Here is a 57671-nt window from a genome sequence, read left to right as displayed (position 1 = left end):
CAGGCATGGTATAGTTTATGATCGTCCTCCATATCCAGCACTGTAGCTAGTACGCCTATTAACTGGCAGAAGAGGCGGTCATATGTGCACGCCATGGAGAAAAAACCTCCCGTAAGCACCCCTAATAAAAAATCGCCCTTTATGCGGATCCTTTATCGACATAAAGAGCGATTCCTGCTTTCTCCGCCATAGTTCCCTTTTGCGCGCTATCTTTATTTTTATTTCCCTTGTACGGCCTTATTCAGGTCTTCAATTAGTTTATCCACATCTATGCCGTGGGCCATAGCCCCCTGTTCGATATTTTCAAACCGGGCTGCAGCACAACCCAGGCAACCCATGCCGTGCTCCATAAACACGGGCACGGTCTGGGGATACTTGCTTACCACTTCAGTAATGCTCATATCCTTGGTAATGGTCAAGGCTTTCACCTCCGTAGGATTGTATAAGGTTGGCGGGAGTGTGTGGGAATCGAACCCACCGCGCCCGGGACGACCCCGCGCGCCGGCTGGATTTGAAGTCCAGGCAGGCCACCAGGCCCGATCCACCCCCGTCTAAGACCCTCTCCATGCAACCGCTATTTTAGCACATCGGCCGACTTTAGGCAAGGAAGGGCCTCCTCGGCCCATCGCCACCTTTCGAGCCTAGGCCCGCTTGGCTTGCGCTCGCTCCTGAAACCCTCGCCGGCCAAACTACCACTCATCCTCAAAGCTTGAAGCGGGCCTCCCGGCAGAATTTAACCATCCTGTCTCTGTTTCCGGCCGCAGGCCTCCTTCGACCTCGGGTCCGCCTCCGCTTTAGACTTCATGAAGTTTGGCAGCCGCGAAGGCTCGCTCGCTTGCAAGCCCCAGGGCAGGCCACTGCACCGAAAAGTGGGGACCTGCCAGAGGTCCTCCTATCCGCCCGGGGTTAGCCCGGGAGGAGTTACCCCCCGAGGTAGGCCTTTTTCACCTCTTCGCTCCCCGACAGCTCTTCGGCAGTACCCGAGAGGACAATGCGACCGGTTTCCAGGACGTACCCGCGGTGGGCCACCTGGAGGGCCGTATGGACATTTTGCTCCACCAAAAGGATAGTGGTTCCGCTGCGGTTTATCTCCTGGATTATGGAAAAGATCTCCTTGACCAGCAGGGGAGCCAGTCCCATGGAGGGTTCGTCCAGCAGCAGGAGCCTGGGGCGCATCATCAGGGCGCGGCCGATGGCCAGCATTTGCTGCTCGCCGCCCGATAGAGTCCCGGCCAGCTGTTTCTGGCGCTCCTTCAGGCGGGGAAAGTGGCGCCACACTTCCTCCAGAGCGGAGACCACCTCCCGCCGCTCCCGCCTAAGGTAAGCGCCCAGCTCCAGATTCTCCAGCACCGTCAGGTTGGCAAAGATCCGCCTCCCCTCCGGCACGTGGGAAATACCCATCTTGACCACTTCTTGGGGGGATAGGCGGTGCAGGGGACGGCCCTCAAAAAGGATCTCTCCGGACCGGGGCTGGATCAGGGCAGAAATGGCCTTTAGGGTGGTACTCTTGCCTGCTCCGTTGGCTCCCAGGAGGGTGACTATCTCCCCTTCCTTCACCTCCAGAGTTACGCCCTTCAGGGCATGGATGGCACCGTAATAGACATGGACGTCGTTAAGCACCAACAAGGGCCGGAGCCACCTCCTCACCCAGGTAGGCCTCTATGACCCGCGGATGGCGTCGGATCTCCCCCGGGGTTCCCTCGGCGATTACCTCGCCGTAGTCCAGGGCATAAATCCTTTCGCAGAGATTCATGACCAGGGACATGTCATGCTCTATCAGGAGGATGCTCAAGGAGAATTCCTGCCGCAGCCAGCGGATGAAGTCCATGAGGGCCTGGGTCTCTTGGGGGTTCATTCCCGCCGCCGGTTCATCCAGGAGGAGCAGGCGCGGGCGGGCGGCCAGGGCCCGGGCGATCTCCAGCCTGCGCTGCTCGCCGTAGGGCAGGTTTTTAGCCTTTTCACTGGCATACTGCTTCAGGCCGAAGAGTTCCAGGAGTTCCTCGGCCCGGCGGCGCATCTCTCCTTCATGCCGGTAGTAGGAGGGAAGGCGCAGGACGGCCCCCAGCAAGGGGTACCGGCTATGCCAGTGGCAAGATATGGTGAGGTTATCCAGGACGGTCAGCTCCCCGAAGAGGCGGATGTTCTGGAAGGTACGGGCCACGCCCAGCTGGGTTATCTGGAAGGGACGCATGCCCACCAGACTACGCCCCTGCCACAGGATATCCCCGTGTTGGGGGCGATAGATCCCCGTCAGGAGATTGAAGACCGTGGTCTTGCCGGCCCCGTTGGGGCCGATGAGGCCTACCAGCTCCCCCTCCCTGATGGTCAGGTTGACCCTGGACACGGCGGACAGGCCTCCGAAGGCCAGGGTAAGGTCTTTAGTCTCCAATAGTACCACGGTTGGCGCCTCCTCTTGGCCGCAGCCAGTTAAGGGTAAACTCCCTGTTACCCATGAGCCCCTGGGGCCGGAAGATCATAACAGCTACCAGCAGGGCGGCATAGATCACCATGCGCAGGAGGGCCAGGTCTTGCAGCAGAGCATTAACCAGGGTAATGGCCGCGGCCGCGATTACCGAGCCGGTCAGGCTCCCCATTCCTCCTAAGACGACCATAACCAGGATGTCGAAGGACCGCAGGAAGGAAAAGGTAGCAGGCTGGATGAGATAGAAATAATGGGCGTACAGACCCCCCGCCAGTCCTCCGAAGAAGGCTCCTGTGGTAAAGGCCAGGACCTTGTAATAAGTGGTGTTAATGCCCATGGCCTCAGCGGCGATCTCGTTCTCCCGCACCGCCAGGCATGCGCGGCCGTGGGTGGAATTGAGGAAATTCCTGATGGCCGCCACGGTCAAGACGGTCATGGCGTAGAGCCAGGGCCAGTTGGTGAGCCGCGGTATGCCCATAATGCCTGCGGCCCCGCCGACATATTCGATGTTTACGGCCAGACCCCGGATTATTTCCCCGAACCCCAGGGTGGCGATGGCCAGATAGTCCCCCTTTAGGCGCAGGGTCGGCAGGCCGATGAGCACCCCAGCCAGGGCGGCAGCCGTAGAGCCCGCCACCAGGGCCAGGACAAAGGGCTGCCCCAGTTTAACGGTAAATATGGTGGCCACATAGGCCCCGATGGCCATAAAACCCGCATGCCCCAGGGCCAGCTGGCCGGTGAACCCTACAATGAGGTTCAGGCTGGTGGCCAGGATAACGTTAATGCCCAGGAGCATGAGGTTTACTTCCTGAAACTTACTGATGACGTCCTCCTTAAGGAGCCAGTCTACGGCCAAATATATGGCAATTATAACCAGAAAAATAGCTATATTTTTACTCCTAAAATAACCCATGGCCTTCGCCTCGTCTCAAGCCCTAAACTTTTTCTACCGTATCCTTGCCCAGCAGCCCCGCGGGGCGGAATAGCAGGACCAGGATCAACAGGATAAAGACCACCGGATCCCGGAGCTCGCTGCTGCCGTAGCCGCTTACTAGCGCTTCCACTATTCCTAAGAAGAAGCCGCCGGCCATGGCTCCGGGGATAAGCCCGATTCCGCCGATAACGGCCGCCACGAAGGCCTTGAGGCCGGGCATCAAGCCCATGAGGGGGTGAAGGGTGTTATAATACAGGCCCCACAGCACCCCGGCCACCGCCGCAAAGGCCGAACCCAGGGCAAAGGTAACGGAAACTACGCTGTCCACGTTAATGCCCATTAAGGCCGCCGCTTCCTTGTCGTAGGCCACGGCCCGCATGGCCTTTCCCACTCTAGTGTAATGGACGATATACTGGAGTATTATCATAATGAGAACGGTGACGCCCAGGATCAGGAGCTGCATGCTGGTAAAGCGCACGGCGCCTCCCAGGAGGGCGAAGGTACGATTGCTTATGGTCCCGGGCGGGAAGGAACGGAAATCCGTCCCCAGGAGCCAGAGGCCCCCGTTCTCCAGAAAGAGGGAAACCCCGATGGCCGTAATCAAGGCCGCCAGGCGGGGCGCCTGCCGCAGGGGTTTGTAGGCTATCCTCTCAATGACTACCCCCAGCAGGGCGCACAAGGCCACGGCCAGGAGCAGGGCCGCTACTACACCTACCTTGAGAACCGTAACGGCAAAAAAAGCAATATAGGCGCCCACCATCAGTATGTCGCCGTGGGCGAAGTTGATCAATTGGATTATGCCGTAGACCATGGTGTAACCCAGGGCTATCAAGGCGTAGATGCTGCCCAAGGTCAACCCGTTCACCAGCTGCTGCACTAACTCTGCCAACTCTGCCACTCCTTGTAGCCGGCCCGAGGGAGAAATCCAATGAGGGGGTAAACTTAACCCCCTCATTGGCCCCTTCAGTTGTCGCTTTTACTAATCTACCTTAACTTCAGGTGCCATCTTCTTGGTCTTCAGGGTCTGCTTGCCGTCTACCATGGCAATAATGGATACTTCCTTCACCGGGTTGTGATTGGCATCCATGCTGAGGCGACCCGTTATCCCCTCAAAGTCCTTGGTCGCGGCCAGGGCATCTTTGATGGCCACGGGATCGGCCTTGCCGGCCCGCTTAATGGCATCGGCTAGCATGTGCGCCGTTTCATATCCCAGGGCGGCAAAGGCATCGGGTTCGGCGTTGTATTTCTCTTTATACGCCTTCACGAAGGCCTGGACCTTTTCGCTGGGATCGGCGGGTGAATAGTGGTTGGTAAAGTAGGTGTCTTTCAGATTCTCGGCCCCGCCGGCCAGGTTAACCAGCTCGGGGGAATCCCAGCCGTCGGCCCCCAGCATGGGAACCCGGATGCCCAGTTCCCGGGCCTGGGCGATTATTTTACCCACCTGCCCGTAATAGGCGGGCACATAGATTAGCTCAGCCCCGGCCTGGGAAGCCCTGGTCAACAGGGGCCGGAAGTCCTGGTCGTTTTCGGAGAAACTACCCTCGGCTACGATTTCGCCGCCCAGCTTGGTGAATTCTTCCTTAAAGACCCGGTAGAGGCCCTTGCTGTAGTCGTTGCCGATATCGTAAAGGATGGCAGCTTTTTTGGCCCCCAGCTCGTTAAAGGCAAATTCGGCTCCTACAATGGCCTGGGGCGGGTCGGTAAAGCAGGTGCGGAAGATGAAGTCGCGCACCTTCTTGGCCTGAGGATCGTAAGTCACGTCCAGGGCCGTAGCAGACGGGGAGATAAGGGGTATTTGGTTATCCATGGCCACGGGTATGCAGGCCTTGGTAGCCCCGGTCGTAGCCGGCCCTAGAATGGCCACCACCCCTTCCTCCACCAGTTTGGAGGCCACGCTCATGGCTTCCTCGGCTTTGCTGGCGTTGTCGAGGATGACGGGCTCCAGTTTCTTCCCCAGGACGCCGCCAGCCGCGTTAATCTCTTCTAGGGCCAGCAGGATCCCGTTTTTAATATTCGTACCGTAAGTAGCCACCTGGCCGGAAAGTTCCAGGTTGAGACCTACTTTAATGGTCTCGCCTTGCTGCTCCCCTGTCTGGTCGCCGCTCCCCTGGCTCTTCTGGGCCTGTCCACAGGCGGTCAGAAGGGCCAAGAGCAACAGGGACACTCCGAGGAAGAGTATTTTCCGCAGGCTCCTCACTCCACAAGACCTCCTTTTTCTCGCCTTTGCGCGTCTTTGCACACTTGGACTTATTATAAACCTGGCCGGCAAGACCTGTCAATTACCAGTCTTCGGGGACTCCCGGGTTTTTCCCGATATTCGCGCCGGAATTAGCAACCGGAGGGGCCCTGGGTTGCCGCGATAATGTACATGGCGTGGGACCACAGCAGGGGTCGGGCTATAGGGCCCCAGCGCTGCACCCAATAGGTGTAGTGCTCCGGTGAATTAAGGTTATGGGGCACCTGCTCCGGCAGCCGGCCTTCTTCATCGGCCTGAGCGGCTACCCATTCCAGGAGCCCGCGGGCCTCCCGTTCCCTGTCCTGGAGGCGGTAGTACCAGGCCAGCCAGGCCGTCAGCAACACCCATTCCCCGCCGCCGTAGTAGGTGTCGGCCCGGTACCGTTTAAGGCCTCCTCCCAGGAGTTCCTTCTCTATTTTCTCCACCGTAGTTTTAAAGACGGGGTCGTCATAGGAGCAAATACCGAAGGGCACGCCCAGCCACAGGAGATTAGCGTCAACCTCCGGCCGCCCGGCGAACTTGACAAAATGTCCTTCCCGGCGGAATTCCTCCTTGAGTTTAGCTGGCAAAACCTCCAGGACGGCCAGGGCCTGCCCCTCCAGGGGAGGCTCCAGCCACGGCAACACCGCCTTTAAACCCCCGTAGAGGGCGGCCCAGGTAGAAGGGTGGCAGTACTCGCCCCATTCCTCCCAGCAGTCCAGACAGGGACAGTCCCACAGGGCACAGAGGTAAGCGGTCACCAGGGAAATTACGTCCCGGTACAGTCCTTCCATCCTGCCCTGCCGCGCGAGGTGGGCGGCCAGGCCCCACAAGTAGGTGCCATACCCGTCAAGCTGGAAATTTCCCCACGGCTCCTGGCCTTCTTCACCGGAGAGGGTGTAGCGGGTGTGGAGGCATTCTTCATCCTCCAAAGGCCGCTTCTCTTCCGCCGCCCTCCGGGCCCGGTGGATTTTGTAGCTGTGCCTGATAATAGTCTTAGCCATGAAGGTATAAAAGGCCCCGGCCGCTTCCCTTTCTCCCACCAGGTCCAGGGCATAAGCAATGAAGGTGCCGTCCCGCAGCCACACGTACTTATAGGGAGGGAATTCCGGGGCCGCCGGGAAGGCACCCTGGTCCGTCTGGTACTCTTTGAGGATGGCAACGCTCTTCTCCAGAAGCCGGTCCACTGCCGGCACTACCTCCCCGGTAAAAACCCGAAGACAAAACAGGCCCTGGCCTTAAAGGTTGCCGGGCCTGCCTTGCCGGCTCAGGATGTCCTGTCCCATTACCGCCCCCTGCTGCCCCTTCCCCCGGGGTACCCGGAACACTTGCCGGCTGTTACCCCTTTGAACTTTGTTCCCCGGCCCCAGGGGGTTCTCAGGAAAAACGTATAGGCTTCTCTTTTGCGGGATGGGGGGCCGGGCTAGGAGGCAACGGTGTTCAAGAAATACCGGTGAAAGCGCACATCGCCGGTCAGCTCAGGATGGAAGGCCGTAGCCAAAAGTTTCCCCTGGCGGACGGCCACCACCTTGCCGTCCACTGTAGCCAGTACCTCGACGCCAGGGTGCACTTCTTCCGCATAGGGAGCACGGATGAAAACCCCCCTAAAGGGCTTCTCGCCCAGCAGGGGGATGGTCAGATCCAGCTCAAAGCTGTCCACCTGGCGCCCAAAGGCATTGCGCCGCACCTTCATGTCTATCAGGGCCAGGCGCGGCTGCTGGCTATCGATTATATCTTTAGCCAGCAGGACCATGCCGGCGCAGGTGCCCCAGATGGGCATACCTTCTTCCCCTAGACGGCGTATGGGTTCCATTAAGTCAAATTCGACCATCAACCTGCCGATGGTGGTGCTCTCGCCTCCCGGAATGATCAGGGCCTCTACTCCCTCTAGCTCATGGGGTTTACGTATCTCGCGGCCCTGGGCGCCGCACCCTTCTAATTTTTCCATGTGCTCCCGGAAGGCTCCCTGCAGGGCCAGTACTCCTACCAGCATGGAATCTATCTTCCTCTCCTTACCATCCGCGTTCTTGCATCCGCTGTTCCTGGCTCAAGGTCGCAATGTCAATGCCCGGCATGGCTTCGCCCAGGTCCTTGGAAACCTCTGCCAGGACGTGGGGATCGTTATAATGGGTGGTGGCAGCCACAATGGCCCGGGCCCGTTTCATGGGATCGGCTGATTTAAAAATTCCCGAACCCACAAAGATTCCATCGGCCCCCAGCTGCATCATAAGGGCTGCGTCCGCCGGCGTTGCAATGCCTCCTGCGGCAAAATTCACCACTGGCAGGCGCCCAAGTTTTTTGGTCTCCAGCACCAGTTCATAGGGCGCCTGGATGTTCTTGGCATAAGTCATCAATTCTTCCTCCGGCAGGTTGACCAGCCTGCGTATCTCGGCCATTACCATGCGCATATGGCGCACGGCTTCCACCACATTGCCCGTGCCGGGTTCGCCCTTGGTCCGGATCATGGCCGCCCCTTCGCCTATGCGGCGCAGGGCCTCCCCCAGGTTGCGGGCGCCACACACGAAGGGCACCTTGAAGGCGTGCTTATTGATGTGAAATTCCTCGTCGGCCGGGGTCAGAACTTCGCTTTCATCAATATAGTCTACCCCTAAAGCTTCCAGTATTTGCGCTTCCACAAAGTGGCCTATGCGGACCTTGGCCATGACCGGAATGGTCACCGCGTCCATTATGCGCAGGATAACAGTCGGATCGGCCATGCGGGCCACCCCTCCGGCAGCCCGTATATCCGCCGGCACCCTCTCCAGCGCCATTACGGCGCAGGCGCCTGCCTCCTCAGCGATCTTTGCCTGCTCGGGGGTGGTGACGTCCATAATTACCCCGCCTTTGAGCATCTCGGCTAGGCCCTTCTTTACCGTCCACGTGCCTTTTTCCGCTGCAGCCACACCCACTCCCCCCTGTCTCGTTAGATTAACCCTAAGTGATTTTATAATATAAATCCGGCCGGATGCAACCGGATTTTAGCTTGGTTTAATAGAAAAGCTATACCGTTAAATTTTTCTTCATGGTACCCGGGCCACGGCCATGACCCGGTCCTTTTCCTCTAAGCGCATGAGGGTGACCCCCTGGGTGTATCGCCCCTGACGGGAAATGTCCGCCGTATTGAGGCGGATGAGGAGTCCTTCGGCGGTAATGAGCATGAGCTCGTCCTCCTCCCCGGCAACGACTAGGCCTACGAGGGGACCGGTCTTGGCCGTAACCTTCATGCCGATCAGCCCCTTGCCCCCGCGCCCCTGCCGGGGATATTCTTCTAGGGGAGTACGCTTACCGAAGCCCTTTTCCGTAACCAGCACCAGGTCCTGGGCGGGCTGGACCCGGGCCATGCCCACAACGGCGTCTCCATCCTCCAACCTGATGCCCCGGACACCGTGGGCCGCACGGCCCATGCCGCGGACCTCCTCTTCCCGGAACCGGATGACCTTGCCCTGTCGGGTCGCCAGGAGGATGTCGTCCCCGCCCCCCGTTAGCTCTACTCCTATAAGCTCGTCCTCCTCCTCGAGGTTCAGGGCTATAATCCCGTCCCGCCGGGAAGTGCGGTACTCTCTCAGGGGCGTTTTTTTCACCACGCCCTGCCGCGTGGCCATAAAAAGGTAAGAATCTCCTTCAAAATCCCGGACGGCGATGACGGCCGTGATGCGCTCACCCGGAGACACATAAATGAGGTTGACCAGGGCCGTGCCCCGGGCCTGGCGGCTTCCTTCAGGCACCTCGTGGGCCCGGAGCTGGTACACCTTACCTTTATTGGTAAAGAAGAGGAGGTAATAATGGGTAGAAGTAACGAAAAGGTGCTCGGCAAAATCCTCCTCCCGGGTGGACAGGGCCTGGATGCCCCGCCCTCCCCTTCGCTGGCTCCGGTACGTGTCAGCAGGCAGCCTTTTGATGTACCCCCGGTGACTGATGGTGATAACCACGTCTTCCTCCGGAACCAGGTCTTCGGCTTCCAGGGGTTCTTCTTCGGCCACAATCTGGGTGCGCCTGGCATCGGCGTGTTTAGCCTTGATTTCCAGGAGCTCCTCCCGGACGATACCCATTACTTTTGCCTCGCTGGCCAGGACCTCCCGGTAGTAGGCTATCTTTTCCTGGACCTCGCGGTATTCTGCCTCCAGTTTCTCCCTTTCCAGGGCCGTCAACCGCTGGAGCCTCATATCCAGGATGGCCTGGGCCTGTTTTTCGCTCAAAGAGAAATTCTCCATGAGGGCCCTTCGGGCGCTGTCCGCATCCCGGGAGCGCCGGATGGTCCGGATAACGGCATCCAGATACTGCAGGGCTATACGCAGACCCTCAAGGATATGAGCCCGGGCCTCGGCCTGGTTTAACAGATAACGGGTCCGCCGGGTGACTATATTTTTCTGGTGGAGGAGGTAGTGCTCCAGCATTTGCTTTAGATTGAGTACCTGGGGCCGTCCGTCCACCAGAGCGAGCATGATGACGCCGAAGTTGTCCTGCATCTGGGTGTGCTTGTAAAGCTGGTTGAGGATCACCCTGGGCTGGGCATCTCGCTTGAGTTCTACCACCACCCGCAGGCCCGTGCGGTCCGATTCATCCCGCAGGTCGCTTATACCTTCGATCTTCTTTTCCCTCACCAGCTCCGCAATGGTTTCGATGAGGCGGGCTTTGTTAACTTGATAGGGCAGCTCAGTGATAACAATTTGGTGCCGACCCCCGCTCAGGGCTTCCACGGCTGCCCTGGCCCGTACCCTAATGTTACCGCGTCCCGTCCGGTAGGCATTGCGTATGCCGTCCCTTCCCAGGATGACCCCGCCCGTCGGAAAATCAGGCCCCTTGACCACCGTCATAATCTCCTTGAGGCCGGCTTCGGGGTTTTCGATGAGGAGTACCAAGGCATCGATGATCTCCCCCAGGTTGTGGGGAGGGATGTTGGTGGCCATGCCTACGGCAATTCCCGACGAACCGTTCACCAGGAGATTAGGGAATCGTGCCGGCAGCACCACCGGTTCCTTTAGGGTGCCGTCATAATTCGGGATGAAGTCTACCGTGTCCTTTTCAATATCCGCCAGCATGGCCAGGGCCAGGCTGGAAAGCCTGGCTTCGGTATACCGCATGGCGGCCGGAGAATCTCCGTCCACGGAGCCGAAGTTTCCATGGCCGTCGATAAGGGGATACCGGCTGGCGAAATCCTGGGCCATGCGCACCATGCTTTCGTACACGGCAGCATCCCCATGGGGGTGATAACGGGCCAGCACATCGCCCACGACGCGGGACGATTTTTTGTACGGCTTGTCGGGGGTCATATTGGCCTCATACATGGCGTAAAGAATGCGGCGGTGGACCGGTTTTAACCCGTCGCGGACGTCGGGTAGGGCGCGCCCCACAATGACGCTCATGGCATAGTCGATGTAGGAGCGCTTCATCTCTTCTTCGATTTTAACCGGCAGGACTGTACCGATTCCCGTATTTTCAGCCGCCAAGGGCTGCCACTCCCTTTAGCTCTTTTAGATATCCAAGTTGCGCACCTCATGGGCGTGTTCCTGGATAAAAGCCCGCCTAGGCTCTACCCGGTCGCCCATCAGGATGCTGAAGATCTCGTCGGCCGCCTCGGCATCCTCCAAGGTGACCCGGAGGAGGGTGCGCGTGGCGGGATTCATGGTTGTTTCCCATAGCTGTTCCGCATTCATTTCGCCCAGGCCCTTATAGCGCTGGATTTCCCAGCGCTCGCCGTTGCGGGGGTTAAGGAAGGTCTCCAGGGCCTGATCGCTGTAGAGGTAATGGACCTCTTTTCCCCGGGAGACTTTATACAGGGGAGGCTGGGCAATATATACGTGCCCCTTCTCTATCAGCGGCCGCATGTAGCGATAGAAGAAAGTAAGGAGCAGGGTGCGGATGTGGGAACCGTCGACATCAGCGTCGGCCATGAGGATAGTCCGGTGGTAGCGCAGTTTATCCAGGTTAAAATCCTCCCCTATACCGGTTCCCAGAGCCGTAATGATGGCTCGGATCTCTTCGTTGTTCAAAATCTTATCCATCCGCGCCTTCTCCACGTTTAGGATCTTGCCCCTAAGGGGCAGGATGGCCTGGAACCGGCGGTCCCTCCCCTGTTTGGCCGAACCCCCGGCCGAATCGCCCTCCACCAGGAAGAGCTCCGTCACGGCCGGGTCGCGGTGGGTGCAGTCGGCCAGCTTCCCGGGAAGGGCGGTAATTTCAAGGGCGCTCTTGCGCCGGGTGAGCTCCCGGGCCTTGCGGGCGGCTTCCCTGGCCCTGGCCGCGGTGATGGCTTTATCCAGTATCCGCCGGGCTACCCCGGGGTTTTCCTCGAGGAAAGAGCTTAAGTAGTCCGTTATCAGCCCCTCAACGATGCCCCTTACTTCCGTATTGCCGAGCTTTGTCTTGGTCTGGCCCTCGAACTGGGGCTCCTTCACCTTGACACTGATTACGGCCACCAAACCCTCGCGTACATCTTCCCCGGAAAGATTGGCCTCATTGTCCTTTAAAATATTAAAGCGGCGTCCGTAATCGTTGATGACCCGCGTTAAGGCTGCCTTTAAGCCTACTTCATGGGTCCCGCCCTCAACGGTACGGATGTTGTTGGCATAAGACAGGATTAACTCGTTGTAACCGTCGTTATACTGCAGGGCAACCTCAACCTCGACCTCATCCCTGGTGGCGCTGAAATAGAAGGGCCGGCTGTACAATACGTTTTTATTTTTGTTCAGGTGGCGGACAAAGTCGATGAGGCCGCCATCCTGTTGGTAGACTTCCTCCCGGTCCCGCACTTCATCGCGAAAAAGGATCTTTAGACCCCGGTTTAAGAAAGCCAGCTCCTGGAGGCGCTTCGTAATGATCTCGGGGTCAAATTCCAGAGTCTCAAAGATTTCCGGGTCGGGCCGGAAAGTGATAATGGTTCCCGTCCCCTTGGCCCGCCCCGTAGCCTTGAGTTCGGTCACCTTGCTTCCCCGGCGGTAAAGCTGCTCGTAGACCCTGCCGTCTCTTTTAACCTTCACCAAAAGCTCGCTGGACAGGGCGTTGACCACCGACAGCCCCACGCCGTGGAGGCCGCCGGCTACCTTATACCCGTTGCCGCCGAATTTTCCCCCGGCATGAAGCATGGTAAGGGCTACCTCCACCCCAGGCAGACCTGTCTGTTCGTGGATGTCCACCGGGATTCCCCGGCCGTTATCGGCCACCGTCACCCTCCCATCCCGGTGGAGTACTACTTCCACGCGGGTGCAGAACCCGGCCAGGGCCTCGTCAATACTGTTATCCACCAGCTCGAACACCAGGTGGTGGAGGCCTCGCGAACCGGTATTGCCGATGTACATGCCGGGCCGCCGCCTTACGGCCTCCAGACCCTCCAGAACCTGGATCTGGCTCGCATCATAGACCGGAGCCTTTTCCCTTTCCTCCATTTGCTTCCTCCTGTAATCCTTTAATACCCAGGAAGAATATTACCACAATAAATTTTCGGCGACAATGCAGGCCTTCCTGAGCCATCCCCACCCTATTATCCAGACGTGATTTAGCTCCCCCTCGCATCAATAGCCTCGCGAACCTATACTGGTGCTTCCTTTTCGGCCTCCGGCGGGGTTCCCCGCTCTTTTGCCTTCCGGCACTAAGGAGCCGGCCACAGGCCTCAGGCTGCTTCGGCCCCGCCTCCATCGCCAATTTGGCGAAAGATTCATCTTCCCCTCGGCTCAATCCCTGGATTACGAGCTAAATTACTCTCTTAAAGCAGGGGATACATCGGGGCTCTTTCTCTTCTGGGCTGCTGCCCGCCGGCCCAGGGTCACCGGAGAAATGGATGAAAAGTAGATCTTCTTATCCGTAGTGACGATAAAAGACTTCACCGGCTCGCCCTTTAGCCGAGGCCCTTTTTTGTTGGCCGCCCAGAACTCCTTGTTGGCTGCCGAACGCCCTATTTTCTCATAGTCGAAGATTCCCACAATATCCTTCAAAGGCAAAAGGACGTCCCCACCGATATGCAAATACACTCCTTGCCCACCTCCCCGTGGTTAAAGGGAACTGTTTTAGAGGCCCCACTTTGCCCGGCGGAGGAGGCCGCCGGGTTTAGGGCGAGAAGGCAAATTAACCCGTCTGGCCTGTTCCGGCCGTCCATCGCGGGTAAAATACCCGGTATTTACGGGGAAGTCCCTTTTTCCGTCCCGCCGCAGGCGAGTATAAAGGCTTTTTCCCTAACCTCAGGGGGTATATCTTCCACCTGGGTGGTAGTGATAAAAGCCTGTCCTTCTCCTGCTACGACCTCTAGAAGGGCCTTTCGCCGGTTCCCGTCCAGCTCCGAAAAAACATCGTCTAGGAGAAGGGCCGGTCTGAAGCCCAAGACCTGGGTAAAGTACACAGTTTCTGCCAACTTTAGGGCCAGTACGAGGCTCCGCTGCTCGCCCTGGGATGCGTAGTGGCGGCCACTGCGGCCGCCTACTTCAAAGGTGAAGTCGTCCCGATGGGGGCCTAATAACGTAGCCCCCATGATAATCTCCTTATCACGCTTTTCCGCCAGCCTCTTAAGCCAATCATCAGCGGGACTCAAGCTGGGTTGGTAACACAGGGCTATGGAAGATGAAGCGCCGGCCAGCACGGCGTAAAACTGGTCGGCCAGCCCTTCTAACCTCCGAAGGACTTCCTGCCTCTTCTCCACCAAGGGCAGGCCACAGAAAACGAGCTGCTGGTCCCACGGTTCTAGCTGATCGGCCCGGGCCTGTCCTCCTTTTATCTGCTTGAGGAGGAGGTTCCGCTGGAGCAGAACCCGGCGATAGGTCAAAAGATGGAGGCAATAAGAGCGGTCTACCTGGCATAACTCCCGGTCCAAGAACTGGCGCCGGATAACCGGCGGCCCTTTAACGAGATACAGGTCGTCAGGTCCAAAGGTAACGGTGGGAAATAGTCCCAAGAGGTCTACCAGGCGGTGGGGGGAATTATTAATTGTTAACTTTTTCCTTCCGCCATCGTAGACAATATCTATCTCGGACCCCTGGTTACCCTTCTTCAGGCAGGCGCGAAGGCGGAAGCCTGGCCGTCCAAGGGTCACCAGATCCCGATCCTGGTGAAACCGAAAGGAGCGTCCGGTAGAAAGATAAGCTATGGCTTCCAGGAGATTGGTCTTACCGGCCCCGTTGGGCCCTGTTAACAGGTGTAGCCCGGGACGGAAATAAAAGACCCTTTCCGTGTAGTTGCGAAAGTTGTAAAGGGCCAGCTCGGTCAAGAGGGTCGCCTGCATATCTATTTTACCCAAGCCTGACGGGTAAAATAAGGCAGAAGTAGTGATCAACGCCCTGGGGCTGTACCACTAAGGGCTTTAAGGGCTCGATGAATTTAAGGATCACCTTCTCTTCTTCGATTACTTTGAGGGCGTCCAGGAGATACCGGCCGTTAAGGGCCACTTCCAGGCCTGGGCCGGTGATCTCCGCCGGAAGCTCTTCCTCTAGCTGGCCCACTTCCGGTGTGTGGCTGAGGAGCCGTAGAGTATCTCCTATCTCCAGGCGGATGATGGAAGATCGTAGCCTGCTGTCTTCGCGGCCCAGCAGGGTGGCCCGCTCTACGGCCGTGGTGATCTCATGGGTGGGTACGACCACCACGGTTTGAAAATCCTTGGGCAAAACTTGGCGGTAGGGCGGGAACTGGCCGCCGAGGAGGCGGCTGTAAAAGGTAAGGTTCTCGGTAGTGGCAAAAATCTGGCTGGGGCCGATGATAAAGGTTATCTCTTCGTCTTCCTCCCCCGAGAAGAGGCGCGATAGCTCCACCAGGGATTTATGGGGAATAATGGCCGCGGTCTGGCCCTCTCCCCCGACGGGGCTTATGGGGGTCTCGTAGAGGGCCAAGCGGTGGGTATCAGTGGCCACCATCACCGATTTGCCGGCCAGAAAGTCCATCTCCCAGAGGAGCCCGTGGTATATGCTGCGCAGCTCTTCACTGCCTGCCGCAATACCCACCTTACGGACGATCTCCCTGAAATCCCTGGATGGGAATTTAAGGGAATAGGATTGGGAAGGTTCGGGTAACGAAGGGAATTGGTCGGGGTCCATGCTGTGGAGCTGGGCCCGCGCCTGATGGTACTCTATGGTGACCACCCCCCCGGCCTTCCCTTCCAAGCTTACCGTCACCGGGGGCAGGTGACGGACCAGGTCGGTGAAGATCCGCGCAGGTAGTAGAAGACGGCCTTCCTCCCCAACCTCACAACCAAAGGATACGATTATTCCCATTTCCAGGTCCGTAGCATGGAGGGTAACCTTGCCGTCGCCTGCGGTTAACAATATTCCGGTCAGTGCCGGGAGGGTGCTAGTGCTCCCGATGGCACGGTGTACTTTAAGCACCGCATTTAACAGCTGGGGTTGGGGACAGGATATGCGCACGGGAAATACCTCCTCCATCATCTATTTTTTCGATGAGTCCCGTTGTAGTGATCGTAGGCGCTGTGGAGATGTTGATAATCCCGCCGGAGCTCGGCAAGTTAAAGGAGTCCGCTGTGGGCAGGGGTGTTTACGGATTCTTTATTTGTTGTATAAGTTCGGTAATGGTTTGCTGGAGTTCGGGATCTTTTTGGAGATCTTGGCTGATTTTCTCCCACGCGTGAAGGACCGTGGTGTGGTCGCGGCCTCCGAATTCTTCACCTATCTTAGGGAGGGAAGCATCCGTGAGCTCACGGGCGAGATACATGGCTATCTGGCGCGGGTAGGCCAGGCTCCGGGTCCGTTTCTTGCTTTTGAATTCCTCGGGTTTTAAGTTAAAGTACAGGGCTACTTTTTCCTGGATAAAGGAGATGGTTATGGGTTTGGGCTTGGCCAGGGTTAAGGCCTCTTGCAGTATCTTTTCCACCGTTTCCAGTGTTAGCTCCTGTTCGGTGAGGGCGGCATAGGCTGCTACCCGGATAAAGGCTCCTTCCAGCTCCCGGATATTGCTGTCCACTTTCTGGGCGATAAAGAGCATAATGTCGTCGGGCAGGTAGAGGTTGTCCAGGGAAGCCTTTTTGCGGAGAATGGCTACTCTCGTTTCCAGGTCCGGCGGCTGGATGTCGGTAATCAGCCCCCACTCGAAGCGCGAGCGCAGGCGGTCCTCTAGGGTAGGTATCTCCTTGGGAGGACGGTCGCTGGAGATAATAATCTGTTTGCTGGCTTCATAAAGGGCATTAAAAGTATGGAAGAATTCCTCCTGGGTCCGCTCCTTACCCGCCAGGAACTGAATGTCGTCGATTAATAAAACATCGATGTTGCGGTACTTATTGCGGAAACTGACTGTATCGTTATCGTGGATGGCGTTAATAAGTTCGTTAGTGAACTTTTCTGAGGAAACGTACATAACCCGGTAGTGGGGCAGGTGTTGCCGCACATAATGGCCGATGGCTTGCATGAGGTGCGTCTTGCCCAGGCCGACCCCTCCGTAAATGAACAGAGGGTTGTAGGCCTTGGCGGGAGCCTCTGCTACGGCTAGGGAAGCCGCATGGGCAAAACGGTTGCTGTTGCCCACCACAAAGGTATCAAAGGTATATTTGGGGTTGAGGTGGCAGAGTTCCTCGTTGCTAGGCGGTTGCGAAGACTGCAAAAAGGATAAGTCCTCCTCGCCGGGCGGGAGGGCGATGAGCTGTACGCTGATGTACTGGTGGAAAACCTTCTGTAGGGTGGTCTGGAGCAGGGAGGCGAAACGGCTCTGAATGTAGTCCCGAGCAAATTCATTGGGTACGGCCAGGATTAGGGTGTGGTGTTTTAAGGTCAGGGGCCGGGCCTCCCGAAACCAGGTGTCTATGGCGGTAGGCGGTAATTGGTGTTCGAGAAGTTGGAGAGCTTGTTGCCAAGCGACCTCCAAGTTTATGGGCGGCAAAGATTAACCCCCCTTAGTTGTGGATAACGAGCACAATTATATTAACAAAGATGTGGATAAGTGGCAACCGGCTAAGGGCCCTTTTTCTTGACAGCCTCGGAAGTAGTGGGCTATAATTTAACTAAATTGCCGGCTGCTGCCCTTTTGCTTCGAAGGGTAAGATCGGAGTGTGGTGACTCAGGAGTGGGGAGGGACGGGATTGAAAAGGACCTATCAGCCCAAGCGCAGGCGCCGTAAAAGAGTCCACGGATTTTTAAAGCGGATGAGCACCAGGGGCGGTCAACTGGTAATCAAGCGGCGCCGTCGGAAGGGTAGAAAGCGTTTGACGGCTTAAGACAAGGCCAAGGCTTACCATCTCTTGTGTGGAGGTTAGGAATTTGCTGCCGGCAGCCCGCAGGATCAGGCGGTCGGGTGAGTTCCGGCAGGTGTATCGCCGGGGGAATCGGGTAGGTAGCCGGGCTTTAGTTTTGTACTGGCGGCCCAACCGGTTGGGACTCACGCGTTTTGGCTTTTCGGTTTCGAAGAAAATGGGGCGGGCCGTAGAGCGCAACCGCAGTAAGAGGCTTCTGCGGGAGGCCTGCCACCGGCATTTGGGCCGGTTCAGACCGGGTTTTGACGTGGTGTTCGTAGCTCGCGAGGGATTGAAAGGGTTGTCCTATCCCCGGGTAGTGGAGGAAGTATTAAGCCTTAGCAAGCGGGCTAAACTATTGTGTGACGCCGAGGATGGATAATAAAGGAAGGCGAGGAACTTGTCGCGCGGCCAGAGGTTAGTGATCCTCCTTTTGAGGTTTTATCAGAGGTGCATTTCTCCTTTTATGGGTGCCCGTTGTCGGTTTTACCCCAGCTGTTCGGAGTATGCATCCCAGGCAGTGGCCAAGCACGGTGTCTGGCGTGGCGGGTGGCTAGCATTGAAAAGGTTAGGAAGGTGCCATCCTTGGCATAACGGAGGGTACGATCCGGTTCCGTGAAAGTTAGGTGAGGAGGTGAAGACCTGTCTGCACCCCCCGGGGCCGTAAGGCAACCGCGAAGGCAGGCAGGCTGGGTTGGGCGCATTAGTTCATTTCCTGTCGCAATCAATCCAATTTTTCTATAATATTACCCAGAGTTTAGGAGTACCCAACTACGGGCTGGCTATCATTTTGTTTACCGTGGCGGTCAAGATTCTCTTGTACCCTCTGACGTACAAGCAGCTCAAATCCATGCGTCGCATGCAGGAGCTGCAGCCCAAGGTGCAAGAGATCCAAAAGAGGTTCAAAAACAATCCGGAGAAAGCACAAAAGGCCATCTTGGAGCTATACCAGACGGAAAAGGTAAATCCCTTTAGCGGCTGTCTGCCCTTGCTGGTACAGATGCCTATTTTGTTTGCCCTCTTTAGTGCTTTGAGGAGCTTTTTTGATCCCGCGGCTAACCCGGCGGTAAACATGGAGCACGCTAATTTTCTGTGGGTACCCAACTTAGGCAGACCGGATCCCTATTTCCTTCTGCCGGTATTGGTGGCGGCGGCGACCTTCTTGCAGCAGCGGGTTAGTATGGTTAATCCCCAGGATCAATCCCAGAGGACCATGCTGATAGTGATGCCCCTGCTCATCGGGTGGATGAGCACTCAGTTTTCCGCCGGACTGGCCCTCTATTGGGTGGTGTTTAGCCTCATGGGAGTTATGGAACATTGGCTTTTGCGCAGACAGCCGGGGCTGGTGAAGGAGGAAGTCAGCGCCAAATGAAGGAAGTGGAGATGGCGGGGAAAAGCGTGGAGGAGGCAGTGGAGGCTGCCCTGAGGGTTTTAGGTGCTGGTAGGGAGGAAGTACAGGTCGAAGTTCTCGAGGAGGGTAGCAAGGGATTATTCGGTTTTTTGGGGAGCCGGCAGGCCAGGGTGCGGGTGATTTTGCCCGACAATCCGGAAAAATTGATAAAGGAATTCCTCGAAGGAGTCCTTAAGGCCATGGCCGTCCAGGCCGGGATAGAAATTAGGCGGCGGGAGGAGTACTTCCTGGTTAGTTTCCACGGCCGGGACCTGGGAGTGTTAATCGGGCGGCGGGGCGAGACCCTGAATGCTTTGCAATATTTGACGAACCTGGCGGTAAATCGGGCCCTTAGGGATAAGGTTAAGGTGGTCCTCGATGCCGAGGGCTACCGCAAGCGGAGGGAGCAGGCCCTGGTCCGGCTGGCCAAGCGGTTATCGGAGAGGGTTAAGCGGACCGGTAACCGGATAGTGCTGGAGCCCATGACCCCCCAGGACCGGCGCGTCATCCATACCGCCCTGCAGAACGACAGCCAGGTGGTCACCTTCAGCGAGGGAGAGGAGCCCAACCGCAAGGTAGTCATATCCCTGCGCAGGTGACGGAGAGGGTAACAAAGTAAGGGCGAAGTGCGGATACCCAGTAATACATATGTGTATTACTGGGTTTTATATATTAGGGGCCTGAAGTGCTAAGAAACTTTCCTCCGATGGTGCCGGAGGCCGGGCCCAGGCCGCGGTAGGTCCCAGGAGTGGCCGAAACGCGACAGGGCCGGCGCAGGCATGGTAGAAGGACCACAGTTGCGGGAGGAAGAGGAGTTGATAGAGGATACCATAGCTGCCATTGCTACACCCCCTGGAGAAGGGGGCATCGGTATAGTGCGGATTAGCGGGCCGGAAGCCCTGAGGATTGGCCGGGAGATTTTTCGCCCCCGGAAGGGAGCACCACTGGGGGCTGCGGAGAGCCACCGCATGCGCCTGGGCTTGGCTGTAGATCCCCAAAGCGGAGAGGTTCTGGATGAGGTTCTGGCCGTAGCCATGAGGGGCCCCCACAGCTATACGGCTGAGGATGTGGTGGAGGTCCACTGCCACGGAGGTCCCCTGGCCTGTGCCCGGGTGCTGCAGGCCGCCTTAAGGGCAGGTGCCCGCCTGGCGGAGCCCGGTGAGTTTACCCGGCGGGCCTTTCTAAACGGGAGGCTGGACCTGGCCCAAGCCGAGGCTATCATAAGCATCATCCGGGCCCGAAGCCAGACGGGACTGGCGGCGGCTATTTCCCAGCTGCAGGGCGGGCTTTCCCGGAGGGTGAAGGCCCTCAGGGATGAAATCACGGGTGTTCTGGCCGCGGTGGAGGCCAGCCTGGATTTTCCCGAGGAGGTGGGGGACGTAGGGCCGGAGGAGAGGGAACGCCTGGTGAGGGTAAGGGAGGGTATCCAGGACCTCCTGGCCACGTGGGAAGAGGGCAGGCTGGTGAGCCAGGGTATAAATATAGCCCTGGTGGGACGGCCCAACGTAGGGAAATCGAGCCTGCTCAATGCCCTCTTGCGGGAGGACCGGGCCATTGTAAGCGATATCCCCGGCACTACCCGGGATACCATTAGTGAGGCCATGCAGCTGGGAGGATTTCCCTGCCAGTTAATAGACACCGCAGGGATGCGCGAGGCCGCGGACGGCCTGGAGCGGCTGGGGATAGCCCGGAGCCGGGCGGCTGCGGCCGCCGCGGACCTCGTACTGCTGGTGGTGGATCTGACCACGGGGGTTACCCGGGAGGATGAGGAACTGCTGAAGGAACTGGGGGATAAGCCTTTGGTGGTGGTGGCCAATAAGGCCGACGCCGTAGCCTCGGTGGATGAGGAGGACCTGAGTCGCCTTGCAGGTGGGCGGCCGTGGGTGGTGGTTTCCGCCAAGGAGGGGCAGGGTTTGGACGCCTTGAGCCGTGCCGTGCGGGATCTGGTGCTGGGCGGCCGGGTTTTGAGGAATACCGGCGAACCCCTGCTACTGCGGGAGCGCCACCGGGAGGCCCTTGAGAGGGCCCTGGGCTGCCTGGAGGAATCCTTACGCGCCTGGGAGAAAGGTCTTCCCCTGGAGCTAGTGAGCATAGACCTCCAGGGAGCCTGGGAAGCCCTCGGCGAGATCACCGGGGAGACAGCCCGGGAGGATCTGCTGGACCGGATTTTCAGCGAGTTTTGTTTGGGAAAATAGGATCTATTTTTTTTCGCAAGAATGGAGGTGAGAGGTATGTACCGTGCCGGCGAATATGAGGTCATCGTGGTGGGTGCGGGCCACGCGGGTTGCGAGGCGGCCCTGGCGGCGGCCCGGATGGGTTGTCGCACCCTTCTTTTGACCTTGAGCCTGGAGGCAGTGGCCATGATGGCCTGCAATCCTTCGGTGGGCGGCCCGGCCAAGGGCCATCTGGTGCGGGAGATAGATGCCCTGGGCGGGCAGATGGGCCTTAACACCGACCGGAGCCGGATCCAGATCCGCCGGCTCAATGTAGGCAAGGGACCGGCCGTTAGGGCCCTGCGGGCCCAGGCGGACAAGAAGCTTTACCAGCAGCTGATGCTCTCTACTCTTTTGCGGCAGGAGAACCTCGAGGTTAAACAGGCTACAGTTACCCGGATAATTGCGGAGGGCGGCCGGATCCGGGGCCTCCTCACCCGGAGCGGCGCTTATTTCGACTGCCGGAGTTTGGTGGTCACCACGGGCACCTATCTCCGGGGTCGGATCATCGTGGGAGACGTAGCCTATGAGGGCGGGCCTAACGGCCAGTTCCCGGCGGTCGAACTGGCGCGGAGCCTGCGGGAACTGGGGCTTAAGATGGGCCGGTTTAAGACGGGCACGCCGCCGCGGGTAAACCGGCGTTCGGTGGACTTTGGACGGATGGTAGAGCAGCCGGGCGACGAGGGCCCCCTTTACTTCTCCTTCTGGGAGGAGACGCCCGGGCGGCCTAATGTTTCCTGCTGGCTCACCCATACCAATGAGCGGACCCATGCCATTATAAGGGATAATCTCCACCGGGCGCCCCTGTTCAGCGGCGTCATTGAGGGTCAGGGTCCCCGCTACTGCCCTTCTATTGAGGATAAGGTGGTGCGCTTTGACCGGCCGGCCCACCAAATATTCCTGGAGCCGGAGGGATTGACGACCGAGGAAATGTACGTCCAGGGACTGTCTACCAGCCTGCCCGAGGATGTGCAACTGGAAGTCCTCCACACCATTCCCGGTCTAGAGAGGGCGGAGATGGTACGGCCAGGATATGCCATCGAGTACGACTACGTGGACCCCACCCAGCTCAAGCTGACCCTGGAATGTAAGGAGATTCCCGGCCTCTTTCTGGCGGGCCAGATCAATGGGACCTCTGGGTATGAGGAGGCGGCCGCCCAGGGATTAATGGCTGGGATCAACGCCGCGTGCCGGGCGCGGGACCGGGAGGGCCTGGTCCTCAGCCGCTCGGAGGCGTATATCGGGGTCCTCATCGACGATCTGGTCACCAAGGGAGTTACAGAGCCCTACCGGCTCTTGACTTCAAGGGCCGAGCACCGTCTGTTGTTGCGGGAGGACAATGCCGACCTCCGGCTGGCAGAGAAGGGCTACCGGGTGGGACTCCTGGACGAAGCCCGGTTTGCGCGGTTCTGCCGGAAGAGGGAGGCCATCGGAAGGGCTATAGAGGAATTGCGGCAGAAATATGTAGGTCCGGAGGACGAGGAGATAGAAGAGCTCTTGCAGGAGCGAGGGGAAACCTCCCTCAAGGGCCCGGTGAGGCTCTCCGATTTGCTGAAGCGGCCGGGCATAACCCTGGCGGACCTCCAGGAAAGGGGACTGGTGGCGGAAATGGAACCCCTGGTGGCGGAACAAGTTGAGATCTCCTTGAAGTACGAGGGCTACATCGCCAAAGAGCGGGCCCAGGTAGAACGCATCGCCAGGCTGGAGGGCAGGAAGATCCCGGGGGACCTGGATTACGGGCAGGTACGGGGTCTCTCCAAAGAAGGTGTGGAGCAGCTCTCCAAAGTGCGGCCGGAATCCATCGGCCAAGCTATGAGGATTCCCGGCGTTACCCCCGCCGACATTAACGTGTTGCTGGTGTATTTGGAACAGCGGCGGCGGCAACACGGGAGGGCGGCCGGTTACTGATGGAGGATAAGGGGCTGGGCTTATTTTTGGAGGAGCAGGGATGGAAGTTAAGCGGCCGGCAGCTGCAGCTCCTCTCCGCCTACGCCCGGCTGCTCCTGAAAAGGAACCGGGAGCTAAATTTAACGGCGGTAACGGAGGAGCAGGAAGTCTGGCGCAAACACTTCTTAGATTCCCTGCTCCTTTTTGTGGCCCTGGAGGTCCCGCCCGGTGCCCGGGTGGTAGATGTAGGAAGCGGGGGCGGGCTGCCGGGGATGGTGTTAAAGATATACCGGCCCGACCTGGAGGTTACCCTGGTCGAGGGCACGAGGAAAAAGGCGGAGTTTCTGTCGGCAGCCATCAGGGAATTGGGCCTCGAGGGTATCCGGTGTGTATGGGCCCGGGCGGAGGTGGTAGGCCGGCAGGAAGAATTTCGGGAGAGGTTCGACCTGGCCACCGCCCGCGCCGTGGCTGACCTGGCGGTGGTCCTGGAGTACTGCGTACCCCTGGTTAGAGTAGGGGGCAGGGTGGTGGCTTATAAGGGTCCCCGGGCGGATGAGGAGATCGAGGGGGCCGCCCGGGCCCTGGCCATGCTCGGCGCCGAGGTGGAGAGGGTGTGGCAGGGACGGCTGCCGGGGGGTGGCGAGGAGAGGCGGCTGGTAGTGGTGGTAAAGAGGGCCGGGACGGACCCCCGGTGGCCGCGCCGTCCCGGCATCCCGGAGAAAAGACCGCTTTAGGAATGTGTTGAATTCTGCTATAGTAGGGTTAGCGGGGACGAGGGCTGTGCCTGGCCCTGCATCAAGGTTGCGGTGACCACCGTCGGGTGTCCCCGTACATAGGCAAACCTTTCCCTGAGGTGCCGGAGGGTTGTTAGGCAAGGGAGAGCGGTGATGGGTAGCGGCCGAGGATGGGGTTGAGTTGGGGCCGTCAACGGGGGAGGAACTTAGGGCGGGCGGTACTGGCCCATGGGGCGATTTGCCGGTGCGGGAAGTTTCTTGAATGCTTGCTTAAAGGGAGAGAACGGGGCATGGGTAGGGTTATTGCTGTGGCCAATCAAAAAGGGGGGGTGGGCAAAACTACGACGGCGGTCAACTTAGGGGCTTCCCTGGCCGAGGAGGGGAAAAGGGTGCTCCTGGTGGATATCGATCCCCAGGGCAATGCTACCAGCGGCCTGGGAATCGACCGAGTTAAGCTGGAGCACTGCATGTACGACGTTTTGATCGAGGGCCTGCCCCTGGAAGGGATTATTATGGCTACCGCTATTCCGCGTCTGGAAGTGGCGCCGGCCACCATTGAATTGGCGGGCGCGGAGGTCGAGCTGGTGGGGGCCGTATCCCGGGAGGGGAAACTGAGGAGGGCCCTGGAGAATGTGCGGCAGGGTTACGACTACATATTAATCGACTGCCCGCCTTCCCTTGGCCTCCTCACCCTTAATGCCCTTACGGCTGCCGACCGCGTCTTGATACCTATCCAGTGCGAATATTATGCCCTCGAGGGCTTGGGGCAGCTCATGAATACCGTTCAGCTTGTGGCCCGCCATTTGAATCCCGGGCTCCAGCTGGAAGGGGTAGTCCTCACCATGTTTGATCCCCGGACCAATTTGTCCCTCCAGGTGGTTGACGAGGTCAAGGGTTACTTCGGCGACAAAGTCTTTCGCAGTATTATTCCCCGCAATGTAAGGCTTTCCGAGGCTCCCAGCCACGGGAAGCCTATTACCACCTACGATCCCCGTTCACGGGGAGCGGAGGCATATCGGGAGTTGGCCCGGGAGGTGATGGCTCATGGCTAAACGGGGATTGGGCCGGGGATTGAGCGCTCTGCTGCCGGAAAGGGCCACGGACGGTGGCGATATCCAGCACCTGTCCGTGGATGCCATTGTGGCCGGCCGCCATCAGCCGCGGGATGACTTCGACCAGGAGAAACTGGAGGAGTTGGCGGCTTCCATCCGCCAGCACGGCGTTATTCAGCCAGTGGTGGTTCGACCCCGCGGAGATGGGCTCTACGAGCTGGTGGCCGGGGAGCGGCGCTGGCGGGCGTGCCGCTTGGCAGGAATTAAAGAGATCCCCGCTGTGGTACGGGATCTTAGCGAGAGGGAAATGGCCGAGGTGGCCCTCATCGAGAATCTCCAACGGGAGGACCTGAACCCCCTGGAGGAGGCGCGGGCTTACCAGTCCCTCATTGTGGAACACGGGCTCACCCAGGAGGAGGTAGCTGCACGGGTAGGTAAGAGCCGGCCCGTTATAGCCAATGCCCTGCGGCTCCTGCAGTTGCCCCTGGCCGTGCAGGAGATGCTCCGCCGGGGGGAAATTACCGCCGGGCACGCTCGGGGGCTCCTGGCCCTGGAGGATGAAGGTTCCCAGGTGGAGCTGGCCACGCGGATAGCCCAAGATAGGTTGAGCGTGCGCCAGGTGGAAGAACTGGTGAAAAGGTTTCAGGGGAAGGGTGCCAAAAGAAAGGGGGCCTCCGGCAGCCGGGCAGAGGGAAGCCCGCGGGGCCGCGATGAGGATTGGTCTTTGACCCAGATCGAAGAGGCGTTAGAGGAAAGGCTGGGGACCGTGGTAAAGGTGCGGCAGCTCCCCCGCGGGGGCCGTATCGAGATTTACTACTACGGCGAGGAGGAACTTAACCGGTTGGTAGAAGAACTCCAGGGTAGAGGCCAGGGATGAACACCTATATGTTTCACGTGAAACAGTCGGGGGATGGGAGCAAGTGATCGCCAGCGTTATCAACGCCCTGGCCATCTTCCTGGGCACCATGGCCGGCAAAGTGTTGGGTACCCGCCTGCCCGATAGAGTGCTGGAAACCGTGTTCCAGGCCCTGGGCCTGGGGCTGCTCCTGACGGGGGCCAACATGGCCCTCCAGGGCGAAAAGGTGCTCACCATTATTTTGGGCTTAATTGTAGGCGGCGCCTTGGGCGAACTCCTCAACCTGGAGGGATGGCTGGAACGCCTGGGGCAACGCCTGGAAGAGCGGACCGGCAGCGATGACGGCCAGATGGGAAGAGGCTTTGTTGCGGGCACCATGATCTTCTGCACCGGGGCCATGGCCATCACCGGCTCCCTCGAAGCAGGCCTCCAGCATAACTACACTACCCTGTACACCAAGTCCCTCCTGGACGGGACCCTGGCCCTAATCCTCACCGGAAGGCTGGGAGTGGGCGTAGGCCTGTCGGCCCTGAGTGTATTGGCCTATCAGGGGACCCTCACAGCAGGCGCGGCCTGGGTATCACCCTATCTGCGGGCCGAGGTGGTAAACGAAATTACGGCGACGGGCGGCCTCCTCATCGTGGCCATCGCCTTGAACCTGCTGAAGGTCCGGGAGTTCCGCATAGCCAACCTTCTGCCGGCCCTCCTGGTGGTCGGCGTGTTGGCCGGCCTGTGACCGGAGGGGACCCCCAAACGCCGTCCTGCCGGCGTTAAGGAACAACTTTAGAACCCCAAGGAGAGTGATGACCATGCGCTGCCCCCTCTGCGACGTAACCATGAAGGAAGTGGAGCGCCGCGGCGTCCTGATCGATGTCTGCCCCGAATGCAAGGGGATCTGGCTGGACAGGGGTGAGCTGGAGAAACTCCTGGCTACGGTGGAAGCCCCTTACCGGGACGCAGACGAGTGGGAAGAGGAACCCAGGTGGCGGGAAGGATATAGGGGTGGGAAGGAAATGCGCAAGGGTAAAAAACGGCGTGGCCTGCTGGGAGAGATTTTCGACCTGGATTTCTTCGACTAGGAAGGGGGACCCGGGGCGGAAAACCGGCCGGAAGGAACCGAGGCGGTCCCGGCACTGCCGGCTGACGTTGGGGGACTGCAAGGAAGGCCGGGACCGCCCTTCGGCTGACGGCACAGGCTAAGGGGTCTTGCGTCGGGAATAATGGAGAGGGAGGCATCCCCTTTTTTGTCGTCCATGATTGAGGGGGCTCCTACGGCGGCCAAAGGGCAAAAGAAGAGTCCAGTTGATATAGCCGGCCGCTGTTCCGAGCTCCATGGCCCGCGTGCCCAGGGTACCGCGCGCCAGCGTCGGCTCAAAATGCCGGCCGAACGTAAGCCCCTCCGGGGAGGTCCGGCCGCGGGGCTAGATTAAGATGCCCACCAGTGGGCTAAACCCCGACTTAAAGGGGAGCAGAAGCCGGCTCGCAGTGGCCTGGGGTCTCAGGAAAGTCCTTCCGGCCTCTTTTAACGGTAGACGGGAAGCTACCCATGGGAAAGCTACTCTCCCTGAAACAGGCCCGAGGGAGGACCCTGGGCTCGGGCGGCCGCCAGGGCCGCCAGGTAAACCTCCTTAAGGGGCACGCCCCGTTCTTCGGCCGCCCGGCGGCAGGATTCAAATTCCGGCGCCACATTGAAAACCGTGCCCCCTGGAGCGCCGGCGGGAGGGGCGGCCCATTTAACTTCTATGGGGCCGTAGGGCGTCTGGACGGTCACTATCTCCCTGGCGGCCACCACCCGGTCCTCCCTACGGATGCGGACCCCCAGGGTGGTGGAATGACGGAAAAAAACTGCCGTAATTCCTTCCAGGGAACTCTCCGGGCAGAGGGCGGTGACCACTACACCGGGCCGGCCCTTTTTCATGTACACGGGAGTAAAAAAGGCGTCTAGGGCCCCGGCGGCCAGAAGCTGTTCCACCAGGTAGGGTAGAAACTCGGGGTTCATATCGTCAAGGGTGGTCTCCACCACCATTACCTCTTCCCCCACCGCCCGGTCCCTTGAAGGGTCGCCGATGAGAAGGCGTAGAAAGTTAGGACGCGGAAGGGGCGTCTTGCCCGCTCCGTAGCCGCAGGCCTCGAGCCGCATGGCCGGCGGCGGGCCGAAGGAGCGGGCGAGGGTGGTAATGAGGGCGGCGCCGGTGGGCGTTACCAGTTCCGCCTGGATGTCGGACCCGTACACGGGATAACCCTCCAGGAGGTATACGGTAGCCGGAGCCGGCACCGGCAGATGGCCGTGGTGGCACCGTACCCAGCCCGACCCCAGGGGAAGGGGGGAAGCGTAGACCTCCTCCACCCCCAGGGCATGGAGGCCCCAACAGGTGCCCACCACGTCCACGATGGCGTCCACGGCGCCCACCTCGTGGAAATGAACGTGGTCGGGGTCGGTGCCGTGGACCCGGGCTTCGGCCGCGGCCAAGCGCCGGAAAACGGCGACCGCCTTCTCCCTTACCTCTGCGGGTAAGGAGGAAGAATTAATAGTTTCTACCACCTCCGCCAGGTGGCGGTGGGGCTGCGGGCCTTCCACCCTGACCAGGACATCGGTGCCTACCAGCCCGTGTTGCTGGGAAGGGCGGACCTCGAGCTCCCAGCCTTCCAACGGCAGGCTCTTCAACCCGGCGCTGAGCTCCCCCGGCGGCAGGCCGCAAGAAAGAATAGCGCCCAGGCACATATCCCCGCTTATGCCGGAGAAACAGTCAAAATAGGCTATCTTCACTTCAAACCTCCCCCTTCCTGCCGGCGCCGTCCAGGACTTCGTTCATGCTGCCGGTACGGTAGCCCTCCATATCCAGGGTGATATAGGTGAAGCCGAGACCTTTTAGGGCAGCAATCACCTTCTCCCGCACCCCCCGGCTGACCAAGAAGGGAAGGGCCGCCGGGTCAACCTCCACCCGGGCCAGGGAGCCGTGGTGCCGCAGGCGCACTTCCCGGAGCCCTAAACCGCGCAGGAAGGCCTCTCCGGCCTGTACTTGGGCTATCTTTTCCCTGGTGATGGGTTCCCCGTAGGGTATACGCGAGGAAAGGCAGGCCATGGAAGGCTTGTCCCATGTAGGCAGCCCGTAGTACCGGGAGAGTTGCCGCACCTCATCCTTAGTGAGGCCCGCCTCCAAGAGGGGACTTTTAACTCCGTGGGCCCGGGCAGCCCGCATGCCCGGCCGGTAATCGCCGGTATCGCTGGCATTGGTGCCGTCCAGAACGGCCTGTAGGCCCCGGGAGGCGGCGATATCTTTGAGAAGGCCGAAGAGCTCACTTTTACAGTGATAGCACCGGTCGGCGGGGTTGGAAATAAAAGATGGGTTCTCCATTTCCCGGGTCTCAACGAGCAAATGCTCGGCTCCCAGGTCCCGGGCCAATACCCGGGCCTGCTCTAACTCCTCTCGCGGGTAGGTGGGGGAAACGGCGGTGACCGCCAGGACCCGAGGTGCAGCCTCCAAGGCTACTCGGAGCAGGAGGGTACTGTCCACTCCGCCGGAGAAGGCCACCAGGACACTTCCCAGGGACGAGATGTTCTCCTTCAATCGCTCGAGCTTCGCGGCCAATTCTACCGGAAGCATATTTCTCTCTCCTTTTTGCCTCTGATCATATCCCAGGGAGGGGAAGAATGTCAATGTGGTAGTCCGGTGGGCTATTTCCGCCCTTCGGCCGGCCATGATGGAACTCCCGGCCCTGCCGCCATTAATTTCAGGACTGCGCCGGTTCCTTGGGCCTCCGTACCCCGGGAGCCGGCTGCAGGCACCTGGCTACTCCGGTGCCGCCTCCCCCGCCAACTTGGCTCAAGTTTAGTCTTCCACCCGGCACACGGGGTTGCCTCATGGCCCAATTGCCACCTTATAGAGGGGTCTACCTGACGGGAGCCAATGACTGTCATGGAAGAATGGGTAACCGGACAGAGCGGCGTTCCGGTCAGGACGAATAAAGTCAAAAAAGGAAATGGCCCGCGGGTGTGGAATTTAAACTGGACGGCGGGTGTTCCCCGGGGTACCATGATAGCCCTTAATTTTGAACGAGGAGCAGGTGGTGAAAAACCTTGGATCGCATTGTGGCATTATTGACACCTTATTTTCCGTACGCCGTCCTCGTCAGCCTCCTTTTCGCCGCCGTCCTGCTGCTGCTTACCCTTTCCCTGCGGGCGGAAGTACGGCGGCTGGACTCTCGCCTCAAGCGCCTGGCCGGAACGGGCGACGGCCAGGAACTCGCGGCGGCCCTGGAGCGTTTCCGGGATATAAAAGAGGTAAAGGACACGGTAGAGCGTATGGAAGAGAAAGTGGCCGACATTATCCAGTACCTGGAGGGAACCCTGTGCCGCGTTGGCATGGTTCGCTTTAACGCCTTCCCCGACACCGGAAGCGAACTGAGCTTTGCCCTGGCGGTTCTTTCCAAGGGGGGAGACGGCTTCATCCTGACCAGCTTGTATGCCCGGGACGAAACCCGGATATTCCTCAAGCCGGTCAAGCGGGCTAAGGCCCTGTACCGCTTGAGCGACGAGGAGGAGAAGGCCCTGGAAATTGCCCTCGGATTAGTAACTGAGTGAGGGATAAAAGGAACTTTCGGGGAAAACATGAAAAGGGGGAGCACTTATGGGTACCCCGCCCCGGGAAAGCCCTGCAATGGTACGGGATAAAGCAGGGGGGACGGACTTATGCTCTTCGGTGACCGGCAGGAAGCCGGGGAGAAGCTGGCCGCATCCTTAAAGGAATACGCCGCCAGGGACGTGTTGGTGCTGGCCGTGCCCCGCGGCGGAGTGGTGGTGGCCCGGCCAGTAGCCGCGGCCCTGGGGGCCGAACTGGACGTAATTATCCCCCGCAAAGTGGGGGCGCCGGGGAATCCCGAACTGGCGGTGGCCGCCGTGGCGCCGGACGGTACGGTGATCTATAATGAAGGGGTTCTAAGGGCCCTGGGGCTGAAAAGGCAGGATCTGAGGGAGGCCATTGCGGACGAACTACAGGAGATCAGGCGCCGGGTCGGCGCATACCGGGGGAAGAAGGCCCCACCCCGGATCAAGGACCGCACAGTGGTGATCATCGACGATGGTCTGGCCACCGGCCTTACAGTAGAAGCCGCTTTGGTTTCTCTGAAACGGGAGGAGCCCCGGGAGCTGATCCTGGCCGTACCCGTGGCCCCGGCGGATACTGTCGACCGCCTGCGGCCCCTGGTCACCCGGGTGGTGTGCCTGGCCACCCCCGACCCCTTTTATGCCGTGGGCCAGTTTTACCGCCAGTTTCCCCAGGTGGAGGACGGCGAAGTCGTGGCCATCCTCACCGCGCCCTACTGAAAGCCCTGGGCGGCCGGCAGGTCCCCTTCCAGGCCGAAATGGTGGCGGACCCCCCGGTAGATGGCCAGGGCGATCTGGTCGGCCATGCGCATGACTAGGCTCAGGCGGGTGTTCTGCAGCACGAAGTATTCCATATAGCCGCCCACGTTTACGATGCCGGTGAAGTGGAGATCGCCCACGGCCGGCAAATTTTTGTTGACTCCCGCCCCGGGTTTGAGGGCCCCCGGAGCCAGGGTAATGCTGCCCACATTCTCCGAATGGCCCAGACAGGCGTCGATGGCCATAATAAAGGGATCGCCAAAGGTGGTGGTGATGAGGTCCAGCTTTTCCTTCAGATTGCTGGCGTGGACCGGGTCCTCCAGGGTGCCGTAAACCGTCACCGGCAGGTCCGGGTAGGCCGCCAGTTTGCTTCCTACCAGGGGACCGAGGCTGTCACCCGTAGAGCGGTCCGTGCCGATGCCCACCACTACTAACGGACGGGCAGGGGGAGGATTGAGCCGGGCAAGGTATTCTTGTAGGGCCCTACTCAGCTTTTCCACGATTAGAGGGTCCTGGTAGTGATATTTTACCTTGGCCAAGGGACTCGGCTCTAAGGACGAATTGCGGGAGAGAAAAGGGAAAGTAACCATACCCTACCTCCTGCCATAATCTCGTGCCTAGAGTATATGCCAGCCGAGGCTTTTTTATACTCTTTTGGCACCCGGCAGCGTACAATGTAGTGAAGGGCGGGGCCGGGAGGAAAGCCCCAGGGGCGCCTACAGGGGGAGCCGGCCCTACCTCTTCCGGGGCCGTCCCCTTCCCTGTACGGGGGGCCCGGAGCCGGAGCTTAACGTTAAGACAGGTGGGGGGCGATCCCTTGCGGTGGTGGGCAGAGGCGGCCGTCGCCTGCGCCTATATAGGAGCGGTGATAGGCGCAGGATTTGCCTCCGGACAGGAGCTGGCTCAGTTTTTCCTGATACTCGGTCCCCGTGCCATTCCTGCCCTCCTCCTCACTACGGCCCTCTTTGCCCTCGGAGGCTTTTTCTTGCGCAGTTCCGCCTGCCGGCTGCGTACCCAATCCTACCGTGACTTAGTGGACCCCCTCCTGGGCAGGGCAGGGGGCATGGCCGATGCCATCCTCATCGCTTTCCTCTTCGGCACCCTGGTGATCATGCTGGCCGGTGCTGGAGCCGTAGTCCAGGAGTACATGGGCGTTCAGGCCTGGCTAGGAAGCGCCGTAGCGGCAGCCCTAACCCTGGCAGCGGTGGCGGGCCGCAGCCGCGGCGTGCTGGTCATCAACGGGGCGCTGGTGCCCGTCCTGGTCGCCTATTTATTCCTCCTCGGCCTCGGGAACCTCCAGTGGTCCTTCCCCGCCCCTCTGCCGGGGCGTTCGCCCCTCCTGGCGGCCAACTGGGTCCTCAACGGGTTCCTTTACGTAGCTTATAATATGGTGGGCGTCATTGTTTTGTTTACTTCCCTGCCCGCCCACGAAGGAGGAAAATGGGGGGCCTTTTGCGGCGGGCTCATCCTGGGTTTCACCGCCCTGGTCCTGGTCATGGCCCTCGGCGGGCTGGAACCGGCCGAGGCGGCGGGTCCCATACCCGTCTTGAGCCTGGTGCGGCGCCGGGCCCCGTCGTGGGAAGGCTTCTATGTCTTTAACCTCTGGATAGCCATGGCCACCAGCGCCGTAACTTCAGCCTTTGGCCTGGCCGAGCGCTTGGCTCAGGGGGGCCGCCTTCCCGCGCCGTGGGCGGGCTTGATAATCGTCGGCCTGGCCCTGCCCGCTTCGGGCCTGGGCTTTGCCCGCCTCGTAGCCTACCTCTATCCCTTCTTCGGTTATGTCGTCCTGTTGCTGCTGGTGGCCGGCGCGATCCGGCAGTGCTTTAACAAGCTTGGCCGCCAAATTTAAAGCAAGAGGCCCTTTCTGGCAGGATTCGCAGGTTATCTGTCGAAAGATATCTATCATCCAGGGCCGGAAAGGAGTGGAAAGAAGATATGTCAGTCGGGACCGGGAGGAAAAAGGCGCGAGGTTGGCGTGTGGCCTCTGTGCTGTTTTTGGCCCTAGCCCTACTGTGGAGCCCGGGTTGCGGGCGTAAGGCCACAACAGAGGCCGCTCCGGCACCTGGCCCTGTGCAGCAGACACGGCCTCTCTTGTACGACAAGGAGCTGGCCCAGGTATTGGTCTATTATGCTACTTCCGATGGGCGCTACCTGGTGCCGGTGACCATAAGCATTAATCCCACCCGGGAAGTCGCCAAGACGGCCGTAGAAAAGCTCCTGGCTGGTCCCCCGGAAGACGGCTTGAACCCCACCATGCCCGAAGGCGTCAAGCTGCGGGAGGTTTACGCCCTGACAGGTGAGAAGACCGCCTATGTGGATTTCACCAGCGATCTGTTAAAGATCAAAGACGCCCGGGAAGCAGAATTGGCCCTGCGTTCCCTGGTGCTCACCCTGACGGAAGTACAGGGTATCGAAGGGGTCAAAGTTATGGTGGAAGGCCAGAATATCCCCGAGTTGGCGGGGATTAAACTGGAGGGAACCATCAAACGCCCACCCGCTATTAACAGCCTTGTCCAAGGGGAAGGGCAGGAGGGTTCCGTCCAGGTGTATTTCAGCGATGAGCAGGCCCTTCATCTGGTTCCGGTCACCGTAGCCGCCCCCGGCAACGGCGAAAAAGATTTGCCCAGGGCGGCGGTGGAGGCCCTTTTGGCCGGTCCCCCCAAAGACAGCGGTCTGCTGCCCACGGTCTGGCCGGGAACCAAGCTGCTCCATTTAGCCGTACAGGACGGGGTAGCGGTGGTAGACCTGAGCAAGGAGGCAGTGGGTTACGGCGGGGGGACCACCATGGAAACCCTCTTCGTCGATTCCCTGCTCTGGACCCTGACCCAATTTCCTTCTATCCATAAGGTCCAGCTGTTGATCGAAGGAGAAAAAAGGGAATATCTACCGGAAGGTACGCCCATCAGGGATCCCCTGCCCCGGCCGGAGCACCTGAATGTGGTTTACCACTAGATGGCTGCAGCGGGGTCCCCAGCAAGAGGGTTCTTGCTGGGGACCACTGTTAATGGAGGTCGATGGGGATGCGCCTTTGGCGCTGCTGGGCGGCCTTGGGGATGCGGATCTCCAGGATTCCGTTCCTGTAGGAGGCAGTCGCCCTTTCCGGATCCACCTCGGCTGGCAGGCTGATAGTACGTGCAAAGGTGCCGTAAAAACGCTCTGAGCGGTGGTAGTCCTGTTCGGCTGCCTCTTGGGTCCGGCGTACCTCGCCCCGGATGGAGAGGCTGTTTTCGGTAGCGGTTATCTCTACATCATCCTTGGATACGAGGCCGGGCAGCTCCGCCGTCACTACCACTTCTTTGTCGGTCTGGTAAAGGTCCAGGCGAGGCCCGGTTTCCCATAGATTACCCGCCCAGCCACCAAACCAATTGCGCATTACCTCCTCCGGCCAGGCCACCAGTTCCCGCAAAGGCCAGGGTGACCTCTGACGCCAAGGCCGCCAGGGTGTGATCTCCACTGGGGTTCCCTCCTTCATTTCTTATGTTAGTTTCCTCAGGCGGATACTAGTTATAGCTTTTATCCTCTACGACCCAGATTATGCACCCAAAGGAGTTGCTGCAAGGTCCATGGAAATCCCGAAGATGCTTCGCGAAGAATTCGGCCGGAGGCTGACCCTATTCCAGGAGAGGCTCTGCGACAGGGGCCTCGACGGCGCCCTCCTCTTCCAGGCCGCAGACCTCTTCTACCTCACCGGCACGGCCCAGGAGGCCCATCTCTTCGTCCCCCAGGCGGGCGAACCCTGTCTGCTGGTATACCAAGACGAAGCTCGGGCCCGGAGAGAAACAGTGTGGGACACGGTCATACCCCTGGCAAACTTCCGGGAGATCCCCCTGCACCTGGCGGATCTCGGGTACCGCCGCCTGCTACGCCTGGGTACCGAGATGGATGTAATATCCTGGAAGCTTTTTTCCCGCTACCGGCAGGTATTCCCGGAGGTCCAGTGGGAGGACATCAGCGGGGAGTTGCGCTCCTTACGCATGGTTAAATCCGAGCCGGAGCTGGCCGCCCTGCGGCATTCCGCCGCTCAACATAAAGAGGTTTTCCAGTACATCGAAGAAAAGATAGTTCCGGGGATGACCGAGCTGGAAATTGCGGCTGATCTGGAAGGTTACGCCCGGCGCCGCGGGCACCAGGGCCGGGTGCGGTACCGGGGGTACGAGCAGGGGCTCCCCATAGGCCTGGTGGCCGCCGGCCCCCACGCGGCCTACGCCGCCGGCTATCCTTGGACACTCACCGGGCGCGGCCTATCCGCCCTATATCCTCTGGGGGCCGGTACCCGCGTATGGCAGGCCGGGGAGCCCCTGCTCATCGATTACGCGGGGGTCTACGGCGACTACCTGGTGGACAAGACCAAAGTGTATTTTGCCGGGTCGACACCGGCGGAGCTTCTCCGGGCCCAGAAAGTGGCAGAAGAAATAGCCGCCCTGGTGGCGGAGCGGGCCAGGCCCGGCGTCACGGCAGGAGAGCTTTACGACCTGGCAGTTCGTAAGGCTCGCGAGGCCGGTCTGGGCGAGCATTTCATGGGCTGGGGCAAACAGGCGGCATACATCGGCCACGGCGTAGGGCTGGAGCTCAACGAGTGGCCGGTCTTGGCCCGCGGGGACAGGACCGTTCTAGCCGCCGGCATGGTGATCGCCATAGAGCCCAAATTCGTATTTCCCGGCCAGGGGGCGGTGGGACTAGAAGAGACTTACGTGGTAACTCCCCAAGGTGCCCGGCCCCTGGCGTGAGGGCCTGTTGACGATCCCCTCCCTCACGCGGCAGTCGGGAAAGCCTGTTCCGGTGTACTGCTCCGGGCGCATCCCCGTTGCATCCCCACTTTCGAGCCTGGGTCTGCTAGGCTTTCCCTCCCTCTGGAAATCCTCGCGGGCCAAACTATCACTCAGCCTATAAGCTTAAGGCGGACTTCCCGGCAAATCCGACCTCCCGTCTCAATTGCCGGCTTCGGCCGTCCACGGCCTCGGGTCCGCCTCCGCTTTCGACCTCGTGAAGTTCGGCAGCCCCTCGGGTTTAGTCCCTCGCTTTCAAGCCAAGGCAGGCCTCTCCCGCAAAAAGTGGGGATAACTCAGGTAGCGCCTAGGTTGCGCGGGACGGCCGGGAAGGATATAATCCAGGCAGAAGAAGAGGTGTTAAGGATGGGGCCGGAAGAATTGCTGCGCCTCTTGCCGGCAGTCCATGAAGTGCTGCAGCGCGAGGAACTGGCACCAGCGGTGGCCAGGGACCGGTTGCGGGCCAGGGACTGTGTACGCCGGGTGCTGGAGGAGTGGCGGGAACGCATCTTAAAGGAGGGGGCCGAACCCCCGGGCCCGGCGGAACTGGCGGCCCAAGCTGCCGCCCTCTTTGAACGCCGTGAAAGGCCCAGCCTGCGAAGGGTTATCAACGCCACCGGGGTGGTCCTTCACACCAATCTGGGGCGGGCCCTCTTAAGCCCCGCCGCCGTGGAAGCCGTGGCCATCTGTGCTGCCCATTACAGCAACCTGGAGATGGACCTGACCACGGGGGAGAGGGGCAGCCGGTACAGCCACGTAGTAGAGCTGTTGCAGGAGATTACGGGGGCCGAAGCGGCGTTGGTGGTCAACAATAATGCGGCCGCCGTATTTCTCTGCCTGGCCGCTCTGGCCGCCGGCCGCGAGACCGTTATTTCTCGCGGCCAGCTGGTAGAGATCGGGGGCTCCTTCCGGGTGCCGGAAGTCATGGCCCATAGCGGGACGCGGCTGGTGGAAGTGGGGACTACCAACAAGACTTACCTCTCCGATTATGAAAGGGCCATTACCTCGGATACGGCCCTACTCCTCAAAGTCCATCCCAGCAATTACCGGGTCCTCGGCTTTACCCGGGAGGTGAGCACCGCCGAGCTGGTGAGCCTGGGCCGCAAGTACGGTATTCCCGTCATGGAAGACCTGGGAAGCGGCTGCTTTGTGGATTTAGGTGAATACGGCCTAGGCCATGAGCCCACGGTCCAGGACGAAGTGGCGGCGGGGGTGGATCTCCTCACCTTTAGCGGTGATAAACTCCTGGGAGGGCCCCAGGCAGGTATTATTGTAGGCCGGGCGGATTTAGTCCGGGAGGTGGCCCGTCACCCCCTGAACCGGGCCGTGCGCATCGATAAGATGACCCTAGCTGCCCTGGAAGCCACCTTAAGGGCGTACCGGGAGCCGGAAAGGGCCCGGCAGGAGATCCCCACCTTGCGGCTTTTAACCCTTTCCGGGGAAGAGCTGGCCAGGCGGGCCGCCAGGCTTAGCGAATTGCTGGGGGAGAAGATAGGAGGCCGGGCCGAGGTGGGGGTCAAGGAAGTATCTTCCCAGGTGGGCGGCGGTGCCCTGCCCCTGGCCGAGCTTCCTTCGTGGGGGGTGACGGTCCGTCCCCTCCGGGTCAGCGCCGCCCGGGCGGCAGAAAAATTACGACAGGTGGAGCCGCCCGTCCTGACCCGCATACAGGATGAGAATCTGATCCTCGACCTGCGTACCGTCTTGCCGGGAGAAGAAGCGGAGATAGTGCGGGCCCTATCCCAGGTCCTGGCATAAGGGGGAAGCTCCTTGGATTATGTGGTGGTAGGCACGGCGGGCCATGTAGATCACGGGAAAACCGAACTGGTCAAAGCCCTCACCGGCGTGGACACGGACCGGCTGAAGGAAGAGAAAGAACGAGGCATCTCTATAGAGCTGGGGTTTGCGCCCCTGCGGCTGCCCGACGGTCGGCAGCTGGGGCTGGTGGATGTCCCCGGCCACGAGCGTTTCATCCGGCAGATGCTGGCCGGGGTGGCGGGCATTGACCTCGTCCTCCTGGTGGTAGCTGCGGACGAAGGTGTAATGCCCCAGACCCGGGAACACCTGGCCATAATCGACCTCCTCCGGGTTCCCCGGGGTATCCTGGTGGTGACCAAGATAGATCTGGTGGAGGAGGATTGGCTGGCCCTGGTGGAGGAGGAAGTCCGGGACGCCGTTAAAGGGACGGTCCTGGAAGGGGCGCCCCTCGTGAAGGTTTCGGCCGTGACGGGGGAGGGGATTGAAGAACTCCAGGACCTCCTGGCCCAAGAAACCCGTGAAATTCCGCCCCGTCCGGCCTCGGGGAGGGTAAGACTGCCCATCGACCGGGTTTTTTCCCTCCCCGGCTTCGGTACTATCGTGACCGGTACCCTGTGGTCGGGAACCATCCAGGTCGGCAGTGAAGTGGAAATCCAGCCGGAAGGTTTAAAGAGCCGGGCGCGAAGCCTGCAGGTCCATGGCAGGTCTGTGGAGCGGGCCCAGGCCGGCCAGCGGGTGGCCGTCAACCTCACGGGTGTGAACGTGGAAGAAGTCCACCGGGGTAGCGTGGTGGTGGAGCCGGGATGGTGGAGGCCGGCCTGGCGGCTGGACGTAAGCCTAAAGCTCCTGCCGGAGGCCCAGCCTTTAAAACACCGGCAGCGGATCCGCTTCTACCTGGGCACTAAAGAAGCCCTGGGACGGGTGGCCCTGCTGGACCGGGAGGAATTGGGCGGGGGACAAGAAGCCTTTGCCCAACTCCTCCTGGAGGAACCGGTGGTAGCGGCCGCGCGGGATCGTTTTATCCTGCGCACCTATTCCCCCCTGGAAACCATCGGAGGGGGGGAGGTAATCAGCATCAATCCTCCCCGGCGACGGCGATTCCGGGAAGAGGTGATCCAGACCCTGGCGCGGCGGATGGCCGGGACCTCCCGGGACATCCTCCTAAGTGTAGTGGGGGAGGAGAGGGAGGGCCTTAGCCTGCGGAAGGCAGCTGCCCGGGCGGAGGTGGATCGTAAGGAGGCCCATGAGATCCTCGCGGTCGCCGAGAAAGAAGGCAAGGTGGTGCTCCTTCCTGCAGGAGAGGGGGATCTTTATGCCGTGACCCCGGCCTCGTTGAACCGGTGGTGGGAGAGGGTCCGGGACGCCCTGGAGGAGTTTCACCGCCGCTACTCCTTGAGATCCGGCCTTCCCAAAGAGGAGCTGCGGACGCGATTCTTCCCCCGGCTGGACGGGCGCACTTTCTACGGTCTCCTGGAACACTGGGAGGCCGAAGGAAGAATCGGCGTAGAGGGGAACAGCGTGCACCTGGCAGGCTACCGCCCCCAGATGGATGCGCGCCAGCAAAAGGCCATCTCCGTGCTGGAGGAGCGCTACCGGCAGGGCCATTTCCAGCCACCCTCGACGGAGGAGGCCGGGAAAGACCTGGACCTTACGGCAGGGGAACTGGAAGAGTTGCTCCATTACCTGGTGCGCCAGGGAATTCTGGTGAAAGTATCCGAAGGCCTATACTTTCACCGCGAAGCCCTGGAAGAGGCCCGGGAAGCCATAAGGCGGTTGGGGGAAAAGGGCCCTTTTACCCTGGCCGAGGTGCGGGACCTCTTGGGAAGCTCGCGCAAGTATGTACTGCCCCTCCTGGAATACCTGGACCACACCAAGTTTACGCGCCGCGTCGGCGACAAGCGGATTGTCATCGGCTGAGGTTAGGGAGGCCGGGGCCGTGAAGGTCGTGGTAAGCCTTTCCCGCCGGACAGAGCCTTTCTTTTACGCCGACAGGCTGGCCAACCTCCTGACCAGCCGCTATCCCCCGGAACGAGTGCACACAGTGGTGGTGTGGACTAAGTTTCCCCAGGCGGTGCTGGGAGGGCTCCGGCCGGCCTTGAGGCGCTATGACCAAGTCTACCTTCACCTCACCATCACCGGCCTGGGAGGCACGCCCGTCGAGCCCCAAGTACCCCCACCCGAGCAGGTCCTGGCCAGGATCCCGGACCTGGTGGACTTCCTGGGCGATCCCCGCCGCCTGCGGGTGCGCCCGGATCCCCTGCTGATCTTCCGCCGCGGTGAACGGACCTTTACTAACGTAGAAGAAGCCGTGGACATTATACGGGAAGCAGCCGCGCGGGGGGTAAAAAGCTTTTCTACTTCCTTTGTGGAATTATATCCCAAGGTGCGGCGCCGCCTCGGCGGGCGGGGATGGGAGGCGGTGCCCTTTGACGGCGACCAGCGCCGGCAGATATGGAGCCGTCTGGCCGCAGCCGCCGGGGCGTGCGGGGCAACCTTATATGCCTGCTGTGTTCCGGGCTTGCCCACCTCAAGCTGTATCGACGGCCGGCTCTTGAGCCAGCTCCACCCCCGCGGTGAACCGTGCCGTACGGATAGGGCCAGGGGACAGCGCCCCTTATGCGGTTGTACCCATGCAGTAGATCTGGGCTGGTACAACATGGTCTGCCCTTCGGGCTGCCTTTATTGCTACGCCAACGCAGGCCGCTGACTTCCGAGCAAGGCGTATCGGCACACCCCCGGCAAGTCCCTCAAACCCCAGAGGGCGGCCTATACCCCTTTGACAGGAGACAGCATAAATTAAAGCGGGGAAGTGCAAAAGTTTTCTCCAGGGGGTTATGCTTATGGGAGAAGTGAGGCCTCCTTGTCCTTCCGGCGCCTTCTGGGAAGTTGCTCCGGGCGATACCCTGTTCCGCATTGCCCAGGCCGTGGGCACCACGGTGGAGCGCCTGCTGGAACTCAACCCGGGCATAGACCCGTACAATCTCCAGGTCGGCCAGTATATCTGCCTGCCCTAGGGCCCGCTCCGGCAGCCGTCGCGCCTGGGGAAAAGGCTGGCGCATCTCCACTTTTAGCAAGGAGAGGCCTGCTTGGACTTGAAAGCGAGCGACTAAACACGAGCGGCTAGCCGAGCTTGAGCTTCGGCCGAAAGCGGAGGCGGGGTCGAGGATAGGATGTCCGAGACCGGCCCCACCGGCAAGGATGCCGATTGGGCCGGGAACCCCGCCGGAGCTTGCGGCCGGTCGCTAGTTTGGCCCGCGAGGGTTTTTGGAGCCAGCGAAAGCCAAGCAGGTCTGGAATAAGAACAGGGGATAACTCAGGGGAAAAAGGCCCTTGCTTTGTCGCCGGGCCTGTGCTAAAATCATTGCCAAAAACAAAGGATACCGCCAAAATGATGAGGGGGAGGAGGCGCGCCCACTCCGGTAAGCGAGAGAGCTGGTGGTCGGTGGGAACCAGCCCGGAGGCTGCAGCCAGGCACCCCTGAGTGGCCGGCGATAAACCCGTCGGGGAGGGTCTCTTCAGCGGAGAAGGCCAGCGGCGGGGCAAACCGGCCCGGTCATGTCCGTTACGCATGCAGAGGGGGTCAGGAAAACCGGTACGGTCTTTCCTGGCCAAGTAGGGTGGCACCGCGGGAAGAGACTCCCGTCCCTGACGACTCGGCAGGGACGGGAGTTCTTGTTTTAACCCGATTAAAGGGAAGGAGGAGATATTAGAGTATGCTTGACAAGCAAATCTTGCTCTTGCCCGGCCCTACGCCGGTACCGCCCCGGGTGGCTCAGGCCATGGCCCGGCCGGCCATAAACCACCGGGGACCCGAGTTCGTCCGGCTCCTGCAGGAAGTGACCCGCGGCCTGCAAGGGGTCTTTCAGACTAATAACGACGTAGTAGTCCTCACCTCTTCCGGTACGGGGGCCATGGAAGCAGCCGTGGCCAACCTCCTGTCCCCCGGGGATAAGGCCCTGGCCGTGAGCGTAGGGGCCTTTGGGGAACGATTTATTCAGATAGCCCGCCGTTTCGAGGTCGACGTGGAGGTAATGGCCTTTCCCTACGGGCAGGCTGCCGATCCGGAGGCCGTTGCCGCGAGGCTGGAGAGGGACAAAGGGGGCCAGATCCAAGCCATCCTGGTCCAGCATAACGAAACTTCAACGGGGGTTCTCAATGATATCCGCGCCATCAGCGAAGCCCGCCGCGGGCACCCGGCCCTGCTGGTGGTTGACACCATAAGCGGCCTCATAGCCGCCGATCTCCCCGTGGACGCCTGGAAGGTGGATGTGGCCATTGCAGGTTCCCAGAAGGCCTTTATGGTTCCGCCGGGCCTGTCCATGCTGGCCTTGAGCCGGCGGGCCTGGGAGGCCGTGGAGCGGTGTACCAACCGCCGCTACTACTTCGATCTCCTGGCGGCCCGGGAGCAGGCTGCCCGGGGCTGTACCCCCTACACGCCGGCCGTTTCCCTCCTTTACGGATTGGAGGAAGCACTGCATATGGTGGCCGAAGAAACCTTGGCGGGCAGTTTCCGGCGGCATGCCCTCCTCCGGGATATGGTCCGGGCCGGCCTCAAAGCCCTGGGCCTGGAGCTTTTGGCGCCGGACGAGGTAGCTTCGCCCTCGGTCACCGCCGTTAAAGTGCCGCAGGGACTTAAACCCTCCGACATCATTGTTCCCTTGAGGGAAAGGCACGGCGTAATAGTAGCCGCGGGCCAGGGGGAGGTAAAGGACAGCATTTTCCGCATCGGCCACCTGGGCTATGTCACTACCCATGACATACTGGCAGGCCTGGCGGCGTTAGAGGACGTCCTGGACCGGTTGGGTATAAGGACCCGCGACGGGGCGGGGGTTACGGCGGCCCTAAGGGTGTACCAGGAGGGGCGGGCATCCTAACCGGGTGCCGGCCCCCAACCCCCTTTAATCCTCACCGGGGGGCAAAATCCCCCCTCCGGGCGCACGCTACGGGGAGGCCGGCTTAAGGTTCTCCGCACAGAGGGGAACGGGAGCACCCCAACCCCGGTGGAAAGCCGAACTCGCCGGCAGTTGTCCCTGGGAACCTGGAGGGGAAAGGCACCCGGCCGGAGCGGTGGGAGGGGTTGCCGTGAGGATCCCCACAGGGGCTCTCCGGCGAGAGAGGGAGGCGAAGGATAGAGCATAACAAAATCCCCAAAGGAGGATGTTTCCTATGCGGGTTCTCGCCTTGGACCATATCGATCCCCAGGGTCTAAAGATCCTGGAAGAGGCGGGGCTGGAAGTGGAGGCCCGGGGGAAGATGGACGAAGAAGAGCTAAAAAAAGTTCTGCCCCTTTATGATGCTTTAATCGTGCGCAGCGCCACCAGGGTTACCGCTGCAGCCATGGCAGGAGCCCGGAGGCTGCGCATTATCGGACGGGCGGGAGTGGGAACGGATAACATCGATGTGGCCGCGGCCACCGAGCGGGGTATCCTGGTGGTCAACGCACCCGAAGGCAACACCGTTGCAGCTGCAGAGCACACCTTAGCCCTGATGCTCGCCCTGGCGCGGAATATTCCCCAGGCCGACAAGTTTCTCAAGGAAGGGATATGGGAAAAAAAGAAATTTCTGGGTGTAGAGCTCAAGGATAAAACCCTGGGCATCCTCGGCCTGGGCAAGATCGGCAGCGAGGTTGCCCGCAGGGCCCGGGCCTTTGATATGCGCTTGCTCGCCTATGACCCCTTTGTACCACCGGAACAGGCGGAACGCCTGGAAGTCGGCCTGGCCCCCCTGGAACAGGTCCTTAAGGAGGCCGATTTTCTCACCATCCACCTGCCTTTGACGAAGGATACTTATCATCTCCTGGGCCGCCGGGAGCTGGGCCTTATGAAACCGGGGGCCCGCCTCTTGAACGTGGCCCGGGGGGGTATAGTGGACGAGGAGGCCCTCTATGACGCCCTGGCCGGCGGGCACCTGGCAGGGGCGGCCCTGGATGTCTTTGAACAGGAGCCCGTGACGGCAAGCCCCCTGTTCCGGCTGGCCAACGTCATCGTAACTCCCCACCTTGGCGCCTCTACTGCCGAGGCCCAGAGGGCGGTGGCCGCGGAGGTAGCCCAGGATGTTGTGCGCTGCCTTAAAGGGGAACCAGTCCACAATGCCGTGAACATTCCGGTGGTGCGGGGACCCCAGGCCGAGGTCCTGCGGCCCTATCTGGAGCTGGCCGAAAGGCTCGGAGGTTTTTTGGGCCAGCTCATGGAAGGGCCCGTCCTGGAAGCGGAGCTCACCGTTGACGGCGACCTGGCCCAATACGACCTCTCGCCGTTGACCAGTTCCTTTCTTAAGGGGCTCCTCCGTCCGCTCCTGGGTGATGCCGTAAACTACGTAAACGCTCCCGTAGTGGCCAAAAAGCGGGGCATCCGGGTAAGGGAAAACAAGAGCCGGGATATGGGTTATTACACCAACCTGGTCAGGGCCCGGCTCCAAGGCCGCCGGGAAGAATTCCTGGCCGCGGGTACGGTGAACCAGGCTGGCGAGCCCCGCCTGGTGGGTCTCAACGGTTATAGCCTGGACGCGGGACTGAAAGGGCATATGCTCTACGTTCCCCACATCGACCGGCCCAAAATCATCGGACCCGTGGGCTTGGCCATGGGCGACCACGGTATTAATATTGCGGCCATGCAGGTAGGACGCCGGGAGGCGGGGGGAGAGGCGGTCATGATCATGAGCATCGATTCCGAGGTGCCCCGGGAAGTCCTCCAGGTCCTTCGCCGGATTTCAGGGGTGCTGGACGTCCGCTACCTCCACCTTTAAAAGGCCGGCGGCTCCGGCCCGCGCGGCCGCAGCCCTGGAGGTCGAAAGGGCCTTCCCCGGAGGACGGCCGGTTAAGTCGAGGTGGAGGAGGTCTAGGTGTCGGTCCGGGCAGGGGCGGCCAGGGCTTTTCCCCCTGGCAAGGCCGGCCTCCCTTATGCGGAGGGGATGGAAAACAGGAATCCGGCCTTTCCCGGACCGGAGGGAGAGGGCTAGGGGCGCTCGACCGGGGTTTGCCAACCGCTGACAATCGTGTCATAATAGTGACAAGCAACAGCCAGCACTGGCACGAAAGGGAATTGCGGGCCGCGACGACGGGCGACCCGGCTAGGGGACAAAGGGGGATGTACTTTGCTGGACATAAAGTTATTGCGCCAGAATCCTGAATTGGTGGTCGAGGGCTTGCGGCGCCGGGGCCTGGCCGCCCCGCTGGAACAGTTTCTGGACCTGGATGCCCGGCGGCGCAGCTTGCTTACGGAAGTAGAAGGCCTCAGGAACCGGCGCAACACCGTGTCGGAGGAGATCGCCCGGCTGAAAAAGGCGGGGCAGGGGGCGGAGGATCTTATCGCGGAAATGAGGGAGGTTTCCCGGCGCATTAAGGAGCTAGACGAGGACCTCGAGGTCGTAGAACAGCAGCTGGCCCAGGAAATGCTGGCTCTACCCAATCTGCCCCACTCCTCGGTGCCCGACGGTTCCGGCGAGGAAGACAACCAAGTTGTGCGGCTCTGGGGAGATAAGCCGGCCTTTACTTTTGCCCCGCGGCCCCACTGGGAGGTCGCGGAAAGGCTGGGCATTATCGATTTTGAACGGGGTGCCAAGGTGGCCGGGGCACGGTTCGTCTTCTACCGGGGAGCCGGGGCCAAACTGGAGCGGGCCCTCATCAACTTTATGCTGGATCTACACACCGAGAAGCACGGCTATATTGAAGTGTTCCCTCCCTATCTGGTCAACAGCGGTGCCATGCTGGGGACGGGGCAGCTTCCCAAGTTCGCAGAAGATATGTTCCATATCAGCGGTACGGATTACTATCTTATACCCACGGCCGAGGTGCCGGTAACCAACCTGTACCGGGAAGAGATCCTGGAGGGGGAGCAGCTGCCCCTTTACCACGTGGCCTACAGCGCGTGCTTCCGGGCCGAGGCGGGGGCGGCGGGCCGGGATACCCGGGGCCTCATCCGCCAGCACCAGTTTAACAAAGTGGAATTAGTTAAGTTCACCCGGCCGGAACAATCTTATGAAGAGCTGGAGAAGATGACCAGGGATGCGGAGGAGGTTCTACAGCTCCTGGGCCTCCCCTACCGGGTGGTGCTCTTATGTGCCGGAGACCTGGGCTTTGCTTCGGCCAAGACCTACGACCTGGAAGTGTGGTTCCCGGCGGCCGGTGTTTACCGGGAGATTTCTTCGTGCAGTAATTGCGAAGATTTCCAGGCCCGGAGGGCTAACATACGCTTCCGGCCGGGTCCCAAGGAGAAACCCCGCTACGTGCATACCCTGAACGGTTCTGGTGTGGCCGTCGGCCGTACGGTGGCCGCTATCCTGGAAAACTACCAGCAGGAAGATGGCTCGGTGGTCATCCCTCCCGCCTTAAGGCCCTACATGGGCGGCCTGGAGGCCATCCGGCCGGAGTAGGCCCCGGGACCCCCTTTGGTCGCCAAGGGAGATCCGAGATGCTGCGCAGCACCCTGCTGGAAATTTTAGACCACAACTGGTATCTGGTATTTTTTGTCTACGGGCTAGCCTTCTTCCTCATGGGTTTTAGTATTGCCCTGCGGGGCAGGGGGCCGAGCTCCTTCCGCCTGGGCCAGTATCTTCCTCTGCTGGCCGTCTTCGGCCTGACCCATGGCCTGGCCGAATGGCTATATATTTTCCTATCCCCCGGCATGGCGGCCAGGGGACGGCAGACCCTCCAGGGCGCAGTGCTTACCGGCGGGCATGCCGCCTTAATGGCCCTATCCTTTGCCTTCCTGCTGAGCTTTGGCCTTTCCCTCTTGGCCAGCAGGTGGGGTTGGTCAAAGGGGTGGCAGAGGCTGCCTTTCCTCATGGCGGCGGTCTGGCTCTATGTTTTCCTGGCCCGCCGTCCCGCCGACCCCGGAAACTTTTCCGCATGGCTAACCTCCACGGAAGTCATGGCGCGCTATTTTTTGGCCCTGCCGGGTGCCGTGACGAGCTCTCTGGGCCTGTTCCTCCAGAGGGAGGAAGTAAAAGAAGTCCATTATCCGCCCCTGGACCGGGGCCTGGTAGGGGCTTCCCTGGCCTTTGCCCTCTACGCCTTTGCCGGTGGGATGGTAGTGCCTCCGGCCCCTTTCCCGCCGGCCAGTCTCATTAACACTTCCCTCCTGCTGCAATGGGGTCTGCCGGTCCAGCTATGGCGAACCGCCGCCGCCGTCCTTGCAGCTTATTTTATCATCCGCACCCTGGATTTGTACGAAATCGAAAACAGGCGCAGGTTAGAGGAATTGCGCCGGCGGGAACTGGTGTGGTTGGAAAGGGAGCGCATTCGGAGGGACCTGCATGACGGCGTCATCCAGTCCGTCTACGGCTTTTCCCTGGGACTGGACCACGCCCTGGCACTGTTGAAAAAAGAACCAGAGGCCTGCGGGGCTCAGCTGCGCCGGTTGAGGGACCGGGCCGATGGCCTCCTCAACGAGCTGCGCCGCTATTTGCAGCAGCTGGAGCTGGCTCCCGGTTTGCCGGGCAGGGCCGTACCCATCTTGGAGGATTTGCTGGCCGACTTTACGGCGAGTACGGGGATGGAAGTAAACTTTCACTGGCGGGGCAGGCAGGAGAAGGACATGGATGCGGATCAGCGGAGTCATTTCTATCATATGGCGTCGGAAATCTTAAGCAACATCCGTCGGCACGCGTCTGCCACCCGGGTGGAGGTGCAGCTGGACCTGGGAAGCACGGGGTTAGGCCTTGCCGTAGCGGATAACGGAGTGGGTTTCAGATGGGAAGAAGCGGCCGATTCCCGGGGTATGGGCCTGTTCAATTTGCGCGAACGGGCGGCTATGGCCGGGGGAAGGCTGGATATTAAGAGCCTGCCAGGTAAAGGTACCCGGGTTACCGTGTGGCTGCCTTACAGCGCCCCGGGAGGGGACAACGGGAATGGTCATTAAGGTCATGCTGGTAGAGGATCATGTAGTGGTGCGGGAAGGCCTGAAGACCTTACTGGCGGCCGAAGAAGATGTGGTTATAGTCGGTGAGGCCTCTACCGGAGAGGAAGCCCTCGAGGTAGCGGCGCGGACCGACCCCCAAGTAGTGGTTATGGATTTGCGCCTACCGCGCATGAGCGGCATAGAGGCCACCCGGGCCCTGAGAGAAGCCTTTCCCAACCTCGGTATTGTCGTTCTTAGCATGTACGATGATGAGAATACGATCTTGCGCGCCTTGAAAGCGGGGGCTTCGGGTTACGTGCTGAAAAGGGCCGGGGTGTCCCAACTGGTCGAAGCCATCCGGCTGGTGGCCCAGGGTGAGGTTTACCTAGACCCGGCGGTGTCCCGCCGGGTAGTGGAAGGGCTGCAGAGGACAGGAGTAGGAGGAGGGCGCACGGCGGAGGAAGCGGGCCCCGAACTCACTCCCAGGGAGCAAGAGATTTTGCGGCTGGTAGCCAAAGGACTGACCAATGCGGAAATCGCCCGGCGCCTTTTCATAAGCGTAAAGACCGTCCAGGCCCACCGGGCCAACCTTATGAAAAAGCTGGGTGTCCACGACCGGGTGGATCTGGTGAAATACGCCCTCAGGAAAGGCTTTTGGACCCTGGAGGAGGAAGAAAGTTAACAGCTGGGCGCCCTCGAAAGGGGAGTAAAGAGTTAGGGGAGCGGTCCCTCGTCTATGATGTAGAGGGGGTAGCTTTAGAGAACCCATAGGGCACGGACCCTAGGGTCAGCACCCTAGCCAAAATGGGTTCCAGGGCCGATAGAAAGGCTTTCCTCCGGACCGTATAGTTAAAGGTAAAAAGGTCAAGCATAAACAAGGAGGGGGTCTTCATGCCAAGCTTTTTACGTAGCAAAGCCCTGGCGCCCCTTTTGACCGTGCTCAGGATCTGGCTGGGGTGGGAGTGGTTGCAGGCGGGCTGGCACAAGCTGTCCGATCCCAGGTGGATGAGGGGAGGGGAAGCCCTTCAGGGATTCTGGGCCAGGGCGGTGGGGGCTTTGCCCGAGTCCCAGCCGGCCATCAAGTACGGCTGGTACAAGGCTTTCATCCAGGGCTTGTTGGACGGCGGCCACTACTCTTGGTTTGCCAAGCTGGTAGTACTGGGCGAGATATTGACGGGGCTGGCCTTAATCTTGGGAGCCGCTACGGTTTTTGCCCTCTTCGTCGGTGCCTTTATGAATTTGAATTTTATGCTCGCGGGTACGGCCAGCACTAATCCGGTTATGTACACTGTAGCCATCCTCCTTCTGGTGGCCGGGCCTGCCGCCTACCAGTACGGCCTGGACCGCCTGCTGTTGCCTTACCTCCAAAGGGTTCTCCGGCGGGAAGGAGAGGCCCTGGCAGGGTAAAGGCGCGGGGACGTTTTACCGCCGCCGAAGGGGACTAAATTAATATTGAGGAGAATGCCGTTTAAAGGGAGCTAGAGCCCCGGGAGACGCCCCGGGGCTTTCGGCTTTCTGGCGCCGGGGACCCCGCCCTTGCGGGGGAGGTGCCTAGTCAGGACCGAGGCCCATGCACGCTGGGGGACCGACCGGTGCCCTTTCTACCGCGGCCCCTCGGTAAGCCTTGGCCCCTTTCCCAATGGCGTAGAGCCCGGAGACCAGCCGGACCATGTCGCCTCCCTGGGAGATGGCCGTACCCTGGCGGACTCCCAACCCCGGCGGTGCCGAGGACCGGAAGGCCCCCTATCGGGGTAGGCGAGTGAGGCGTCTGAGCAAAGGGGGGCCGGGGCGAATTCTTCCAAGGGCCTCAGGAACGCTCCAACGGCCGGGTAAGGATTACGGATAATGGCCCGGCCCTTTTGTGCTGCGTTCGTTGATCTTTTCCCTTCAATGTGCTATGATATGTCCGCTTTCCTAGTTTCTACTTTTAGCGAAGGGTGGTGGTACGGTGGACCCGCTCCCACGATGGTTCGACGCGCTATATTTTACAACTTCATACAGTAAACTAAAGAGTGGGGGATTATCGTGGCCAACCGTCTGCCGCCTACCGGACTCCCCCACCTCGAAGGGGGAAACAAGATAGAAGACGTAGACCGCACCGTGGAATTGTTTCGCGGGTGGATTGAGGAAAAGAACTACCGGCAGTTGAAGACCTACCTTATACAGGCCCCCGTGCAGGATATTGCGGAAATCCTCAACCGGCTGGATGCCAAGCGCAGCCTGCTTACCTTCAGGCTTCTGCCCAAGGAAAAGGCGGTGGAGGTATTTGCCTATCTGTCGGAAAAGATCCGGACCGCCCTATCCCAGATGATCGCCGAGGATGAACTTAAAAGCCTGGTGGAGGCCTTATCCTTCGACGATAAAATCGACTTCCTCGAGGAAATGCCGGCTAACGTGGTTAAGAAAATCCTCCAGCGCACACCGGAGAGCGAACGCAGGCTCATAAACGAATTTCTGAATTACCCGGAGGACTCGGCCGGCAGCATTATGACCATCGAGTTTGTGGACCTCCGCGAGGGTATGACGGTGGCGGAGGCCCTGGAGCACGTACGCTATACCGGCCCGGATAAAGAAACCATCTACACCTGCTATATCATCGATAAAGAACGCCGCCTGGTAGGGGCCATCACCCTCAAAGACCTGGTACTGGCCCGGCCGGAAGCCTGGATAAGAGATTTAATGACCCGGGATGTCGTGGCCGTCAAAACCCACGAAGACAGGGAAGTGGTGGCTGCCCTCTTCAAGAAATACGACCTTTTGGCCATGCCGGTAGTAGATCAGGAAAACCGTCTGGTAGGTATCATTACCGTCGACGATGTGATGGACGTCATAGAAGCGGAAGCTACGGAAGACTTTCACAGGATAGGCGGTATCAAGCCTACGGAGGAATCCTACCTGGCCCAGAGTATTTTTGCCGTGGCCCGCAACCGCATCTTCTGGCTGCTGGCCCTCATGCTTTCGGCCACTTTCACGGGCCGGATTATCGAGCATTTTGAGACGGTGCTCCAGGGGATGGTGATTCTGGCGGCCTTTATTCCCATGCTCATGGGTACGGGCGGGAACGCGGGGTCCCAGTCTTCCACCACGGTTATTCGCAGCCTGGCGCTGGGGGAGATCAGGCCCCGGGACGCCTGGCGGGTCCTGGCCAAGGAGAGCTGTGTAAGCTTGGTGGTGGGCCTGGTACTGGCGGCCGTAAATTTTATCCGTCTGCTCTTTCTGGAGCGGGTTCCTCTCGGTATTGCCTTGGTGGTCAGCTTGACCCTAGTGATAACCATTTTCCTGGCCAAGGTGGTGGGAGGGCTGTTGCCGTTAATGGCCAAGGGTCTTAGAATCGATCCGGCCATTATGGCCAGTCCCCTCATCAGCACCGTGGTGGACGCCCTGACTTTAATAGTTTACTTTAATATCGCTTCCCTGCTTTTGACGCCCTAGGGGAGCCTTCCTGGGTTTAGCAGCCCTAGTCCCCCGGCGCTGGAAACAGGGGGTTGTAGCGCCAGAAGTATCATGGGGACTGCCGGCCGCGGGCCACAAGGTGGGGCTGGGCCCAGGCCGGGCCTTTGTTGACAGGGTATTACTTTTATGCTAAATTAGGTTAGGCATTCCTGGCGTGGGGCGTGTGACTGGAAGGGTACATGGTGTCTCTGCGTTGGTTCGGTATCCTTTGAGCGGCACCTTTGGAGGAGGTGGGCGTAGTGCGTATAGGTATAACCCTGGAGTGCAGCGAATGCAAACGCCGGAACTATACTACCACCAAGAACAAGAAAAATGATCCCAATCGCCTGGAGCTTAAGAAGTACTGCAGCAACTGCGGCAGGCATACGGTCCATAAAGAGACCAAGTAAGGGATGTGGGGTGGCATGGTGACCAAGTCAGTAGCCAAGCCTGCCGGCAATAGAACTAAGTTGGGTGAAAGGGCCGTAAAGTTTATTAAGGGCTCCTGGGCGGAGTTAAAAAAAGTACACTGGCCTACCCGGCGGGAGCTGGCCGTTTATACCGGCGTGGTGCTGGTGTCTGTTTTTGTTGTGGGGATCCTGCTGTGGGTCATGGATTCCCTGTACAGCTTTATATTTAAACTGATTCTGTAGAGGGATAACTCATGGAGAAGGCCTGGTACGTTATCCACACCTACTCCGGGTATGAGAACAAGGTGAAGGCCAATCTGGAAAAGCGCGTGGAATCCATGAATATGGGGGACAAGATATTCCGCATTGTGGTCCCCATGGAGGACGAGATTCAGGTCAAAGACGGCAAGCGAAAGATCACCAAGCGCAGGATATATCCGGGGTACGTCCTGGTGGAAATGATCCTGACCGATGCCTCATGGTACGTAGTGCGGAACACCCCGGGGGTCACCGGCTTTGTGGGTGCGGGCAGCAAACCCATCCCTCTACAGGAGGAAGAGGTCCAGCAGATCCTTGAACGGGCGGGTACCGATACGCCCAGGCCGCGCATCGACGTCAGCATCGGTGAAAACGTACGGGTCATCAGCGGTCCCTTCGAGAATTTCATCGGCACCGTGGAAGAAATACATCCAGATAAAGGGAAATTAAAGGTACTGGTTTCCATGTTCGGCCGGGAAACGCCGGTAGAGTTGGAATTCGACCAGATAGAGAAGCTGGATTAGACGGGAAAGGGGAGGTGGCGAGATGGCCAAGAAGGTTGCGGCGGTGGTTAAGCTACAAGTTCCTGCAGGGAAGGCTACACCGGCCCCGCCGGTAGGGCCTGCCTTGGGCCAGCACGGCGTCAACATAATGGCCTTTGTAAAGGAATTTAACGAGCGCACGGCGGGTCAGGCCGGGTTGATCATCCCGGTAGAAATTACTATTTATGAAGACCGCTCCTTCACCTTTATCACCAAAACCCCGCCGGCGGCGGTGTTGCTCAAGAAAGCCCTGGGCCTAGAGACGGCCTCGGGAGAGCCCAATCGCAAGAAGGTGGGCAAGGTTTCCCGGGCCACCATCAGGGAAATAGCCGAGCAGAAAATGAAGGATCTCAATACCGCCGACATAGAGGCGGCCATGCGCATGATCGAGGGCACGGCCCGCAGCATGGGCATCGAGGTGGAAGGGTAATCCCTCGCCCTTCCCGAGTGGGAGGAGCAATCCGCTAGAACCACGAGGAGGAATGTTTATGCCCAAACACGGCAAGAAATATCTAGAAGCCAAGAAACTGGTGGATCGGCAGCGCCTCTACGAGCCGGCCGAGGCCGTTAGCCTCGTTAAGCAAACGGCCACCGCCAGGTTTGACGAAACGGTGGAGGCGGCAGTACGCCTGGGCGTGGATCCCCGCCACGCCGACCAGCAGGTCCGCGGTACGGTAGTCCTACCCCACGGCACTGGCAAGACGCCGCGGGTGCTGGTTTTCGCCAAGGGGGATAAGGCCAAGGAAGCGGAAGAAGCCGGCGCGGATATCGTGGGGGCCGAAGAGCTGGTGGAGAAGATCCAGGGCGGATGGATGGATTTCGACGTGGCCATCGCCACGCCCGATATGATGGGGACGGTGGGCAAACTGGGGCGGATCCTGGGTCCGCGCGGTTTAATGCCCAACCCCAAGGCCGGCACCGTGACCATGGATGTAACAAGGGCGGTAAAGGAAGTCAAGGCCGGTAAGATTGAATTCCGGGTAGACAAGGGCGGCATTGTGCATGCCCCCATAGGCAAGGTCAGCTTCCCCGAAGATAAACTGGTGGAAAACTTCCGGGCCCTTATGGAAGCCCTGGTCAGGGCCAAACCCGCGGCGGCCAAGGGCCAGTACATTAAGGCCGTTAGCCTGTCCTGCACCATGGGCCCGGGTATCAAGATCAATCCCCTTAAGGCGGTGCCCCGATAGGCCCGGCCGTGCAATGGCGGACGCGAACCCCGGGGCGGGATGGATGGTGGGTACGGGGCGCCTCTTGAAGCTAAAGGTTTAGGGAGCAAAGACTACAAGATGGATAAACCCAGAGGCCGCAGACAGCAGGTGCTCCTCCGGGAGCTTAAAGTGGCCTGCCGAGGCCGGTGGGCGGCGCGTATTTCTCCGTTGTCACGGAGGGATAGATCGGCCCTTGCTTCGGCAGGGGCTTTATCTTTGCCTTGCGGGAAGGGGGTGCTAAGGTTTTGAATAAGCAGCGGCAGGCGAAAGTGGCAGCAGTAGAGGAGATTAAGGGCAAAATCAGCCAGTCTTCGGCCTTAATCCTGGCCGATTACCGGGGCCTGAACGTGGCCGAAATGACCCAGCTCAGGCGGCAGCTTAAGGAAGCAGGGGCCGAACTAAAGGTGGTCAAGAATACCCTGACCAGGATCGCCGCCCGCGATGCAGGCCTGGAAGGCCTGGACCCTTATCTGGAGGGACCCACGGCCATAGTTTTTAGTTTCCAGGACCCGGTGGCGCCGGCCAAGGTCGTATCCGGTTTGGCCCGGACGAAAGAGGAGTTTAAGCTCAAGGCCGGGGTGCTCCAGGGCAAGATCATCAGCCAGGCGGAGATTAAAGCCCTGGCCGAGCTGCCGCCCCGGGAACAATTACTGGCCAAGGTGGTGGGCGGGCTGCAAGGCCCGCTGTACGGGCTGGTCAGCGTACTGTCCGGGCCTCTGCGCAGCCTGGTTTATGCGCTGGAGGCCATACGGCAGCAAAAGGAAGCCTCGTAAGGGAATATCAAGGTTAAGGAGGAAGGATCCACTATGAGCAAAGTAGCCGAGATTATCGAAGCGGTAAAAGGGATGACGGTACTGGAACTGGCCGAACTGGTGAAGGCCTTGGAGGAAGAGTTCGGCGTTAGTGCGGCAGCGCCCGTAGCGGTGGCCGCAGTGCCCGGCGCGGCGGCGGCTCCGGCCGAGGCGCCGGCGGAGGAGCAGACCGAATTCGATGTCATCCTCAAAGAGGTCGGGGATAAGAAGATCAACGTAATTAAAGTGGTACGCGAGATCACCGGCCTCGGCCTTAAAGAGGCTAAAGACCTGGTGGACGGCGCACCCAAGCCGGTGAAGGAAAAGGTCAGCAAGGAAGAGGCCGAAAGCATCAAGAAAAAGCTGGAAGAAGCTGGCGCTACGGTGGAGGTAAAGTAGAACTTAGGGGCAGGGAAAAGTCCTTTCCGGGCGGGAGGCAGTGTGGCCCACGGCCATGCGGCCTCCCGCCGTCTTAATAAAGGGGATTTGGACGGCACTGTTGCCAGAATAGACAGGGAAAAGTGACCATTAGCCTTAATTTTATGGTGTTTTAGCAGGAATTCACCTGTATGCGTAGAATATAAGTACTATTAAAACTTGGCAACGATTCAAACACGCAAGGGGGAGAACACATGAGCGATGTCATGCGTCCCATCCCGTTCAGAAAGCTCTTAAATTGGGTACGGGAAGAGGGGCGCCGTTACCGGAGAATTTTCGGTATTCCTGAGGAAAAGTTTTACCGGAAGAAGGACGGTACCCTCCTGTCCCTCTTCGGGGAACACCTGGGCACCCCCTTGGGACCGGCGGCCGGACCCCATACCCAGCTGGCCCAGAATATCGTGGCGGCCTACCTCAGCGGGGGCAGGTTCTTTGAACTCAAAACGGTACAGATCCTGGATGACCTCGACATCCCCAAACCGTGTATTGCCGCCCAGGACGAATGCTACAATGTGGAGTGGTCCACGGAGCTCTCGGTGGAGGAGGCCTTTGGCGAGTATGTCAAGGCCTGGTTCCTGCTCCACGTTCTGGAGCGGGAATGGGGCCTGAGGGGACCCCGCTCCTTCATGTTCAATATGAGTGTGGGTTATGACTTAGAAGGAATCAAGTCCCCTAAAGTAGATCAGTTCATCGAAGGCTTAAAGGATGCCTCCCAGAGCCCCGTTTTCCAAGAATGCAAGAGGGTCTTGAAAGAAGAGCTGGGGGCCTTTTCCGCCCTAGACGAGGAATTTATTGAAGATATCTCGCCCCGCATCTGCAGCTCGGTGACCCTCTCGACCCTCCACGGCTGCCCGCCGGGAGAAATTGAGGCCATATGCAAATATCTTCTGGGCGAGAAGGGCCTGCATACCTTTGTGAAGCTGAACCCCACCCTTTTGGGTTATGAATTTGTCCAAAGGGCCCTGGCGGGTCTGGGCTACGACTATATACAGCTTAAGGAAGAGTCCTTTGCCCATGACCTGCAGTACGGCGATGCCCTGCAACTTCTACGGCGGGTCCTGGCCTTCGCCCAGGAACGGCAGCTAGGTTTCGGGGTTAAGCTTTCCAATACCCTGCCCGTGAAGATTACGCGCGGCGAATTACCCGGGGAAGAAATGTATATGTCCGGCCGGGCCCTATACCCCTTAACCATCAACCTGGCCGCCAAGCTGGCGGCGGAATTCCAGGGCCGGCTCAAGATCTCTTACGCCGGCGGGGCGGACGCCTTCAACATCGCCAGGATATTCCAGTGCGGTATATGGCCCATCACAGTGGCCACCACCCTCCTAAAGCCGGGTGGATACGCGCGGCTTAAGCAGATGGCCGAAGACCTGGAGCCCTATCTGGTCCAAGCCCGGGACGGGCTTACCGATGTCCGGCAACTCCAGGAGCTGGCCGACAGCGCCCTCCAGGATGTAAACTACCATAAAGAAAGAAGGGTTGTGGAGAGCCGGAAGATCTCCCGGCGCCTTCCCCTGACGGACTGTTTTGTGGCTCCCTGCACTGTGGGATGCCCCATTGGACAGGATGTTCCCGACTATATCAGGCTTATCGGCGAGGGGAGGTACCGGGAGGCCTATGAAGTTATCGTGGACAAGAACCCCCTCCCCTTCATTACGGGTACCCTGTGTCCCCAGTTTTGCGCTACCAAGTGCACCCGCCTCGATTACGAAGAGCCGGTGTGCATACGGGCCCTTAAGAGGGTGGCCGCCGAAAGGGGCCATGGGTTCTACCGGCCCCCGGCGCGGCCGGAGGCCAGCGCCGCCAGGGTGGCGATTATCGGGGCAGGACCTGCCGGCCTGGCCGCAGGGTATTTCCTGGCCAGGAACGGGGTAAAGGTAACGGTCTTCGATCACCGGGACCGTCCTGGAGGCACCGTGGCCTGGGTAATCCCCGATTTCCGCATCTCCAGGGAATATATCGAGAAGGACCTGGACCTCATCAGGGGGGCAGGGGTGGAATTCCGCCTGGGCGTGGATCCCGACCTTACCGTAAAGGGCCTCCGCGAAGAGGGCTACCAATATGTAGTGCTGGCCATCGGAGCGGGCCGGGCTAATCCCCTGGACCTCAAGGGCGGCTCGGAAAGAGCAATGGACGTCCTGGAATTCCTGGAGCAGTTTAACAGGGACAAGAAGGCCCTCAAGCTGGGTAAAAAGGTGGCGGTTATCGGCGGCGGGAATTCGGCCATGGATGCGGCCCGGGCTGCCCTCAGGGTGGAGGGCGTAGAAGAGGTTTACGTGGTCTACCGGCGAACCCGTAAGTATATGCCTGTGGACCGGGAAGAGCTGGAGGCGGCCTTGAGGGAAGGGGTTATCCTCAAAGAGCTCCTGGCGCCCTATTCCTGGTCCGGGGGCGTGCTCCGGTGCCAGAAGATGGAGCTGGGCGAACCGGATGCCTCCGGGCGCCGGCGGCCGGTTCCCCGGGAGGGCGAGTTCGAGGACCTCAAGGTAGATACCGTCATTGCAGCCATCGGGCAGCAAGTTGATTACGATATCCTAAAGAAAAACGGTATCCGGGTAGACGAGGCGGGCCGGATTGACGCGGATCCGGCCACCGGTGAGACGAACGTGGAGAACGTGTTGGTGGCCGGCGATGCCCGTACCGGCCCCTCTACCATAGTCCAGGCTATGGCCGACGGCCGGAAGGTCGCCCGGGCCATCATGGAGAAAGAAGGCCTGGCGTCTGAAAGGGTTGTGGCACGGCCTTCCTTTGACGGGGCAAGACGCCAGCAGGAGATAATCCAGAAGAAAGGCCTCCTCAAGGGAGCCTCCCCGGACCTGGCGGACGAACACCTGCGCTGCCTGGAGTGCGGTTACCTCTGCAACCTCTGCGTGGAAGTGTGTCCCAACCGGGCCAACGTGGCCGTGGAGGTAAAGGGCGAGGCCTTAAGGGATCCCAGCCAGATCATCCATGTGGACGGCATGTGCAACGAGTGCGGCAACTGCGCCACCTTCTGCCCCTATGACGGGGCCCCCTACAAGGA

The 57671-nt window shown here is 60.1% G+C and carries 57 protein-coding genes, 1 tRNA gene and 1 other annotated feature (2 of these 59 running past the window's edge); of the genes, 37 read left to right on the top strand and 21 right to left on the bottom strand.

Annotated features, from left to right (window positions below):
- The 17 genes from TAMC210_RS07305 to dnaA all read right to left on the bottom strand — a co-directional run.
- Positions 1-95, bottom strand: partial view of an HD-GYP domain-containing protein gene (locus tag TAMC210_RS07305; RefSeq protein ID WP_173298105.1) — the 5' end (the start) only. It extends 1123 nt beyond the left edge of the window; the window shows 95 of its 1218 coding nt (coding positions 1-95); it begins with the start codon at positions 93-95; its stop codon lies beyond the left edge, outside the window.
- Between the two features lie 123 nt (positions 96-218).
- Positions 219-419: a DUF1858 domain-containing protein gene (locus TAMC210_RS07300; protein ID WP_173298104.1), complete on the bottom strand. Its 201-nt coding sequence runs from the start codon at positions 417-419 to the stop codon at positions 219-221.
- 30 nt (positions 420-449) lie between these two features.
- Positions 450-549: transfer RNA gene (locus TAMC210_RS07295), tRNA-Sec, on the bottom strand.
- Positions 550-921: 372 nt separating this feature from the next.
- On the bottom strand, positions 922-1626 hold the full coding sequence (locus TAMC210_RS07290) for an ABC transporter ATP-binding protein (RefSeq protein ID WP_173298103.1): 705 nt from the start codon (positions 1624-1626) through the stop codon (positions 922-924).
- Positions 1613-2398: an ABC transporter ATP-binding protein gene (locus tag TAMC210_RS07285; RefSeq protein ID WP_173298102.1), complete on the bottom strand. Its 786-nt coding sequence runs from the start codon at positions 2396-2398 to the stop codon at positions 1613-1615. The genes TAMC210_RS07290 and TAMC210_RS07285 overlap by 14 nt, the downstream gene beginning before the upstream one ends.
- Complete coding sequence (locus TAMC210_RS07280) at positions 2379-3335, bottom strand: branched-chain amino acid ABC transporter permease (RefSeq protein WP_173298101.1); 957 nt, start codon at positions 3333-3335, stop codon at positions 2379-2381. Before TAMC210_RS07280 ends, TAMC210_RS07285 begins: the two co-directional genes overlap by 20 nt.
- 22 nt (positions 3336-3357) lie before the next feature.
- On the bottom strand, positions 3358-4245 hold the full coding sequence (locus tag TAMC210_RS07275) for a branched-chain amino acid ABC transporter permease (RefSeq protein ID WP_217267301.1): 888 nt from the start codon (positions 4243-4245) through the stop codon (positions 3358-3360).
- Between the two features lie 90 nt (positions 4246-4335).
- Positions 4336-5553, bottom strand: a complete 1218-nt coding sequence (locus TAMC210_RS07270; protein ID WP_173298099.1) for an ABC transporter substrate-binding protein — start codon at positions 5551-5553, stop codon at positions 4336-4338.
- 131 nt (positions 5554-5684) lie between these two features.
- Positions 5685-6758 (bottom strand): glycoside hydrolase family 15 protein, encoded by a 1074-nt coding sequence (locus TAMC210_RS07265; protein ID WP_173298098.1) that lies wholly within the window; start codon positions 6756-6758, stop codon positions 5685-5687.
- Positions 6759-6994: 236 nt separating this feature from the next.
- A complete protein-coding gene (gene pdxT, locus TAMC210_RS07260) occupies positions 6995-7564 on the bottom strand; it encodes a pyridoxal 5'-phosphate synthase glutaminase subunit PdxT (RefSeq protein ID WP_173298097.1) in 570 nt (189 codons plus the stop codon).
- A gap of 19 nt (positions 7565-7583) precedes the next feature.
- Positions 7584-8474, bottom strand: coding sequence for a pyridoxal 5'-phosphate synthase lyase subunit PdxS (gene pdxS / locus TAMC210_RS07255; RefSeq protein WP_173298096.1), 891 nt, complete (start codon positions 8472-8474; stop codon positions 7584-7586).
- Between the two features lie 117 nt (positions 8475-8591).
- On the bottom strand, positions 8592-11018 hold the full coding sequence (gene gyrA, locus TAMC210_RS07250) for a DNA gyrase subunit A (protein ID WP_256366480.1): 2427 nt from the start codon (positions 11016-11018) through the stop codon (positions 8592-8594).
- Positions 11019-11042: 24 nt separating this feature from the next.
- The gene (gene gyrB / locus TAMC210_RS07245) at positions 11043-12953 is read right to left on the bottom strand and encodes a DNA topoisomerase (ATP-hydrolyzing) subunit B (protein WP_173298095.1); all 1911 of its coding nucleotides are present in this window, start codon (positions 12951-12953) and stop codon (positions 11043-11045) included.
- 309 nt (positions 12954-13262) lie between these two features.
- Positions 13263-13535 (bottom strand): extracellular matrix regulator RemB, encoded by a 273-nt coding sequence (gene remB, locus TAMC210_RS07240; RefSeq protein WP_173298094.1) that lies wholly within the window; start codon positions 13533-13535, stop codon positions 13263-13265.
- Positions 13536-13681: 146 nt separating this feature from the next.
- Positions 13682-14776, bottom strand: coding sequence for a DNA replication/repair protein RecF (gene recF / locus TAMC210_RS07235; protein WP_173298093.1), 1095 nt, complete (start codon positions 14774-14776; stop codon positions 13682-13684).
- Between the two features lie 7 nt (positions 14777-14783).
- Positions 14784-15908: a DNA polymerase III subunit beta gene (gene dnaN, locus TAMC210_RS07230; protein ID WP_173298092.1), complete on the bottom strand. Its 1125-nt coding sequence runs from the start codon at positions 15906-15908 to the stop codon at positions 14784-14786.
- Between the two features lie 127 nt (positions 15909-16035).
- Positions 16036-17370 (bottom strand): chromosomal replication initiator protein DnaA, encoded by a 1335-nt coding sequence (gene dnaA, locus TAMC210_RS07225; RefSeq protein WP_173298091.1) that lies wholly within the window; start codon positions 17368-17370, stop codon positions 16036-16038.
- A gap of 199 nt (positions 17371-17569) precedes the next feature.
- Here dnaA and rpmH point away from each other — a divergent pair, with 199 nt between their 5' ends.
- The 13 genes from rpmH (at position 17570) to TAMC210_RS07160 (ending at position 27281) form a co-directional block, all read left to right on the top strand.
- Complete coding sequence (gene rpmH / locus TAMC210_RS07220; protein ID WP_173298090.1) at positions 17570-17704, top strand: 50S ribosomal protein L34; 135 nt, start codon at positions 17570-17572, stop codon at positions 17702-17704.
- A 43-nt stretch (positions 17705-17747) separates the two neighbouring features.
- Positions 17748-18101 carry a ribonuclease P protein component gene (gene rnpA, locus TAMC210_RS07215; RefSeq protein WP_173298089.1) on the top strand — a complete coding sequence of 118 codons (354 nt, stop codon included), beginning with the start codon at positions 17748-17750 and terminating at the stop codon, positions 18099-18101.
- Positions 18102-18140: 39 nt separating this feature from the next.
- A complete protein-coding gene (gene yidD, locus TAMC210_RS07210; RefSeq protein WP_277997694.1) occupies positions 18141-18338 on the top strand; it encodes a membrane protein insertion efficiency factor YidD in 198 nt (65 codons plus the stop codon).
- Between the two features lie 75 nt (positions 18339-18413).
- Positions 18414-19091, top strand: coding sequence for a YidC/Oxa1 family membrane protein insertase (locus TAMC210_RS07205; RefSeq protein ID WP_173298087.1), 678 nt, complete (start codon positions 18414-18416; stop codon positions 19089-19091).
- Positions 19088-19708 (top strand): RNA-binding cell elongation regulator Jag/EloR, encoded by a 621-nt coding sequence (gene jag, locus TAMC210_RS07200; protein WP_173298086.1) that lies wholly within the window; start codon positions 19088-19090, stop codon positions 19706-19708. Before TAMC210_RS07205 ends, jag begins: the two co-directional genes overlap by 4 nt.
- A 198-nt stretch (positions 19709-19906) precedes the next feature.
- A complete protein-coding gene (mnmE, locus tag TAMC210_RS07195) occupies positions 19907-21304 on the top strand; it encodes a tRNA uridine-5-carboxymethylaminomethyl(34) synthesis GTPase MnmE (RefSeq protein ID WP_254388552.1) in 1398 nt (465 codons plus the stop codon).
- Positions 21305-21340: 36 nt separating this feature from the next.
- Positions 21341-23230 (top strand): tRNA uridine-5-carboxymethylaminomethyl(34) synthesis enzyme MnmG, encoded by a 1890-nt coding sequence (mnmG, locus tag TAMC210_RS07190; RefSeq protein WP_217267300.1) that lies wholly within the window; start codon positions 21341-21343, stop codon positions 23228-23230.
- Positions 23230-23943: a 16S rRNA (guanine(527)-N(7))-methyltransferase RsmG gene (gene rsmG / locus TAMC210_RS07185; protein WP_173298084.1), complete on the top strand. Its 714-nt coding sequence runs from the start codon at positions 23230-23232 to the stop codon at positions 23941-23943. Before mnmG ends, rsmG begins: the two co-directional genes overlap by 1 nt.
- Positions 23944-24233: 290 nt before the next feature.
- Entirely contained in the window at positions 24234-24995 is a 762-nt protein-coding gene (locus tag TAMC210_RS07180; protein ID WP_173298083.1) for a ParA family protein, read from the top strand.
- The gene (locus TAMC210_RS07175; protein ID WP_173298082.1) at positions 24988-25872 is read left to right on the top strand and encodes a ParB/RepB/Spo0J family partition protein; all 885 of its coding nucleotides are present in this window, start codon (positions 24988-24990) and stop codon (positions 25870-25872) included. The genes TAMC210_RS07180 and TAMC210_RS07175 overlap by 8 nt, the downstream gene beginning before the upstream one ends.
- Positions 25873-25915: 43 nt before the next feature.
- Positions 25916-26587 carry a DUF554 domain-containing protein gene (locus TAMC210_RS07170; RefSeq protein ID WP_173298081.1) on the top strand — a complete coding sequence of 224 codons (672 nt, stop codon included), beginning with the start codon at positions 25916-25918 and terminating at the stop codon, positions 26585-26587.
- A 64-nt stretch (positions 26588-26651) separates the two neighbouring features.
- Positions 26652-26930, top strand: a complete 279-nt coding sequence (locus TAMC210_RS07165) for a zf-TFIIB domain-containing protein (RefSeq protein WP_373996440.1) — start codon at positions 26652-26654, stop codon at positions 26928-26930.
- Between the two features lie 165 nt (positions 26931-27095).
- Positions 27096-27281 carry a hypothetical protein gene (locus TAMC210_RS07160; protein WP_173298079.1) on the top strand — a complete coding sequence of 62 codons (186 nt, stop codon included), beginning with the start codon at positions 27096-27098 and terminating at the stop codon, positions 27279-27281.
- Positions 27282-27406: 125 nt separating this feature from the next.
- Here the strand turns inward: TAMC210_RS07160 and larC are convergent, their stop codons facing one another.
- Positions 27407-28618, bottom strand: coding sequence for a nickel pincer cofactor biosynthesis protein LarC (gene larC / locus TAMC210_RS07155; protein WP_173298078.1), 1212 nt, complete (start codon positions 28616-28618; stop codon positions 27407-27409).
- Between the two features lies 1 nt (position 28619).
- Positions 28620-29456 (bottom strand): ATP-dependent sacrificial sulfur transferase LarE, encoded by an 837-nt coding sequence (gene larE / locus TAMC210_RS07150; protein WP_173298077.1) that lies wholly within the window; start codon positions 29454-29456, stop codon positions 28620-28622.
- 473 nt (positions 29457-29929) lie between these two features.
- On the opposite strand from larE, the gene TAMC210_RS07145 reads away from it, so the two are divergent.
- Positions 29930-30433 (top strand): DUF4446 family protein, encoded by a 504-nt coding sequence (locus tag TAMC210_RS07145; protein WP_173298076.1) that lies wholly within the window; start codon positions 29930-29932, stop codon positions 30431-30433.
- A 108-nt stretch (positions 30434-30541) separates the two neighbouring features.
- Entirely contained in the window at positions 30542-31174 is a 633-nt protein-coding gene (locus TAMC210_RS07140) for a phosphoribosyltransferase (protein WP_173298075.1), read from the top strand.
- Here TAMC210_RS07140 and yyaC read toward each other — a convergent pair.
- On the bottom strand, positions 31168-31803 hold the full coding sequence (yyaC, locus tag TAMC210_RS07135) for a spore protease YyaC (RefSeq protein WP_173298074.1): 636 nt from the start codon (positions 31801-31803) through the stop codon (positions 31168-31170). The genes TAMC210_RS07140 and yyaC overlap by 7 nt on opposite strands.
- 227 nt (positions 31804-32030) lie before the next feature.
- On the opposite strand from yyaC, the gene TAMC210_RS07130 reads away from it, so the two are divergent.
- A complete protein-coding gene (locus tag TAMC210_RS07130; protein WP_173298073.1) occupies positions 32031-33062 on the top strand; it encodes a YkvI family membrane protein in 1032 nt (343 codons plus the stop codon).
- Positions 33063-33190: 128 nt separating this feature from the next.
- On the top strand, positions 33191-34165 hold the full coding sequence (locus tag TAMC210_RS07125; protein WP_173298072.1) for a GerMN domain-containing protein: 975 nt from the start codon (positions 33191-33193) through the stop codon (positions 34163-34165).
- A 49-nt stretch (positions 34166-34214) separates the two neighbouring features.
- Here the strand turns inward: TAMC210_RS07125 and TAMC210_RS07120 are convergent, their stop codons facing one another.
- Positions 34215-34667: an Hsp20/alpha crystallin family protein gene (locus tag TAMC210_RS07120; protein WP_254388550.1), complete on the bottom strand. Its 453-nt coding sequence runs from the start codon at positions 34665-34667 to the stop codon at positions 34215-34217.
- A 109-nt stretch (positions 34668-34776) separates the two neighbouring features.
- Here TAMC210_RS07120 and TAMC210_RS07115 point away from each other — a divergent pair, with 109 nt between their 5' ends.
- The 20 genes from TAMC210_RS07115 to ygfK all read left to right on the top strand — a co-directional run.
- Positions 34777-35940: a M24 family metallopeptidase gene (locus tag TAMC210_RS07115; protein ID WP_173298070.1), complete on the top strand. Its 1164-nt coding sequence runs from the start codon at positions 34777-34779 to the stop codon at positions 35938-35940.
- A 405-nt stretch (positions 35941-36345) separates the two neighbouring features.
- Positions 36346-37734, top strand: a complete 1389-nt coding sequence (gene selA, locus TAMC210_RS07110) for an L-seryl-tRNA(Sec) selenium transferase (RefSeq protein WP_173298188.1) — start codon at positions 36346-36348, stop codon at positions 37732-37734.
- 21 nt (positions 37735-37755) lie between these two features.
- Positions 37756-39651, top strand: coding sequence for a selenocysteine-specific translation elongation factor (gene selB / locus TAMC210_RS07105; protein WP_254388571.1), 1896 nt, complete (start codon positions 37756-37758; stop codon positions 39649-39651).
- Positions 39652-39670: 19 nt separating this feature from the next.
- Positions 39671-40441 (top strand): DUF1848 family protein, encoded by a 771-nt coding sequence (locus tag TAMC210_RS07100; protein ID WP_217267299.1) that lies wholly within the window; start codon positions 39671-39673, stop codon positions 40439-40441.
- 133 nt (positions 40442-40574) lie between these two features.
- Positions 40575-40748, top strand: a complete 174-nt coding sequence (locus TAMC210_RS07095; RefSeq protein WP_254388548.1) for a LysM peptidoglycan-binding domain-containing protein — start codon at positions 40575-40577, stop codon at positions 40746-40748.
- 699 nt (positions 40749-41447) lie between these two features.
- Complete coding sequence (locus tag TAMC210_RS07090; RefSeq protein ID WP_173298066.1) at positions 41448-42608, top strand: pyridoxal-phosphate-dependent aminotransferase family protein; 1161 nt, start codon at positions 41448-41450, stop codon at positions 42606-42608.
- A gap of 292 nt (positions 42609-42900) precedes the next feature.
- Positions 42901-44478 (top strand): phosphoglycerate dehydrogenase, encoded by a 1578-nt coding sequence (serA, locus tag TAMC210_RS07085; RefSeq protein ID WP_173298065.1) that lies wholly within the window; start codon positions 42901-42903, stop codon positions 44476-44478.
- A gap of 348 nt (positions 44479-44826) precedes the next feature.
- On the top strand, positions 44827-46104 hold the full coding sequence (gene serS, locus TAMC210_RS07080) for a serine--tRNA ligase (protein ID WP_173298064.1): 1278 nt from the start codon (positions 44827-44829) through the stop codon (positions 46102-46104).
- Between the two features lie 38 nt (positions 46105-46142).
- Positions 46143-47591, top strand: a complete 1449-nt coding sequence (locus TAMC210_RS07075; protein ID WP_173298063.1) for a sensor histidine kinase — start codon at positions 46143-46145, stop codon at positions 47589-47591.
- A complete protein-coding gene (locus tag TAMC210_RS07070) occupies positions 47581-48252 on the top strand; it encodes a response regulator (RefSeq protein ID WP_173298062.1) in 672 nt (223 codons plus the stop codon). Before TAMC210_RS07075 ends, TAMC210_RS07070 begins: the two co-directional genes overlap by 11 nt.
- A 209-nt stretch (positions 48253-48461) precedes the next feature.
- Positions 48462-48977 carry a DoxX family membrane protein gene (locus TAMC210_RS07065; protein WP_173298061.1) on the top strand — a complete coding sequence of 172 codons (516 nt, stop codon included), beginning with the start codon at positions 48462-48464 and terminating at the stop codon, positions 48975-48977.
- A gap of 693 nt (positions 48978-49670) precedes the next feature.
- The gene (gene mgtE, locus TAMC210_RS07060) at positions 49671-51002 is read left to right on the top strand and encodes a magnesium transporter (protein WP_373996445.1); all 1332 of its coding nucleotides are present in this window, start codon (positions 49671-49673) and stop codon (positions 51000-51002) included.
- A gap of 260 nt (positions 51003-51262) precedes the next feature.
- Positions 51263-51412, top strand: a complete 150-nt coding sequence (rpmG, locus tag TAMC210_RS07055) for a 50S ribosomal protein L33 (protein ID WP_173298060.1) — start codon at positions 51263-51265, stop codon at positions 51410-51412.
- Positions 51413-51427: 15 nt separating this feature from the next.
- Positions 51428-51655: a preprotein translocase subunit SecE gene (gene secE, locus TAMC210_RS07050; protein ID WP_173298059.1), complete on the top strand. Its 228-nt coding sequence runs from the start codon at positions 51428-51430 to the stop codon at positions 51653-51655.
- Positions 51656-51666: 11 nt separating this feature from the next.
- A complete protein-coding gene (nusG, locus tag TAMC210_RS07045; RefSeq protein WP_173298058.1) occupies positions 51667-52194 on the top strand; it encodes a transcription termination/antitermination protein NusG in 528 nt (175 codons plus the stop codon).
- A gap of 22 nt (positions 52195-52216) precedes the next feature.
- Entirely contained in the window at positions 52217-52642 is a 426-nt protein-coding gene (rplK, locus tag TAMC210_RS07040; protein WP_173298057.1) for a 50S ribosomal protein L11, read from the top strand.
- A gap of 58 nt (positions 52643-52700) precedes the next feature.
- Positions 52701-53399, top strand: coding sequence for a 50S ribosomal protein L1 (gene rplA / locus TAMC210_RS07035; protein WP_173298056.1), 699 nt, complete (start codon positions 52701-52703; stop codon positions 53397-53399).
- Between the two features lie 98 nt (positions 53400-53497).
- Positions 53498-53644 (top strand) — a sequence feature (ribosomal protein L10 leader region).
- A 21-nt stretch (positions 53645-53665) separates the two neighbouring features.
- Positions 53666-54193 carry a 50S ribosomal protein L10 gene (rplJ, locus tag TAMC210_RS07030; RefSeq protein WP_173298055.1) on the top strand — a complete coding sequence of 176 codons (528 nt, stop codon included), beginning with the start codon at positions 53666-53668 and terminating at the stop codon, positions 54191-54193.
- A 33-nt stretch (positions 54194-54226) separates the two neighbouring features.
- Positions 54227-54610, top strand: a complete 384-nt coding sequence (rplL, locus tag TAMC210_RS07025; RefSeq protein ID WP_173298054.1) for a 50S ribosomal protein L7/L12 — start codon at positions 54227-54229, stop codon at positions 54608-54610.
- Between the two features lie 233 nt (positions 54611-54843).
- A protein-coding gene (ygfK, locus tag TAMC210_RS07020) for a putative selenate reductase subunit YgfK (RefSeq protein WP_173298053.1) crosses the window boundary here: on the top strand, positions 54844-57671 show its 5' portion. Its footprint extends 220 nt past the window's final position; only the first 2828 of its 3048 coding nucleotides appear in the window; its start codon is at positions 54844-54846; the stop codon falls past the right edge of the window.

Source organism: Thermanaeromonas sp. C210 (assembly GCF_013167955.1).
In the GTDB taxonomy this organism is placed as follows: domain Bacteria; phylum Bacillota; class DSM-521; order Neomoorellales; family Neomoorellaceae; genus UBA12545.
This window is presented reverse-complemented; position numbering and strand designations above follow the sequence as displayed.

Coding starts and splice junctions, on each gene's coding strand:
- rplK (WP_173298057.1), top strand. CDS start 52,217: ATGGCCAAGAAGGTTGCGGCGGTGGTTAAGCTACAAGTTCCTGCAGGG.
- rplL (WP_173298054.1), top strand. CDS start 54,227: ATGAGCAAAGTAGCCGAGATTATCGAAGCGGTAAAAGGGATGACGGTA.
- selA (WP_173298188.1), top strand. CDS start 36,346: ATGGGGCCGGAAGAATTGCTGCGCCTCTTGCCGGCAGTCCATGAAGTG.
- TAMC210_RS07175 (WP_173298082.1), top strand. CDS start 24,988: ATGGCTAAACGGGGATTGGGCCGGGGATTGAGCGCTCTGCTGCCGGAA.
- TAMC210_RS07115 (WP_173298070.1), top strand. CDS start 34,777: ATGGAAATCCCGAAGATGCTTCGCGAAGAATTCGGCCGGAGGCTGACC.
- pdxT (WP_173298097.1), bottom strand. CDS start 7,564: ATGCTGGTAGGAGTACTGGCCCTGCAGGGAGCCTTCCGGGAGCACATG.
- nusG (WP_173298058.1), top strand. CDS start 51,667: ATGGAGAAGGCCTGGTACGTTATCCACACCTACTCCGGGTATGAGAAC.
- TAMC210_RS07280 (WP_173298101.1), bottom strand. CDS start 3,335: ATGGGTTATTTTAGGAGTAAAAATATAGCTATTTTTCTGGTTATAATT.
- yyaC (WP_173298074.1), bottom strand. CDS start 31,803: ATGGTTACTTTCCCTTTTCTCTCCCGCAATTCGTCCTTAGAGCCGAGT.
- rsmG (WP_173298084.1), top strand. CDS start 23,230: ATGGAGGATAAGGGGCTGGGCTTATTTTTGGAGGAGCAGGGATGGAAG.
- larE (WP_173298077.1), bottom strand. CDS start 29,456: ATGCTTCCGGTAGAATTGGCCGCGAAGCTCGAGCGATTGAAGGAGAAC.
- recF (WP_173298093.1), bottom strand. CDS start 14,776: ATGCAGGCGACCCTCTTGACCGAGCTGGCCCTTTACAACTTTCGCAAC.
- gyrB (WP_173298095.1), bottom strand. CDS start 12,953: ATGGAGGAAAGGGAAAAGGCTCCGGTCTATGATGCGAGCCAGATCCAG.
- TAMC210_RS07075 (WP_173298063.1), top strand. CDS start 46,143: ATGCTGCGCAGCACCCTGCTGGAAATTTTAGACCACAACTGGTATCTG.
- TAMC210_RS07180 (WP_173298083.1), top strand. CDS start 24,234: ATGGGTAGGGTTATTGCTGTGGCCAATCAAAAAGGGGGGGTGGGCAAA.
- serA (WP_173298065.1), top strand. CDS start 42,901: ATGCGGGTTCTCGCCTTGGACCATATCGATCCCCAGGGTCTAAAGATC.
- TAMC210_RS07090 (WP_173298066.1), top strand. CDS start 41,448: ATGCTTGACAAGCAAATCTTGCTCTTGCCCGGCCCTACGCCGGTACCG.
- mnmG (WP_217267300.1), top strand. CDS start 21,341: ATGTACCGTGCCGGCGAATATGAGGTCATCGTGGTGGGTGCGGGCCAC.
- TAMC210_RS07095 (WP_254388548.1), top strand. CDS start 40,575: ATGGGAGAAGTGAGGCCTCCTTGTCCTTCCGGCGCCTTCTGGGAAGTT.
- jag (WP_173298086.1), top strand. CDS start 19,088: ATGAAGGAAGTGGAGATGGCGGGGAAAAGCGTGGAGGAGGCAGTGGAG.
- TAMC210_RS07070 (WP_173298062.1), top strand. CDS start 47,581: ATGGTCATTAAGGTCATGCTGGTAGAGGATCATGTAGTGGTGCGGGAA.
- TAMC210_RS07140 (WP_173298075.1), top strand. CDS start 30,542: ATGCTCTTCGGTGACCGGCAGGAAGCCGGGGAGAAGCTGGCCGCATCC.
- TAMC210_RS07065 (WP_173298061.1), top strand. CDS start 48,462: ATGCCAAGCTTTTTACGTAGCAAAGCCCTGGCGCCCCTTTTGACCGTG.
- rplA (WP_173298056.1), top strand. CDS start 52,701: ATGCCCAAACACGGCAAGAAATATCTAGAAGCCAAGAAACTGGTGGAT.
- secE (WP_173298059.1), top strand. CDS start 51,428: ATGGTGACCAAGTCAGTAGCCAAGCCTGCCGGCAATAGAACTAAGTTG.